The organism is Salinivibrio costicola subsp. alcaliphilus (assembly GCF_001996185.1).
GTDB classification, from domain to species: Bacteria; Pseudomonadota; Gammaproteobacteria; order Enterobacterales; family Vibrionaceae; genus Salinivibrio; species Salinivibrio costicola.
This window is the reverse complement of sequence record NZ_MUFR01000033.1, coordinates 1-42,266: the sequence shown is the minus strand read 5'-3', so window position 1 is coordinate 42,266 and position 42,266 is coordinate 1. Positions and strand designations below refer to the sequence as shown.

General features: G+C 49.3%; 42 protein-coding genes and 2 pseudogenes. 28 read left to right on the top strand and 16 right to left on the bottom strand.

Translation table 11 applies throughout. From position 1 onward, the window contains the following. Together BZJ21_RS11645 and BZJ21_RS11640 are read left to right on the top strand one after the other, a co-directional pair. Positions 1–1,313 (top strand): GGDEF domain-containing protein (locus tag BZJ21_RS11645; RefSeq protein WP_236719556.1); only part of this gene is annotated, 1,313 nt, incomplete at its 5' end. Next, positions 1,310–1,792, top strand: coding sequence for a C40 family peptidase (locus BZJ21_RS11640; RefSeq protein WP_077576929.1), 483 nt, complete (start codon positions 1,310–1,312; stop codon positions 1,790–1,792). The genes BZJ21_RS11645 and BZJ21_RS11640, both read left to right, overlap by 4 nt. On the opposite strand, the gene BZJ21_RS11635 is transcribed toward BZJ21_RS11640, so the two are convergent. After that, the gene (locus tag BZJ21_RS11635) at positions 1,783–2,379 is read right to left on the bottom strand and encodes a DNA-3-methyladenine glycosylase I (RefSeq protein ID WP_101494585.1); all 597 of its coding nucleotides are present in this window, start codon (positions 2,377–2,379) and stop codon (positions 1,783–1,785) included. The two genes, BZJ21_RS11640 and BZJ21_RS11635, sit on opposite strands and share 10 nt — an antisense overlap. A gap of 196 nt (positions 2,380–2,575) precedes the next feature. Here BZJ21_RS11635 and folM point away from each other — a divergent pair, with 196 nt between their 5' ends. The 9 genes from folM (at position 2,576) to BZJ21_RS11590 (ending at position 9,340) form a co-directional block, all read left to right on the top strand. Continuing rightward, entirely contained in the window at positions 2,576–3,274 is a 699-nt protein-coding gene (gene folM / locus BZJ21_RS11630; RefSeq protein ID WP_101494584.1) for a dihydromonapterin reductase, read from the top strand. 22 nt (positions 3,275–3,296) lie between these two features. Further along, a complete protein-coding gene (folX, locus tag BZJ21_RS11625; RefSeq protein WP_077486620.1) occupies positions 3,297–3,662 on the top strand; it encodes a dihydroneopterin triphosphate 2'-epimerase in 366 nt (121 codons plus the stop codon). Between the two features lie 112 nt (positions 3,663–3,774). After that, a complete protein-coding gene (locus BZJ21_RS11620; RefSeq protein WP_077461382.1) occupies positions 3,775–4,314 on the top strand; it encodes a cytochrome b in 540 nt (179 codons plus the stop codon). Next, on the top strand, positions 4,311–4,880 hold the full coding sequence (locus tag BZJ21_RS11615) for a YceI family protein (protein WP_077576931.1): 570 nt from the start codon (positions 4,311–4,313) through the stop codon (positions 4,878–4,880). The genes BZJ21_RS11620 and BZJ21_RS11615 overlap by 4 nt, the downstream gene beginning before the upstream one ends. Before the next feature lie 131 nt (positions 4,881–5,011). Then, on the top strand, positions 5,012–5,695 hold the full coding sequence (locus tag BZJ21_RS11610) for an HAD family hydrolase (protein ID WP_077461384.1): 684 nt from the start codon (positions 5,012–5,014) through the stop codon (positions 5,693–5,695). A gap of 154 nt (positions 5,696–5,849) precedes the next feature. Continuing rightward, positions 5,850–6,752 (top strand): metal ABC transporter substrate-binding protein, encoded by a 903-nt coding sequence (locus BZJ21_RS11605; protein WP_077669855.1) that lies wholly within the window; start codon positions 5,850–5,852, stop codon positions 6,750–6,752. Next, the gene (locus tag BZJ21_RS11600) at positions 6,739–7,620 is read left to right on the top strand and encodes an ATP-binding cassette domain-containing protein (protein WP_077669854.1); all 882 of its coding nucleotides are present in this window, start codon (positions 6,739–6,741) and stop codon (positions 7,618–7,620) included. Before BZJ21_RS11605 ends, BZJ21_RS11600 begins: the two co-directional genes overlap by 14 nt. Then, a complete protein-coding gene (locus tag BZJ21_RS11595; RefSeq protein ID WP_077669853.1) occupies positions 7,617–8,462 on the top strand; it encodes a metal ABC transporter permease in 846 nt (281 codons plus the stop codon). The genes BZJ21_RS11600 and BZJ21_RS11595 overlap by 4 nt, the downstream gene beginning before the upstream one ends. Further along, positions 8,459–9,340, top strand: a complete 882-nt coding sequence (locus BZJ21_RS11590; RefSeq protein ID WP_077461388.1) for a metal ABC transporter permease — start codon at positions 8,459–8,461, stop codon at positions 9,338–9,340. Before BZJ21_RS11595 ends, BZJ21_RS11590 begins: the two co-directional genes overlap by 4 nt. 124 nt (positions 9,341–9,464) lie before the next feature. On the opposite strand, the pseudogene BZJ21_RS11585 reads toward BZJ21_RS11590, so the two are convergent. Then, positions 9,465–10,365 (bottom strand): annotated as a pseudogene (locus BZJ21_RS11585) (type II toxin-antitoxin system HipA family toxin). After that, positions 10,358–10,669 carry a helix-turn-helix domain-containing protein gene (locus BZJ21_RS11580; protein WP_021024254.1) on the bottom strand — a complete coding sequence of 104 codons (312 nt, stop codon included), beginning with the start codon at positions 10,667–10,669 and terminating at the stop codon, positions 10,358–10,360. The pseudogene BZJ21_RS11585 and the gene BZJ21_RS11580 overlap by 8 nt, the downstream one beginning before the upstream one ends. A 688-nt stretch (positions 10,670–11,357) precedes the next feature. Between BZJ21_RS11580 and BZJ21_RS11575 the strand changes: the two genes are divergently transcribed. Together BZJ21_RS11575 and BZJ21_RS11570 are read left to right on the top strand one after the other, a co-directional pair. Beyond that, positions 11,358–11,639: a type II toxin-antitoxin system Phd/YefM family antitoxin gene (locus BZJ21_RS11575; protein WP_021024253.1), complete on the top strand. Its 282-nt coding sequence runs from the start codon at positions 11,358–11,360 to the stop codon at positions 11,637–11,639. Beyond that, positions 11,636–11,923, top strand: coding sequence for a type II toxin-antitoxin system RelE/ParE family toxin (locus tag BZJ21_RS11570; protein ID WP_010377835.1), 288 nt, complete (start codon positions 11,636–11,638; stop codon positions 11,921–11,923). The genes BZJ21_RS11575 and BZJ21_RS11570 overlap by 4 nt, the downstream gene beginning before the upstream one ends. A gap of 140 nt (positions 11,924–12,063) precedes the next feature. Here BZJ21_RS11570 and BZJ21_RS11565 read toward each other — a convergent pair whose 3' ends face one another. Next, complete coding sequence (locus BZJ21_RS11565; RefSeq protein ID WP_077669852.1) at positions 12,064–12,963, bottom strand: LysR family transcriptional regulator; 900 nt, start codon at positions 12,961–12,963, stop codon at positions 12,064–12,066. Between the two features lie 129 nt (positions 12,964–13,092). Here BZJ21_RS11565 and BZJ21_RS11560 point away from each other — a divergent pair, with 129 nt between their 5' ends. The 4 genes from BZJ21_RS11560 to pcp all read left to right on the top strand — a co-directional run bounded on the left by BZJ21_RS11560 (position 13,093) and on the right by pcp (position 16,230). Beyond that, positions 13,093–13,521, top strand: a complete 429-nt coding sequence (locus BZJ21_RS11560) for a CidA/LrgA family protein (protein WP_077461392.1) — start codon at positions 13,093–13,095, stop codon at positions 13,519–13,521. A 6-nt stretch (positions 13,522–13,527) separates the two neighbouring features. Beyond that, the gene (locus tag BZJ21_RS11555) at positions 13,528–14,238 is read left to right on the top strand and encodes an LrgB family protein (RefSeq protein WP_028569767.1); all 711 of its coding nucleotides are present in this window, start codon (positions 13,528–13,530) and stop codon (positions 14,236–14,238) included. Positions 14,239–14,371: 133 nt separating this feature from the next. Continuing rightward, entirely contained in the window at positions 14,372–15,511 is a 1,140-nt protein-coding gene (gene msrB, locus BZJ21_RS11550) for a peptide-methionine (R)-S-oxide reductase MsrB (protein ID WP_021024246.1), read from the top strand. 74 nt (positions 15,512–15,585) lie between these two features. Further along, positions 15,586–16,230, top strand: a complete 645-nt coding sequence (pcp, locus tag BZJ21_RS11545) for a pyroglutamyl-peptidase I (protein WP_021024245.1) — start codon at positions 15,586–15,588, stop codon at positions 16,228–16,230. A gap of 92 nt (positions 16,231–16,322) precedes the next feature. Here the strand turns inward: pcp and BZJ21_RS11540 are convergent, their stop codons facing one another. The 3 genes from BZJ21_RS11540 to BZJ21_RS11530 form a co-directional block, all read right to left on the bottom strand. Then, complete coding sequence (locus BZJ21_RS11540) at positions 16,323–17,054, bottom strand: glutamine amidotransferase-related protein (protein ID WP_077669851.1); 732 nt, start codon at positions 17,052–17,054, stop codon at positions 16,323–16,325. Between the two features lie 65 nt (positions 17,055–17,119). Continuing rightward, a complete protein-coding gene (locus BZJ21_RS11535; RefSeq protein ID WP_394329760.1) occupies positions 17,120–17,869 on the bottom strand; it encodes a lipoate--protein ligase family protein in 750 nt (249 codons plus the stop codon). 38 nt (positions 17,870–17,907) lie between these two features. Then, a complete protein-coding gene (locus BZJ21_RS11530; protein WP_021024242.1) occupies positions 17,908–18,291 on the bottom strand; it encodes a cytochrome b562 in 384 nt (127 codons plus the stop codon). 166 nt (positions 18,292–18,457) lie between these two features. Between BZJ21_RS11530 and BZJ21_RS11525 the strand changes: the two genes are divergently transcribed. Continuing rightward, positions 18,458–19,225 (top strand): siderophore-interacting protein, encoded by a 768-nt coding sequence (locus BZJ21_RS11525; protein ID WP_021024241.1) that lies wholly within the window; start codon positions 18,458–18,460, stop codon positions 19,223–19,225. Between the two features lie 52 nt (positions 19,226–19,277). Here the strand turns inward: BZJ21_RS11525 and BZJ21_RS11520 are convergent, their stop codons facing one another. Then, positions 19,278–20,144 (bottom strand): AraC family transcriptional regulator, encoded by an 867-nt coding sequence (locus tag BZJ21_RS11520; RefSeq protein ID WP_077669849.1) that lies wholly within the window; start codon positions 20,142–20,144, stop codon positions 19,278–19,280. Positions 20,145–20,276: 132 nt separating this feature from the next. On the opposite strand from BZJ21_RS11520, the gene BZJ21_RS11515 reads away from it, so the two are divergent. The 3 genes from BZJ21_RS11515 to BZJ21_RS11505 are packed head-to-tail and all read left to right on the top strand — an operon-like array spanning position 20,277 to position 23,802. Next, complete coding sequence (locus BZJ21_RS11515) at positions 20,277–21,071, top strand: tRNA-dependent cyclodipeptide synthase (RefSeq protein ID WP_198533639.1); 795 nt, start codon at positions 20,277–20,279, stop codon at positions 21,069–21,071. A 21-nt stretch (positions 21,072–21,092) separates the two neighbouring features. Beyond that, entirely contained in the window at positions 21,093–22,361 is a 1,269-nt protein-coding gene (locus BZJ21_RS11510) for a cytochrome P450, cyclodipeptide synthase-associated (protein ID WP_077669848.1), read from the top strand. A 1-nt stretch (position 22,362) separates the two neighbouring features. After that, on the top strand, positions 22,363–23,802 hold the full coding sequence (locus BZJ21_RS11505; RefSeq protein WP_021024239.1) for an MFS transporter: 1,440 nt from the start codon (positions 22,363–22,365) through the stop codon (positions 23,800–23,802). 69 nt (positions 23,803–23,871) lie between these two features. Here the strand turns inward: BZJ21_RS11505 and BZJ21_RS11500 are convergent, their stop codons facing one another. The 4 genes and pseudogenes from BZJ21_RS11500 to ppiC form a co-directional block, all read right to left on the bottom strand. Then, positions 23,872–26,034, bottom strand: coding sequence for a S9 family peptidase (locus BZJ21_RS11500; RefSeq protein ID WP_077669847.1), 2,163 nt, complete (start codon positions 26,032–26,034; stop codon positions 23,872–23,874). Between the two features lie 254 nt (positions 26,035–26,288). Further along, a complete protein-coding gene (locus BZJ21_RS11495; RefSeq protein ID WP_077669859.1) occupies positions 26,289–27,638 on the bottom strand; it encodes an alpha-amylase family protein in 1,350 nt (449 codons plus the stop codon). 222 nt (positions 27,639–27,860) lie between these two features. Next, positions 27,861–28,567, bottom strand: a pseudogene (locus BZJ21_RS16680) (GGDEF domain-containing protein). Positions 28,568–29,180: 613 nt separating this feature from the next. After that, a complete protein-coding gene (ppiC, locus tag BZJ21_RS11480) occupies positions 29,181–29,462 on the bottom strand; it encodes a peptidylprolyl isomerase PpiC (RefSeq protein ID WP_021024501.1) in 282 nt (93 codons plus the stop codon). A gap of 588 nt (positions 29,463–30,050) precedes the next feature. Here ppiC and BZJ21_RS11470 point away from each other — a divergent pair. From BZJ21_RS11470 to BZJ21_RS11455, 4 genes are read left to right on the top strand one after another with little or no spacing between them, the layout of a single operon-like run. Continuing rightward, a complete protein-coding gene (locus BZJ21_RS11470; protein ID WP_198532339.1) occupies positions 30,051–31,076 on the top strand; it encodes a TRAP transporter substrate-binding protein in 1,026 nt (341 codons plus the stop codon). Positions 31,077–31,132: 56 nt separating this feature from the next. Next, complete coding sequence (locus BZJ21_RS11465; RefSeq protein WP_021024504.1) at positions 31,133–31,708, top strand: TRAP transporter small permease; 576 nt, start codon at positions 31,133–31,135, stop codon at positions 31,706–31,708. A 16-nt stretch (positions 31,709–31,724) separates the two neighbouring features. Continuing rightward, on the top strand, positions 31,725–33,008 hold the full coding sequence (locus BZJ21_RS11460; RefSeq protein WP_077461401.1) for a TRAP transporter large permease: 1,284 nt from the start codon (positions 31,725–31,727) through the stop codon (positions 33,006–33,008). A gap of 20 nt (positions 33,009–33,028) precedes the next feature. After that, positions 33,029–33,469, top strand: coding sequence for a universal stress protein (locus tag BZJ21_RS11455; protein ID WP_077461402.1), 441 nt, complete (start codon positions 33,029–33,031; stop codon positions 33,467–33,469). 159 nt (positions 33,470–33,628) lie between these two features. Here BZJ21_RS11455 and nhaD read toward each other — a convergent pair whose 3' ends face one another. Then, positions 33,629–35,059: a sodium:proton antiporter NhaD gene (nhaD, locus tag BZJ21_RS11450; protein ID WP_021024507.1), complete on the bottom strand. Its 1,431-nt coding sequence runs from the start codon at positions 35,057–35,059 to the stop codon at positions 33,629–33,631. Between the two features lie 388 nt (positions 35,060–35,447). Here nhaD and BZJ21_RS11445 point away from each other — a divergent pair, with 388 nt between their 5' ends. From BZJ21_RS11445 to BZJ21_RS11435, 3 genes are read left to right on the top strand one after another with little or no spacing between them, the layout of a single operon-like run. Continuing rightward, positions 35,448–36,416: an ABC transporter substrate binding protein gene (locus BZJ21_RS11445; RefSeq protein WP_077669844.1), complete on the top strand. Its 969-nt coding sequence runs from the start codon at positions 35,448–35,450 to the stop codon at positions 36,414–36,416. A gap of 24 nt (positions 36,417–36,440) precedes the next feature. Further along, positions 36,441–37,352: an ABC transporter permease gene (locus BZJ21_RS11440; RefSeq protein WP_077669843.1), complete on the top strand. Its 912-nt coding sequence runs from the start codon at positions 36,441–36,443 to the stop codon at positions 37,350–37,352. After that, on the top strand, positions 37,349–38,143 hold the full coding sequence (locus BZJ21_RS11435) for an ABC transporter ATP-binding protein (protein WP_077669842.1): 795 nt from the start codon (positions 37,349–37,351) through the stop codon (positions 38,141–38,143). The genes BZJ21_RS11440 and BZJ21_RS11435 overlap by 4 nt, the downstream gene beginning before the upstream one ends. A gap of 46 nt (positions 38,144–38,189) precedes the next feature. Here BZJ21_RS11435 and viaA read toward each other — a convergent pair whose 3' ends face one another. From viaA to BZJ21_RS11420, 3 genes are all read right to left on the bottom strand, one after another. Next, on the bottom strand, positions 38,190–39,659 hold the full coding sequence (gene viaA / locus BZJ21_RS11430; protein ID WP_077669841.1) for an ATPase RavA stimulator ViaA: 1,470 nt from the start codon (positions 39,657–39,659) through the stop codon (positions 38,190–38,192). Then, complete coding sequence (locus BZJ21_RS11425; protein ID WP_077669840.1) at positions 39,646–41,313, bottom strand: ATPase RavA domain-containing protein; 1,668 nt, start codon at positions 41,311–41,313, stop codon at positions 39,646–39,648. The genes viaA and BZJ21_RS11425 overlap by 14 nt, the downstream gene beginning before the upstream one ends. A gap of 259 nt (positions 41,314–41,572) precedes the next feature. After that, positions 41,573–42,184 carry a sulfurtransferase gene (locus BZJ21_RS11420; protein ID WP_077669839.1) on the bottom strand — a complete coding sequence of 204 codons (612 nt, stop codon included), beginning with the start codon at positions 42,182–42,184 and terminating at the stop codon, positions 41,573–41,575. Positions 42,185–42,266 lie beyond the last annotated feature (82 nt).

Genomic DNA, 42,266 nt, shown 5'->3' with positions numbered 1-42,266 from the left:
AGAGCTACCTCAGCGAGAAGAGAGCTGTGATGTCAGCGATTTATTGCCCTATAACAAAGCGCCCATTCAATCACCAGGCGGGTAGAAATACCCGCTTACCATCTGCGGTCCGAATGGGGACCCCGATTGCTTTATTGCTACTCCTCGCGGCAGGTTATCACCCTTTGGTCACCTCACTCGCCCCCTATTACAACCTCATCTATGCTGCCCCCTATTTTCTTTTGCTCACTGCGCTGCTTTTAAGCCATCTGTTCAAAAGCGCACGCGTGGGTATGATGGTCATTATCTTATTAGTGGGATACACGATTATCCTAACGCGACTTCAATCCCCGCTTGAGCAAGGGACGACTTATCTTGAGTACTTGCTTTTAGCAGTCGCGCTGCCCATTAATTTGCTCTATATGATCATCGTACGCGACCAAAAGCTCACCTCTCGGTTTGGGGTGTTCTTTTTTCTCGCTATAGGTATGGAAATCGGGTGGTGTGCGCTGCTGGTGCAGCAATTCGGCGAGTTATCTTCCTATTTTCAGCAGCATCCTATTTTAGTCAGGGCGGCATCGGTTAGCCCCATGCCCGTGCTGCTGATTGTGCTGCTCTCTATTTTAATTTGTATCAGTACTCTTCGCCTTTTGCGCAAAAATAGTATTGAAGATCATGCGGCTTTCATTAGCGTATTATGCAGCACGATTACCTTGGTGTTTTTTAATGTGCCGTTTATATCGTCACTCGTATTTTCGCTCGCAGGCCTGCTGTTGGTTGCCAACCAAGTATCATTCAGCCATCAATTAGCGTTCGTCGACGGGCTCACCGAAATTGCGGGACGACGCGCACTTGAAGATGAACTAAAACACCTTGGTCGTCGCTACACTTTAGCCATGCTCGATGTTGACCACTTCAAGCAATTTAACGACACCTATGGCCACGAAATCGGTGACGATGTACTTAAGCTTGTGGCTAAGCAAATGGCGTGCTGTGAGGGAGGCGCCAGTGCTTTTCGTTATGGCGGCGAAGAATTCACCTTATTGTTCAAAGGCAAAACCACTGAGCACTGTTTACCTTTTCTCGACGCATTACGCGAAGATATTGCTCACTATCCGTTAGTGCTACGCGATCAATCTCGCCCTCATGATGACAAACAAGGCCGACAAAAACGCGGGCGAGCGAGCAATAAAAAGCCCGTTAACATTACCGTGAGTATCGGATATGCCGATGCCTCGCAGGCAGATACGCCCGAAGACGTTTTGCAATTAGCGGATAAGGCGTTATACAAGGCCAAAGAGGCAGGGCGGAATTGTATTAAGGGCAGTGCGTGAAACCACTTTTATTGATCAGCGTTGTCAGTGTATTGTTTACCGGCTGCGCAACCCAGCATGATTCGCCTGCGGTGTCGCCTTTGCCGTCGTCAACCGACAACGTCAGCGATCAAGCCTTAACCCATACGCTGAACCAAGTGTTTAATCAGTGGCAAGGCACCCCTTATCGGTGGGGAGGCACCTCACGCCAAGGCATCGATTGCTCAGCGTATACGCAACGCGTCTATCAAGAAGCGCTCGCCACGCCACTACCGCGCACCACCCATGGCCAAGCAAAAACCGGCTATGCCATTGACTATCAATCCGCACGACAAGGCGACCTGGTGTTCTTTCATATCCGCCCAGGCTTGCGTCATGTTGGTGTTTACCTTGGTGAGCAGCGATTTATGCATGCGTCAGCTTCCAAGGGTGTGACAGTGTCACGAATTGATAATCCTTACTGGCAAGCGCGATTCTGGCAATTCCGCCGTTACTTCTGAGTGTGCGCTTTTACCGAATCGGCCAGTTCGCAACAGGGTTGATACCGCGGACACGTGACGACATGATCATTGACCATGCCCAGCGCTTGCATCAACGAATAACAAATGGTTTCTCCCACAAACTTAAATCCACGCTTTTTCAAAAAGCGACTCATGGCACGGGACTCGTCCGTCGCAGTAGCCACATCGGCATCTGATTGATGCTGGTTCACAATCGGTACACCGTCAGTGAACTGCCAAAGTGCCTTAGCCAATGATCCGTACTGTTCCACCAGCGTTACTGCAGCCTTGGCATTGGTAAACACAGAGGCCACCTTCAGTCGATTACGGACAATCTCATGGTTAGCCATGATCTCAGCAATATTTGGTTCAGCCACCGCGGCAAGCTGATAAAAATCGAAGCGATAGAAAGCGTCACGATAAGCCTGCCGTTTTTCCAGTATTAGCCGCCAATTTAATCCTGCTTGCGCGCCCTCTAAACAAATGAACTCAAAGATCGCTTGATCATCAAATGTCGGTACGCCCCACTCGGTATCGTGATACACACGTTCAGATTCACTGTGCTGCGCCCATTGGCAAATTTTCATCTTTTTTCCCTTCTTCAAACACGACATCGGGTGTCAATTTTGTTGCTTATGGCACGAAATCAGCGAGTTAACTGGGTAAATGCTATCGTTATGTGCAATATGACGCTATCTTTGATCGCGATAAGTGCATGAAACGTAATAGAACCGTTAATCCTTGTTATTGATGCCATCCATACATAAATGCAAAGGAACACGCGTGACAACAAAGCATATATTGATTACCGGCGCCGGACAGCGCATTGGCTACGCACTCGCCTGCCACTTTCTCAATCAGGGTCACCAGGTAACGTTATCTTATCGTACCGAGCGCCCTCAAGTGGCCGATTTAAGAGCGCGGGGCGCGCGTTGTTTGCACGCAGACTTCTCAACGGATGAGGGCGTTTATTCCTTCATTGACCACATTGATGCTTTAAATCCCACTTTCGATACATTGATCCACAATGCGTCATCTTGGGACAGTGAGAAACACAGCCAAGATATTGCATCGCTGTTTGATAACATGATGCAAATCCATGCAAAAACACCTTATCTCATCAATATGGCCGCGCCCCGCTGGATGCAACAGGGTGATATTATTCATCTCACCGATTATGTCGCGCAAAAAGGCAGTGCCAAACACACCGCTTATGCCACCAGCAAAGCTGCGCTCGAAAATCTTACCCTCTCGTTTGCACAGAAAATGGCACCATCAATCAAAGTGAACAGTATTTCACCAGCATTAATCATGTTTAATGATGGCGATGATGAAGCCTATCGAGAAAAAGCACGCCGTAAGTCACTATTAAGATCGGTCCCCGGTGAGCAAGAAGTGGTGAATGCATGCGAATTTATCCTTGCGAGTCAACATATGACTGGCCAATCCATCAAACTTGATGGCGGCCGCCATCTTATCTAACTTTCGTGACCAGGAAACGACTATGAACGACGCTGTGATTAAAATAACCAACCTGCGCCTACGTACTTACATTGGGTTTAATCCTGACGAGCAGGAGAAAAAACAAGACGTAGTCATCAATGTCGAGATTCATTATCCAGGCCACAAGGCGTGTGAAGAAGACAACGTTGATGATGCACTCAATTACAAAGATATAACCAAAGCGATTATTGACTATGTTGAGAACGGACGTTTTCTCTTACTCGAAAAGCTGGTTGCGGGTGTTTTAGAGATTACACGTGATCATCACTGGGTGCGCTACGCACAAGTGACCATTGATAAGCCGCATGCACTCAGATTTGCCGACTCTGTCTCATTAAGCCTAAGCTGGACCGCTAACGAGTCGTAACACCGCACAGAGTTCGTTAGAATTATTCGAACATCATGTTCAAGGTGAACAGCTTCTATATTGCCGTTCACCTTATATACTGTGTTGGATTAGTAATTGGGAGCGGGAACAAATGACACCGAAAAATAGCTACGATCGCGTTATGCGTACGCTACACTGGCTATCGAGTCTCGTTATCGTTGGCCTTTTCGCTGTCGGATTGTGGATGGTCGACTTGAGCTACTACAGTAGTTGGTATCAAACTGCGCCACACTGGCACAAATCGATAGGCATATTACTGGCGATAACGACTGTTGGTCGACTTGTGTGGAAAGCAACACACACTATGCCCACCGTTGAAGGTAAGGCTTGGGAACGTAAAGCGGCAACAGCAGGCCATCATACTATTTACCTGCTCCTTGCCACACTGTTTGTCTCTGGATACTTGATCTCAACCTCAGACGGACGCGGGATTGAAGTATTCACCTGGTTTACCGTGCCGAGCGCAGGGGAGCTGTTTCCCAATCAATCAGACATTGCTGGCGATATACACTACTACGTCGCCATCACCTTGATTGTGTTAGCAGCAGGCCATGCCATTATGGCACTTAAACACCATTTTAAAGATAAAGACAATACGTTACGGAAGATGATCGGAGGAAACCCGAAATGAAAAAACTCATGTTAGCCATGGGAATGAGCGCCGCAACACTCTTATCTGGGCCTGCACTGGCAGACACTTATATGATTGACACCAAAGGCGCACATGCCTCGGTCAACTTCAAAGTGCCACACCTAGGTTACAGCTTTACCAAAGGTCGTTTTAATACGTTTGACGGCCAATTTGAATTCGACCCAGATAACATTGGCGCATCAAGTGTGTCGGTGACGATTGATACAACCAGTATTGATTCTAACCATGCTGAGCGTGATAAGCACATTCGTAGCGGTGACTTCTTGGATGTAGGCGAATATGGCCAAGCGTCCTTTGAAAGCACCAACGTAACCGACAACGGCGACGGCTCGATGACCATTACAGGCGATCTCACTTTGCATGGCCAAACTAAGCCAATTGAAATCGACGCTGAACTCGTCGGTCACGGTGAAGATCCTTGGGGCAACTACCGCGCTGGCTTTATGGGTAACACCCGCCTGGAGCTAGAAGACTTTGGTATTCCCACTATGGGCCCTGCCACATACGTTGATATGGAGCTGCACGTAGAAGGCATTCGCCAGTAACTTGCTAGACTCAGTAAACTAAAAAAGCCTTGGCCACATGCCAAGGCTTTTTTGTCGCATCAACACTGAAACCTTTTCGTCATAGTCTCTAGTTACGATGGCGGCAATAATACAGAAAAATTAGTTTAGCTATGACATTACCTATTAACATTGCATTCTTCGACTTAGACGAAACCCTGGTCGCTACCGACACCAAACAAGCGTGGCTGGAATACCTTTGCCAGTGCAATCTCGCCCCGCAAAACGTGGTCGAGCAAGAGAAGCGGGCGTATTTGGATTTTAAAAAAGGCCGCATCAACCTTGAGCAATATATGCAAGTGCAGCTGATCCCGGTCAAAGGAAAATCGATTCAAACCGTGGCTGCTTGGGCCACCGACTTTATCGATCAGCACGTCGCTCCCGTGGTGGTACCACAAGCATTAGCGCGTATCGAGTGGCATCGCAACCGCGGCGATCACTGTGTGTTAGTTTCCAACACCGCCGCCCACCTAGCGCGTCCGATTGGCAAACTGCTCAAACTCGATACCGTGATTGCGATTGAGCTTGAAACATTAAATGGCGTATATACGGGCAGCATATCGCATTGCGTGCGTGATTATCGTGGCAAGCACGACTACATGCAGGCATGGCTATCTGACCGTCATGACACTGTCGGCCACACATATGGTTACAGTGACTCGCACTGGGATGTCCCCTTGCTTGAGCAAGTCGACAGCGCCTTTGCCGTCAATCCCGACCCGCACTTAAGCCTGCACGCGCAGAAGAAAGATTGGACCATTATGGAATGGGCGCGCTACGACACCATTCGTGATTAGTAAAAGATCACAGGAAACGTGACGACAGGGCGCCTCGTGTGCCCTTTTTACCAACACCCACTTGAGAATGATTATCATAACCGTTATCTTTAAAGTATGATCGGCTGGCGATATCGCGCCGTAGTCACATGCATAATGAACGAGATTAACGCTTATGAGAAAACACCTGCTAATTATTGCGGCGCTCTTGCTCTCTCCGATGGCGCACGCCGACCAATTAAAACACGCGGACAAGTTAAAAGTGGTGACCAGCTTTACCATTCTCGCGGATATGGCTGCCAACGTAGCGGGCGAGCATGCCGAGGTGGTCTCTCTCACTAAACCCGGCGCGGAGATCCACAATTACCAACCCACTCCAGGAGATATTCTGCGCGCGCAAGATGCGGATGTGGTGATGTGGAACGGATTAGGCTTAGAGCGCTGGTTCGAGCGTTTTTTCCAGCACATTGATAAGGTACCGAATGTGATCTTATCTGAGGGAGTGGCGCCAATTGTGATTGCCTCGGGCCCGTATCGTGGCAAACCCAACCCGCACGCGTGGATGTCTCCTTCTGATGCAATGCAATACGTTGATAACATTGCGCAAGCCCTGATTAAATACGACCCTGCCAATCAAGCTCATTATCAAGCCAATGCCAAGGCCTACAAGGCAAAAATTCAAGCTGTGTTCGCGCGTGCGCAAGACGCGCTATCCGCTGTCCCCGAATCCCAGCGTTGGCTAGTAAGCAGTGAAGGCGCTTTTTCCTATCTGGCGCGAGATTTGAACCTCAACGAAGCCTATTTATGGCCGATTAACGCTGAGCGTCAGGGCACACCACAACAAGTTCGCGCGCTGATTGATACCGTACGAGAACACCAAGTGCGTGCCGTGTTCTCCGAAAGCACCGTGTCTGATGCGCCCGCCAAACAAGTCGCCGCCGAAACCGACGCGCGCTATGGCGGCATTTTATATGTCGATTCGCTCAGTCAAGCTGACGGACCGGTGCCTGATTATCTATCCTTACTGACAGTGACCACAGAAACCGTGTTAGCGGGGTTGCGCCATGACGCACTATGATTTAACCGATGGCACGCCCAGTGTGTTAGATGTCAACGAGGTGCGTGTCGTCTATCGAAACGGCCTGTGTGCCCTTGAGCACGCCAGCTTCTCGCTGCCAGCGCAAACCATCACTGCCTTGGTGGGTGCCAATGGCAGCGGCAAATCCACCTTGTTTAAAGCGATCATGGGGTTTGTGAATCCCGGCAGTGGCAGCATTGCGGTGAACGGCACTCCCATTAAGCAAGCGCAAAAAGCAGGCTTGGTCGCTTATGTGCCTCAATCCGAAGAAATCGATTGGTCGTTCCCGGTGTTAGTGGAAGACGTGGTGATGATGGGCCGCTACGGCAAGATGTCATTTATGCGTCGCCCCAAAGCGGCGGATCATCAAGCGGTGGATGAGGCCTTAGCCCGCGTTGGTATGACAGCCTTTCGCCAGCGTCAAATTGGTGAACTGTCCGGCGGACAGAAAAAGCGCGTCTTTCTTGCCCGCGCGCTGGCTCAGCACAGCCCGCTGATTTTACTGGATGAGCCCTTTACTGGCGTAGATGTCACCAGTGAAGAGTCGATTATGCGTTTGTTGCTCGAGCTCAAAGACGAAGGCAAAACCATTTTAATTGCCACCCATAACCTTGGCACCGTGCCCGACTTTTGCGATCGCACCGTGCTGGTCAATCGCGCGGTGGTGGCAGGCGGGCATACCGAACATGTGTTTACCACCGAGAACCTGAGTGCCATTTTTGGTGGCAAACTGCGCCAGTATGTGATGCCCAGTGAGAAACTCCACCAAGACGCCGATCCGCGCGAGCTGTCAGTCATTTCCGACGATGAACGACCCTTGGTGGTGTATGGCAAGCGCGAACAAAGCGCGCAGGAGCGGCGCGAATGAGCTTACTCGATCCTCTCGCCTATCAATACATGCAAAAAGCATTGCTGGTCACCACCTTGATTGGCGGCGTGTGCGGCTTGCTCTCGGCTTTTTTGATGCTCAAAGGTTGGTCGCTGATGGGTGATGCCCTCTCCCATGCGATTGTACCGGGCGTTGCCGGCGCTTATATGCTGGGCTTGCCCTTTTCACTCGGCGCCTTTGTTGCCGGCGGTATGGCCGCGAGTGTGATGCTGTTTTTGCACCAACGTAGCCAGATAAAACAAGATGCGATCATCGGTTTAATCTTCTCGAGCTTTTTCGCCTTCGGCCTCTTTTTGGTCTCGATTTCGCCCGTCGCGGTCGATATTCAACAAATTATGCTGGGCAACTTGCTCGCCATTGCCCCGCTCGATGCGATGCAAATGCTGATCATTGCCTTGGTGAGCCTCACCGTGCTGGCAGTGAAATGGCGTGATTTTATGCTGACCTTTTTCGATGAAAGCCACGCCCGCTGCATTGGTTTACCTGTGGTGGGGCTCAAAGTGCTGTTTTTTGCGCTGCTCAGTGCTTGCACCATGGCGGCACTTAAAAGTGTCGGTGCCTTTTTGGTGATTTGCTTGGTGATCGCCCCCGGTGCCACCGCCTATTTATTGAGTGATCGCTTTGGGCCCGTGTTGGTACTGAGTGGTGTCATCGGCACATTCACCTCACTGTTTGGGGTGTACATCAGCTATTTCGCCAACCTTAACGCGGGCGCACTGATTGTGCTGGCCCAAGTGGGACTCTTCTTAGCTGCCTTTGTGTTCGGCCCAAAACACGGGATCCTTGCGCGGCGCGCCAAACGTCAGGAGGCACTGCAATGAATCCGTATCAACTGACTTTTATGCAAGATGCGCTGCTAATGGCCGTCTTGGTGGCGCTGCCTTGTGCGCTGCTTTCTTGCTATTTAGTATTAAAAGGCTGGTCGTTAATTGGCGATGCCGTGGCTCACGCGGTGCTGCCGGGATTGGTGTTGGCAAACTTGTTTGGCCTGCCGCTGATTGTTGGCGCTTTTGCCGCGGGCTCCGCATGCGCCACCAGTGTGCATTGGCTCAAACAAAATAGCCGTGTGAAAGAAGACACCTTACTGGGGATTGTGTTTTCTGGCTTTTTCGCGCTGGGGCTGATTTTGCAAGGCCAATTCCCGTCTGATTTGCACCTTGATCATATTCTATTTGGCAACCTGTTGGGGATTAACCACCAACAGCTGCTCACCGCCGCCATCACTGGCTTAGTCGTGCTTGCGCTGGTGCTGCTTAAAGGGCGAGATTTAATGCTGCTCTCGTTCGACCCCGCACAAGCCAGCGTGCTCGGGCTACCAGTGCAAAAGCTTCACTGGCTCTTACTCTCGGTAATGATTGCCACCATTGTGGCGGGCTTACATGCAGTGGGGATTATCTTAGTGGTGGCGATGTTGATTGCACCGGGCGTCACCGCCTTTATGCTCAGCAAGCAATTTAGCCGCATGTTATGGATTGCCTGTGCAATTGCTTTAGTCACCGCCGTGGGCGGCGTCACTCTGTCGTTTTACCTCGACAGTGCACCAGGCCCGACCATTGTATTGCTACTCACAGGCTGTTTTGTGGTGACCTTTGCATGGCAACAATATCAAATCCACCGCAACCAAAAGCGCCCGCAACCGACGCGCCAAACCACAAAAGCAACGCGCTCTGCCACCACCCATTCAGCGCAATCGCACTGATCGGCATCGACGGGCACAGCCGCATCCCAACCAGAGCAGTGCGCGAGATAGAGCTCGCGCACATTGCTCGTCGAATAGGTTTTATCGCCCATAGCCGTCATCTTGCCTTCACGCACGTCAAATTTCAGCCTAGTGGTATGCTTCGTAAGTGCTCTTCGATGGCCTTAATCATCGACTTAGTAAGTGGTAAATGCGCTTTTTCTTTCGCCCATACTTCATGGAAGCCTGCTACAGTTTGCTTTGCGGTATCTAACACCAATTTTTCTGGCAACATGGCTTTAGCAGCTAAGTGTGATAGCTCATCCAGCGTAAAATCACTGAATTTCTCGCTACGGCTAACCTTAAGCGACGCACTATCATCGGGGATATAAGGAATGGTCGAGACAAAGTCATAAGCAGGTGCAATCGATGCTGTGCGCCTATCTTTATAGATCACAGACCAATTCTTCAAATGCATATCGGCATTTCCAATGAGAGTATTGAACACCAATCGGCGAGTAAATTCTGCAATGTCTTCGTCTTGCCCTTCAACACCGATAACCTGAGCAATATTCCGCATACTGGCTTTTTTGTATTTATCTTGAGGATAAACGCCGAACACTTGCGCAAAGTCCTCAATGTGCACAGTTTGACCATCTGCACGATCAAAACGCTTGATCACAAACGCACTGTCACCAAATTTGCCAATGCCATTTGGGATATTAGCAATCCGATTAATAGGGAGTAACTGCGTTTCTGGCACGTCCATTCCCAACATTCGAGCCAGTTCCATCATTGAATATTCATTTTCTGGCACAGCTTCAAATCGAGACGACGGCAATTTTACAATCCAAGAGCCACCTTGACCGGTCGCTGGGATCGTCAAACCGCCATTTGCCTGCTGCACAGCTGAATACAGGCCGCGATTCGTCATGAATGTACGAATCCATAAAGGCAAAAAGTGTTCTATCATTGCCCACGTTGGTGATCGTTGCGATGGGCTCACCGTAGAGCAACACGTTGAGCGTAGAGACATGATTAGTCATCGTCGTCTTCCTCTAACTGATAAGCGGGCGACATTGCCTCACCTTCATCGCTGATCCCTTGGCTACTTCGAATGATCGACTTAATGGCAGGTACAGATTTTTTTGGTGCAACAAATAACTCTAGGTCGAGTGCACGGGCAAGTGCAATCAAACTGGATACTCTTAAATCAACACCGCCAGACTCGATTTTCGAAATATGGCTTTGAGGCACACCCGAACGAGCACTTAACTCTCTCTGGCTAAAACCTTTACGTACCCGAGCGTCTCGAAGGCTTTTTAGTATCTGCTCTGTTACATAGCTCATTTCGAGACACCTTAATGCATCGCTGAAGAAAAATTATACATTAAACTATATCACATCAACTAAAAGAACATAAATACGATTAGCTATTACATATCAAAACCCATAAGTTGATATATAATTACATATAACAAGACAGAGGTTTTTTCTCGTTTCCACGCTACCGCGTGGGAAAGAGTTAATAAACATGGCTTATCTAACACTTTGGACAATAGCGCACGAAAACCAAAACAGCCCTTGATAGACTAATCCCAAATCTGCCAACTCAATGGCGTGTTAGATGCCGACAACTGACTGGCGGTCGCATGGCAAACACGGGATGGTTAACCTGTTTATCGGCCAGATACACGCAAAAGCGTGCGCGTTTATCTGTGAAATATGCACACTATCCCAAAATGGATAATTAAAAGTGTCGATTAGTCAATCGGTTACAGCTTAACGCTTGGGGATAGTGTGAATACCTGAGTAAAGATATACGGCGTGCACACTTTCACGGAAAGAGATATTCATGATAAGCTATAAACCTATATATTTCAGTTGTTTATATGAATGATAGTGCGTATAACGGTTTTGGAAATCGCGTATGCGCAATATACGATGTTATAACACAGGAACAACTCCAACTCCTTGCTCAAAACGGTTAACTGAACTATAATTTGTACGTTATTTTGTACCATTTTTGGAGTTCAATATGAGTCGTATTCATTTCGATCAAGATATTCAGCCGTTATCTGAATTTCGTGCAGGTGTAGCTTCTTACATCAAACAAATCAATGAGACTCGCCGTCCATTGGTCATCACACAGCATGGCAAAGGTGTAGCTGTTGTTCTCGATGTTGCAGAGTATGAAGCAATGCAAGAGAAGATCGAGTTACTGGAAGAAATGCGTACAGCTGAAGCTCAATTAGCTTCAGGCCTTGGTGTTTCAAATGATGATGCTCGTGCTCAAGTACTGGGGCGCATTAAGAAATGAAAGTAGTTTGGTCTCCATTAGCGCTTCAGAAATTAGGCGATGCAGCGGAATTTATTTCTTTAGATAATCCACCTGCGGCGGAAAAGTGGGTAAACGAAGTTTTTGACAAAACTGAACTACTTGGAAGTATGCCTGAAATGGGGCGCTTTGTTCCTGAAATGCCCAATACTAACTATCGTGAAATAATTTTTGGTCACTATCGTATTATCTATAGCTTAAGCCATGAGATCCGCGTACTAACAGTTCGTAATTGTCGTCAAATGTTGTCGGAAGATGACGTGTAAAACTGTGTTATAACGAGTATGTCGTCAATCACTAAATTTTAGCGAGTTTCTTCGTCCCACATCACGCTGTCTCTATGCATCGAATTTAAGATCCCCACCATATTGCGTACTAAAAGGCGTTGTGGATCAAAGCACTGCGTCTATCGATTCACCTCCGTCGACTGACACAACTGCATCCAAGCCTCGGCGGTGCGTGAGACATAGCGCTCGCCGTGCCAAACTAACCCCAGTTGCCATTCAATCGCCGGGCTTATCGGTTTCACTAGTAATAACTCACTGTCTTCCAAGCTGGCGCTGAGGCGCTGGCATAAAGGCGCGGGTAAAAACGCTACCCCAGCACCACTTTTTACCAAGGCGGCTAAAAAATCCCACTGACTGCTACGCGCGGCAATGGTGGGCTGATAACCATGCTCTTCACAGCGGGCAATAATCCGATCGCTTAAGGTAAATTCAGCGCTATACAGATAAAACGGCTCGTCTTTGACTGCCTGCCACGTCAGGCTTTTTTGCGCACGCCACGCGGCTTGGTTAGGTAGCACTGCATAAATGGGGTGAGTTTGTAAGGGTAAGCTTTGCAAGCACTCGGGCTGGGTGTCGGTGAGCATGGTGATTGCCACATCAATCTCACCATTGATCAGCGCTTGTTCGGTGCGCCGCCCCCCGTATTCAACAATACTGAGCGCGACATTTGGGTAGCGTTGGCGGTATTCACGCAACACATTGGCATACAGCGGCCCTATCATCGGTGGCATCCCCAATCTAAGCTGGCCGCGCGCCAGTTGGTTGAGATCGTCAAGCTCTGTATTTAGCTGCTCAAACTCAGCAATAATGCTCTGCGCGCGCTGATACACCACCTCACCAGCATCGGTTAACCAAAACCGCCTTCCCTCTCGGTGCAACAATGGCTGACCCACATCTTGCTCGAGGTTACGCACCATTTTACTGATTGTCGGTTGCGTCACATGCAACGACGCCGATGCGGCAGTAAAGCTCTGCTGTTCCACTAAGGCAATAAAATAGCGCAACGCACGAATATCCATAAACGGCCCTTAAAAGCTAATCGTCAACCATGCCATTTTGGCATAGTTTAAATAAAAAAAAGTCACTTTATTCACTCTCTGCTAAGACGTAAACTATGAGCCATCTCACAGATTCTTGGCACGCCTTCGATGCAATTGATTAAAAACGCCTTACTTACCCTACTACAAGTCTTTGTCCTTGCTGGCATTTGGTTCTTGTCTGATTGGTTGGTCACCACCTTTGCTATTCCACTACCGGCCAACCTCACCGGCATGTTGCTGTTATTAGGCGCATTGATGTTGAAAATTGTCCGTGCCGATTGGTTGCGCCGCGGGGCGGCGTGGCTGTTAGCCGAGATGTTGCTGTTTTTTGTGCCGGCGGTGGTGGCGGTGGTCAACTACCAAGATTTATTGCTGCAAGAAGGCGGTAAGATCATGGTTGTCCTGATTCTAAGTACCGCGATGGTGATTGCGTCAACCGCTTGGGTGGTCGATAAAGTGTATCGTTTTGAGGTTAAAATGGCACGCCGCCGCAGTAACCACCACGCGCACCACCCTGATCTAAAACCGGAGTGCTAAGCCATGATGTCTGCTTTACCTACTTGGCTTCATGCCTCGTTATTGAGCGTCACCTGCTTTTTAATGACCCTTGGCTTTTATTACATGAGCAAATGGCTGTATCGCCGCCACCCCTCCATTCTGGTGATGCCATTGTTGCTCGCGCCCTTGCTGATTGTCGCGGTGGTGGTTGGGTTTAAGATCCCGTATCAAGACTACATGGCGCAATCTTACTGGTTGCTGTGGCTGCTGGGCCCGGCGACTGTGGCGTTTGCGATCCCTGTGTATGATAACCGCGCGCTCATCCGCCGCCATTGGTTGTCACTGTCGATAGGCGTGACTGTATCGGTGCTGGTCGCGATTACCAGTACTGTGGTGTTAGCGCGGGTGTTTGAGCTGTCTGAACTGCTGCAACGCAGTTTGGCGATGCGCTCAATTACTACCCCTTTTGCCGTGGAAGCCACCAAAGCGATTGGCGGGCAAAGCGATCTCACCGCGCTGTTTGTGGTTCTCACTGGCGTAATTGGGATGGCAATCGGTGAAAGTATTTTGACCGTGATTGCGATTCGATCACGCTTGGGACGCGGCGCCAGTTTGGGTGCATCGGCCCACGGTGCCGGTACCGCTAAAGCGTATCAAATTGGTCACGAAGAAGGAGTAGTATCTAGCGTGGTGATGATGATTGCCGGCATGGTCACTGTGTTACTTGCACCTGTGTTAGGCCAGTTGCTTTGGTGATCCTAACCGCTTTATTGATCCTTGTATGACTTTGTACGCTATCTATTGCTATCAATAAAAAATGAGTGAGTTGATGAAAGTTTCTGCGCAGTAAGCAGGTCTTACACAGACAAACTCTAATAACGAGGCAATAATGAAACAGCGTAAGTCAATTTGGCGAGTCATCGCGTTCACAGTATTCAGTTTGCTATCGATAGCAAGTTATGCGGCGGTGAAAGATACCGCCACCACAGCCCAAGGCTATCAAAAGGCGACCCTTGCCGGCGGTTGCTTTTGGTGTACCGAAGCCGACCTTGAAAAGCTCGACGGCGTGATTGATGTGGTGTCTGGCTACTCAGGCGGTGAGCTTGAAAACCCAACCTATGAAGAAGTCTCGTCCGGCACCAGCGGGCATATCGAGGTAATTGATGTCACCTATGATCCCAACTTGGTGAGTTATGAGCAGGTGTTAGATCAGTTCTTCCGTCATATTGACCCCACCGATGATCAAGGCTCATTCGTTGACCGCGGCCCGCAGTATCGCCCCGCGATCTTTTATCGATCTGAAACGCAAAAACAAATTGCTGCCGATTTTATGGCGGAAATTGGCGCGTTAGGCGTGTTCATAAAGCCGCTCAAAACCGAGTTGATCCCATTCGAGAAATTCTGGCCAGCAGAAAGTTATCATCAGGATTATTATAAAAACCACAGCGTACGTTACAGCTATTATCGCTACGCATCGGGTCGCGATCAGTATCTGGACGAGATTTTTGGTGACGATCGCAAAGACAACCCGGTCACCTTGCGAGAAATGATCGATGCGCAAAAAGCGGAGGATAAGACATCAACGAATATCCGCTACTCGCGCCCCTCGGATGAAACAATACGCACGATGTTGTCAGACATGGAATACGAGGTCACACAAGAAGACGGCACTGAACCCGCGTTCCAAAACCCGTATTGGGACAACAAGCAAGCTGGTATTTATGTCGATATCGTTTCGGGTGAGCCGCTGTTCTCCTCCACCCATAAATACAAATCCGGTACCGGCTGGCCAAGCTTTACGCAGCCCATCGATAAGCAGTACGTGGTTACCAAACCGGACAACTCGCTGTTTTTCAGCCGCACCGAGGTGCGTAGTAAGGTGGCGGATTCGCACCTTGGCCATGTGTTTGAGGATGGTCCCGCACCCACCGGCTTGCGTTATTGCATGAACTCAGCCGCAATGCGCTTTGTGTCCGTCGATAAAATGGCCGATGCCGGTTATGAGGATTATCTCTATCTGTTTGAATAAATCTTCCTTTGCGTGATTGGCTGGTAAACCTGCGGTAGAGTACAGCTCTACCGCTTTTTTACGCGAGGCATTGGATGCACACGATATTGATAACCGGATTTGAACCGTTCGGCGGCGAGAGTGAAAACCCATCTTGGCAAGTGGCACAAGCATTAGAAGGCTGGCAGCCCAATGAGGAGTGCATCGTTAAAGCCGTGCGCCTGCCCTGCACCTTTGACGATAGCTTACCGACGTTACACAGCGCGCTAGAATCACTCAGTCCGGTGATGGTGATCGCCCTTGGCCAAGCCGGTGGCCGCGCCGAGATAAGCTTAGAGAAGGTAGCGATCAATTATCAGAACGCGCCCATCCCGGACAACGCCGGTAAGCAGCCGCATGGCACGCCGGTGGTGCCATCTGGGCCCAACGCCTATTTTTCTACCTTACCCCTCAACCGTTTAGCGAACGCATTAAACGAAGCCCATCATCCTGCCAGTATTTCTTACACCGCGGGCACCTTTGTGTGTAACCACGTGTTTTATGGCTTGATGCATGCGCTGGCTCATCACACCGAGGTACGCGCCGGCTTTATTCATATTCCCTACAGCCCAGCACAAGCGTGCAAACACCGCGCCCCGAGCATGCCGGTGGGTGATGTGGTAGCAGCGATGAAGATAGCTATTGAGTTGAGTTTATTGGATGATGATGCCACTACCGTGTGTGAAGGCATGTTGCACTAACACGCGTTAGATGGCGCTCAGACGATGAAGCTCAAACAATGACGCCTAGCAGCGGAGCACAGTTACGGTTACCGTGCTCCTAACCTAATCGCTTAAAACAGCCACTCAGTGACGAGATCGTTGTCGGTCAGCACGCTATCGAGAAAGGCAAACAAATGCGCATTCATCGGTGCCGTATCAAAGGCGCGAATGGAGGCAGGGTCTTGAATAAAGCGCTTGTTAGCGACCTCGCCCTCTGGATAGGCGGCGTGCAATAAGCCTTCAACCGCCAGAGGTGTCAATTCAAGGTGGCATTGAAAGCCATATACCCGTGGTCCGTACTTCACGATCTGGCGCGGACAGCCTTCGCTGCTAGCCAATACCCGACTATTGGGTGTCAGCCCCGGCATATCATGGTGCCAATGGCCCACAATTTCTTGTGGGGCAAAATGCGGCATATGCTCATCAATGTGGCCATCTTCGGTTAACTGGATGGGGAAATAACCAATCTCGGGCTCAGGACTTTTCTGATACGAAGCGCCCAATGCCTCACCAATCAGTTGCGCGCCGAGGCAAATCCCTAATACCGCACTGCCTTGTTCAATGCACTGTTTTATAAGTGCTTGCTCGCGCGGGCTATCAAAATGTGGGCATTCAGACTGTGGCGTATCTGGACTTTGCGGCCCGCCGAGTACCACCAGCAGATCAATGCCTTCACCGGTTTCTGGCAACGGCTCGCCCCGATACAAATGACTGGTGGTCACATGATAGGCACGCTCGTCACACCAATCTAAAATGGCTCCTGGGCCTTCAAACGCCTCGTGAATAACAAGATGGACGCGCATTCCTCACTCCTTGGGATTTGTTTTAGGCATGACTGTGCTAAAGCATACTATATTGAGCCGCGGCCTCAAACCTTGCCCACCACGAGTGGCGGGCGCGCCATAAACGCTTGAGTCAACAACTGAAACAGCTGCTCGGTTGCCGGCAGTTCATCTAAGTGCGCGGCTAATGGAGTATGCACCTCGGCCTCAATGCGATCGGCGTGACCACACAACTGATTACACAGCGATACAGGGGCAACAATATGTTGGCAATCGGCATCAATCAGCAGACACGCTTGCGCCAGCATCACCGTTTGTTTGGCATCGTCTGCGCCCATTCCTGCACCCGCGCTTAAACGCAGGATACGCTGGGCGGTTCCCACCACTTTTTTGCCATCAATATTGAGGTTGTAGTCACCATCACAATACGATCCGGGCGTGTCACCCACCGTGGTCGCAATGCCTAACTGCTGGAAAAAAGACTGTAAAATGGTGCAAAAATACTGGTAAGCCGTCTGGATATGATAAGGGGTGTTATTCGGCCACACCGTCAGATAAGACACGTTAATTACGCCGGGTAGTTGCGGCACCGGCGCACCGCCAGTTCGGCGGCTCTGTATTTGCCAACCTAACGCTGATAGGGCGCTGCGCAATTCAGGCGTTTGTGGCCATTTTTGGCCCGCCGGCAGCACCAAGGTTTGGGCGTCTGGCTGCCAAAGCAGTAATGCCTCGTTGAGCTCGCCCTGCTCTATCCGGCGGATCAGCGCCTGCTCTTTATCGAACGCAGACGCCACCGACAGCGAGGGATAACGCAAAATCGTTTTTTGAGTCGCCATCATGCACCTGCTGTCGTTATATTCCTATTATTCGGCTATTAACCGAACAAACGCTGCCAAATGCTTGGGTTGCGTTTGTCGTGATACTCTTCACGCAAGGCATCGATTTGGCGCATGCCTTGTTGTGCCTTATCGAGGTCGCCTTCGCTCAGCGCGGCATCAATTCCCTCTACCGTCACCGCCAGTTTATCGAACCCTTCCATGAAGGTCTCTGCTTTTTCCGGTGGATAGCTGCCCGCTTTGGCTTGCGCGATCAGGGTTTCTAATTTCGCGACCGGTGCTTGCATCGCTTCGATGCTTTGTGCGCTCGCCGCCTCTTTAAAGGTCATTTTCATTTCTTTCATGATCGGCTTGAGCTCAGAGGCTGAGACATTCAGCGACAGCAACACCGCCACCGCGCCCATAAGTATGACTTTCTTCATTTTTGCTCCATGTGATTGTTTTTTAGTAATAATAATGCGCTATTATATTACTCACTTCTCACGGCATTGCCTAGCTAAGAAGCGTAAAACAATGTAAAGCACTTACACATCTCGCATCCAGATGGTATGATTAATTGTAAATGATAATGATTTTAAGTCAGAAAATATGAAACAGCCTAGCTATCACCTCACGCACGTTATTGATACCCAAACCATCACACCCAATATGCAACGCTTGACCTTACAAAGCGACGCATTCGCGAACTTCCCCGCTGACTGTGAAGGCAGCTATATCAAGTTATTGTTTGATAAAGCGGGCAGCACGGATCTGAGCGGAGTAGCAGAAGGTGAGCGCCCTGTGATGCGCACCTATACCATTCGCCGTTTTATGCCTAGCCAGCACCAAATTGAAGTGGATATGGTTCGCCACCAAATCGAGCAAGCCGACTGTGGCTTTGCCGCGCGCTTGGCGCTGAATGCCCAAGTGGGTGATACTATTAACATTGCCGGCCCTGGAACGATTGCGCCGATTAATCGCGACGCGGATTGGTTCTTTATGGTTGCCGACATGACCGCGTTGCCGGCACTATCAGCCAAGATCAAAACCTTGCCTCGCGATGCCAAAGGCTATGCGGTGATCCAGCTCGATACCGCAGAGGATGCCCAACCACTCGACGCGCCCGCAGGTATGGAGATCATTTGGCTAACTACCCCGACGTTGGCCGAGACGGTAAAAGCACAGCCTTGGTTAGCCGGGCAAGTGTCGGTATGGTGTGCCTGTGAATTTGAAAGCATGCGCGCACTGCGCCAGTACTTCCGCAACGATCGTGATGTTGAGCGCGAATTTATCTACATCAGCAGCTATTGGAAAAATGGCGTGACTGAAGAAGGCCACAAAGTGATCAAGCGCGAAGATGCGGAGAGGCAATGTTAAATCGAGACCCTCACCTTTAACTAAGGTCTTGTAAAAAGAATGGTAAAACACGCTACTTATTCATTTTAGGCGTACTATCGTCATTTTTATCTTGATATAAAAATGCTTTAGGTGGCTTACCAACCAAAGACGTTACCATATAAGAGAACGCACTATGAGTCGCATAGCCCAGCTCTTGGGCTATGATACCCGTTGGCACTCTCATCGCCGCCATATCGATAGCCTTCGACAAAAGAGCTTGATGTTTCCACTGCCTAAACGTCATTTGTAATTCCTGTCTAAATAGCCTCGTAACCGTGCTCTCACTTGCGCCTACTTGACCCGCGAGGGCAGACAGTGTTGTCGTTTGTAACGGTGACTGAAGAAATAAGTCGCATAAATGTCGCAACCGTTTATCTTCTGGCATCGGTAGGCCAAGAGCGACTTTTTGAGCTTGCCTCACTTCTGAGCTTATGAGAGTGCACATTGCACTGTATGTCTGCTCGCCGATCTTTTCGGTCGTCTGAGTTGCAATACGCTTGACTAATTCACTGAGCAAAGTACTGACCTGAAAACAGCGACAGACTCCCCACTCTTTACGCCATGTTTCGCCGTGAAAGTAACAATTAGTTTGGAACATATAGACAGAGAATATTTCTGCCTTTTCAAGTAATGAAGAGTCATGGGCAACACCAGGAGGGATCCAGACTGCATGTTGCGGCGGCACCAAGTACGCAACCTGCGGGGTTTTGACCTGCACGACGCCGGTATCAGAGAACACCATCTGTCCCCAGGGATGGTGATGGAGCGCGACTTCCGCCCGCTCAACGACCTGTTTGGCGATAGCCCGGATCGGCGTTTGTTCGTTCAAATCCAGATGCGTCATGGGCTCCATGGACGGATCGTGGTGGATTGACTGATTCTCGATACTTTTTGCCATATATACGAAATTCACTCAGCTCCATTCCTAGTATAAATAGTTAACTCGACAATGTTGATATGGCGAGTCATCGAGCTCCGACCATGAAAGCAAAACACACTTTTCTATTATAAACAATTATATGAGTGAGACATGAGTCAGTTATCTATTTCAACTTCAGAGAATAAGATGAGCCCATTGCCACCTGTGCGTTCATTTCCGGGTGAGGAGGTGTCGGAAGTGTCCTTTGATATTGCCGGTGAAACGTCACGCTGCGATCTCATTATTGACCAGCGTGATCATGCACTGGTGGGGATCAGCCCGTTTAATTCCCGTTTCTCAAAAAACTATGTCACCGCTTTGGTAACCTGGGCAGCAACGCATTTTGATCATATCGATGTGTTGCTGCCTTGTGTTGAGGAGGCGTCTCGTCTGCTGAGAGCTACGGGCATGGAAGAAAAGAAAGCGTTCAAGAAAACGGATCGGGAGCTGCGACGCCATAAAAACCATCTGGCGGCAGTACTTTCGAGCCCGGATTTTGAGGGGAGAGATGTTCGCGTGATTCAGTTTAACCACTATGCGGATCACCCTCGTTATCAGGAAGTCAGATCAGCCGTTGAGGATGCGTTTGAGTCATGTTCACGGTTCCGGAAAGATTGTCTGAATATGTCCTACCAGGCTGTAAAAGGACGACTTAAAGGAACCGGTCAATGCCAAGAAGATGTTGATCCTGAATTGATACAAAAAGCGCTTCCATATATTTTCGCGGAGCTGCCATTTTACCTGGATTCCCCCTCCTTACTCGGCGTGAATCTGTCGACACTACTTTACCATCGCCCGTGGCCCATCGGCAAAGGGCTATATCACGGCCACTACCCGATTCAGGTGACGAAAAATCAAAGCTACGGCGTCGTCACTCTCACTTCAGCATCAGAACAGCGTGTATAAGACCAAGAAGGATCCCTCACAATGTCAAAGCTAGCCTCGTTAAGTATTTATGATTCAAATTTTTTCACCAGTCCATATCCCTTTTATGAAGCGCTGCATCAACAGGATTTAATCTATGTGGATGAAGCCAACCAGAGTTACTTTGTGGGGAAATACGATGATGTTGACGCGATTCTGAAATCTCCGGTATTTACCACCAAACCGTTGATGGTCAGGGCGGAGCCGGTGATGGGTGATCGTGTCCTCGCGCAGATGGAAGGTGAAGAACACGCAGCTAAGCGCAAACTGGTCATGCGCGGTCTGGCAAAGGATTATTTTGTCAATCAGTACGAACCCATGATTCAACAGATCACCCATGACTTACTTGTCCCCTTTCTATCCCGTGGAAAAATCGACTTGGTGAATGACTTCGGCCGGGATTATGCCGTCTTGGTGACGCTGGGTATTTTGGGACTGCCGACGGAGAACTATCGGGATATTGCCGACTGGCACAAAGGGGTTGCCGAATTTATTACCCACTTTGATCAAACTGAGCAACAGAAAGCACATAGTCTGGATTGTAGCAAGCAATTGATTTCATTGATCACCCCCTTGGTGGAAAGTCGTCGTCAACGGCCACAGAATGATTTCATTTCTATGCTATGCGGTAATGCCGAGCCTGCATTAAATATGTCGACTTCTGAAATCACAGCGTTGTGTCTGAATATCCTGTTAGCAGCGACCGAGCCGGCGGACAAAACCCTGGCAATGATGATCAAGCATCTGTTGTCCGAGCCCGGCGCTTTGGATGAGGTCGTGAACGATCGCCGTTTGATCCGTGATGCGCTAGAGGAAACGTTGCGGCTGACGTCGCCGGTGCAGTTGATTCCACGGGAGGTGAGTGAAGATGTCTGTATCTCAGGGAACCCGATACCGAAAGGGGCTTATATCTATTGCATGATTGGTGCTGCAAATCGGGATCCGAATGTTTTCCCGCAGCCGGAGAAATTTCGTCTGGAGCGCCGTAAGAATGCGGTGCAAGGCGATGCTGGCAAGAAGAAAAGGCACCTCGCGTTTGGTGGTGGGATGCATATGTGTCTCGGTGCGGCCTTCTCCTTACTCCAGCTGGAAGCCACAGCGAATATTATTTTCGATTCTCTCCGGGACATGCGAATGGAACACCCTGAAACCTATCAGGAAACAGGGCTCTATACCCGCGGTCCGGAGAGACTGGCGTTATCTTTCAAGCCTTGGCCACAAGTGAATCATCAACGCGATACAGCACAACGACTGTTAGCAATGGAGGCTTAACATGAAAAACGCAAACAATAGTGAAAACACTATGTTCAGCAAAGCGCAGCGTTGGGTCATCGTCAGCTTGATCTTCGGGGTTTGTTTACCACTGATAGATGCCACGATTCTGGGGGTGGCCCTGCCGGACCTGTCCACCAGCCTCTCAGCGTCCGTCACCCAAATACAGTGGGTTTCTGTGCTGTATACCCTGGTTGCTGCCGTGACGGTGACGGTATGTGCTTGGGCAACCCGGCAGTGGGGGGCGAAAACATTCTGGATCACCGGACTGGTGGTTTTCTCTGTAGGCTCTGGATTGTGTTCAGTCTCGCCAACAATCAACTGGCTGCTGGTGAGCCGCGCTGTACAGGGAGTCGGGGCCGGGATCCTAATGACCGTGATGCAGACCGTTTTGGTCCAAACCGTGGGTAAACCATTGCTGAAAACAGCGATGGCGACGATGGCGGTACCGACAGTTCTGGCCCCGATCGCCGGGCCGCTTCTGGCGGGGTACCTCCTTCATATTGGCGACTGGAGAATGATTTTCTATATCAACCTGCCAATTGGATTGGTGGGCATTGTGCTGGGTTGGGTGATGATTACCAATGATGACTTTCAGCAAGTCCGCCAGCCTAGCGACGCGTCCTCACAGGCGAACAACCGGTTCGACGGACTTGGATTTATGTTACTCGCGCCGGCACTGGTCTTGTTGATGTACAGCCTGTCGTCTTTGTCTGATCTCGGCCACCAGGGAGGGGGGCATTGGCTTGAAACTGGAGGAGCATCTTTTATCGGTGCCGGTTTGTTGCTCCTGTTTGTGCGGCATACACGAAAACGAAGCCAGCAGCCGCTCATCCGGTTAAAAGTTTTTAGCGTGGGATCCTTTAGTGCCTCAATGGGTTTGCTATTTCTCTCGAGTATCAGTTTTTACGGTGGGCTGTTTGCGCTGCCCCTGATGTTTATTCAGGGATTTGGACACAGTGAATGGCTGGCCAGTGTGTGGGTCGGCGCGCATGGCCTTGGGGCGTTGGTTTCCCGTCCCTACCTAAAAAACCTGTGTGAGCGACTTGGTGTCGGGAATACCGCGTTGCTGGGCTGCAGCCTTGCTGTTATGGGAACCGTGCCGTTTCTATGGCCGGGCATTCAGGGAAGCGATCCCCTCATCGCGTTGACCATGGTTCTACGTGGTGCAGGCATTGGGTTGTTGACCTTATTGGGGATGTCGCATGCTTATCATGACTTGGAGCCAACACAAACTCCGGATGCCAGTGCGTTATCACGGCTCCTAACCTTGCTGGGTGCCTCTGTCGGACCGGCGATAGTCGCGATACTGTATGTGCAGGGCGCACACTCGGGTTCATTTCAGCCAGTACTGATGGGCTTAACCCTGGTCACGTTATTATGTGCAATACCAGCAGTACGGCTCATGAAAGAGGAACTAAAAACCAAAGCTGCATCATAAACTGCCACACGCCAATCATTATGGTTGAGGCTCATACCTCAACCATAAGTCAATACACTCTATGGCCAGCTATTGTTCATCCTGCTTATCGAGCAAGTCGAAGAAGAAGGCATATTCCAATGCATCTTCTTTAATCCGCTTAAAGCGCCCCGATGCGCCGCCGTGGCCGGCTTCCATGTCGGTTTTAAACACCAGCGTATGGTTGTCGGTTTTCAGCTCACGCAGTTTCGCGACCCATTTCATCGGCTCAAAGTACTGCACTTGTGAGTCATGCAAGCCTGTGGTGACCAACAAGTTGGGGTAGTCTTGCGCGGTGACATTGTCGTACGGTGAATAGCTAAGCATGTACTCGTAGTAGGTTTTGTCGTTGGGGTTGCCCCACTCGTCATACTCGTTGGTGGTCAGTGGAATTGACTCATCCAACATGGTGGTGACAATATCCACAAACGGCACATGCGCGGCCACCCCTAAATACAACTCTGGCGCTTGGTTGATGATTGCCCCCATTAGCAAGCCACCTGCTGAGCCGCCGACGGCAAACACCTTGTCTTTATCGCTATAGCCTTGCGCGGTGAGCGCTTGGGTCACATCAATAAAGTCGTTAAAAGTGTTCTTTTTGGTCAGCTTTTTACCGTCGTCATACCAAGGGCGTCCTAGCATTTCAGAACCGCGAATATGCGCAATCGCAAACACAAAGCCGCGATCCAACAGGCTTAAACGCGTGGTGGAGAACGTGGGCTCCATGGTGGCGCCGTATGAGCCGTAACCGTATTGATAAATCGGATTAGTGCCGTCTTTTTTGAAACGGTCTTTACGGTACACCAAAGACACAGGGACTTTCGCACCATCGCGCGCGGTGATCATCACCCGCTCTGAATGGTAGTTGTCCGGATTGAAATCGCCCAGCACTTGGTTTTGTTTGAGCATTTCACGCTCGCCCGACGCCAAGTCAAACTCGTAATAAGTGCCCGGTGTGGTCAAGCTGGTGTAATACACGCGCACCGCAGAATTATCCATTTCTGCGTTGCCCGTCAGATAAGCCGCATAAGCCGAATCATCAAACTGCAACGGATATTCATCACCGTTAATCAGGTTTTGCACCGTGGTACGCGGCAAGCCATTTTCGCGCTGCTCGTACACTAGATGGTTGTCGAACAGGGTGAAATCAACCAACTGCACCTTATCATTTGGCGCGATCACATCTTGCCATTGGCTGCGATCGTCACGCTCGCTTTGGTGTACCTTCATCAAGCGGAAGTTGACCGCTTGGTAGTTGGTATAGATGTAATACCACTCGCCACGCTTCGCCACTTCATATTCTATGCCGGTTTCTCGCGGATAAAACGCTTGGGCAGTAGCATTCGGATCATTGGCATCCACGAGCGATACGCCGCTGGTTTCGGTGCTGGCGTGCCAAATAAAGATTTGCTCACCGTCTTTGCTTTTGCTCAAGCCAGTGTAGTAGCTGCTATCCGTTTCTTCGTAAATTAAATCATCAGCGGATTGCGGGGTGCCCAAACGGTGGCGATACACCTGATACCCCAGCAAGGTTTGCGGATCTTTTTTGATGTAGTAAAAGGCTTGGTTGTCGTTCTGCCACACAATACTGCTCGACGCGCCTTCGACCTTATCATCGAGGTACTCACCGGTGGTGAGGTCTTTAACTTGAATGCTATAAACGCGGCGGCTGAGGGTATCTTCTCCATACGCTAATAGGTTTTCGTTTGGACTAACGCTCAGTTGGCCAATGCTGTAAAACTCATGCCCTTTCGCGAGCGCGTTGACATCCAAAATCACCGTTTTATCGGTGCCCGCAAAGTCTTTGGCACGCACATAGGTGCGATATTCATCGTCGCCTTCCACTTCACTGGAATAGAAATAACTGCCTTTTTTGACGGGAACCGAGGCATCGTCTTTGACGATACGCCCTTTGATTTCATCGAATAGCTTGGCTTGCATTGGCTCAGTGTGTGCGAGCACCTGATCGGCGTAGGCGTTTTCTTGATTAAGATGGGTGATCACATCAGGATCTTGGCGTGCATCATCACGCATCCAATAGTAGTTATCCACGCGCGTGTCGCCGTGAATGGTCATTTCATGAGGGATTTTTTTCGCGACAGGCGCACTCAGTTCGCCTGGGCTGGAAGCTTTCACGTGTGACTCTCCTTGAAAACTGCACCCTGAGAGCAAGGACACCGCCAGTGCTCCGGTGAGTAAAATGTGTCGGGACATACTTTTCCTTCAGGTTTATTTAGCCATAACAGTAATTTAACAAACAAGCATCCTATTAATGACCTGAGGGCATCAAGCAAGTTCCAATAAACAATGTTCTTTTTATCGTTCGTAAAATGACTCTCATTCTAATGCGTCCGGGGTACAAACATCATTGTTTTTAGCTTTAAACGGCAAATTACCGTGTTTTAGCCGTGTGGGGTTAAATCATCGACACACTTCGTAGACGTAAAGAATGGCCGCTCGCAACAGCATTACGCCGGCACGAGCATCATTGCCGATTGGGCGGCGACATCAATGCCCTGCTCGCTCGAGACCGTGACGCCCGTTAGCATATCGCGCCAATCATTTTCCAGCGTCACTGAGAGTGATTGCGGCTCCAGGGATTTATTTAACACCAATATCCCAGCGTCGCCCCGCTTTATCACCAACCGATCATCGGTCGCTTCCAAGACACGCATTGGCTCACCATGGGTCAAATTATGGAAGGCGATCATTTGCACCATCTTTGGATCTTTCCACGCATTTTGCCAGCGTGGTTGGCCGTCTCCCCCTTTGATACCACTGGTATCAAGATCGGTATAAATCAGTGGCACGCCACCATCGCGCCCCAAGATATATGCATAAGCCAACCACTCGCTCGCTTCGTCCATCACCAAATCCAAGAAAACATCATTGTTGGGAATGTCATGGGTAATGGCAAAAGTAATTGCACGCCCTCGTGATAACGCTTGGCCAAAGCAGTAAGGGTCAATCAAAGATTTGAGGCTGCCTGCGTTGGAAAAAGCCTGATAAAGCGTTGAGAACAGCGGAAAGTCGTAGGCACCTAAACATGTTTCTTGTAAATAGGGAGCCAGAAAGAGTTCATACTCTTCTTTGCTTGCGCCACCGTCTGTGATGATTTCGCCAAAAATATGCGCATCATGGGTAATATCATCGGTCCACACGCGTTTGAGGTGCTCTAAGGTCATGTGCTTGGCCGCATCAATCCGAAACCCTTTGACACCAATTGCTTTTAACGCCTTAAGATAGGCACGTTGCTGCGCGATCACATGATCACACACCCGCAGTGTCGGTAACCCCGGATCGCTAGGCCCGCCACTAATGCGCCCGTTTTGTACTTGCCAGGTGTCTTTCCAATCTTGTATGCCAAACGCATCGACGAAGTCCTGCTCAGCAAACAGTGGCTGAGATAAGTCGCCAAATAATGTCAGTTCGCGATAGCGTTCTTCATGGGTTTGATAGGTTGCCATCACAGTTTGGCTTGGATAATTCAAGTCAGTGCGGGCATGCGCCTCATTGGCCATATGATTGAAAACCACATCGACGTACGTAAACACACCAACACGGTTTAACGCTGCAACCATCGCTTTAAAGTCCGTGGTGTTTCCGAGCGCATTTTCAATTACACGATAATCTTGCGGCTGGTACCTTAGCCACCAGCGTTCATCTTGCTCGCTTTTCATCGGAGGGGACACCAGCACCGAGCCATATCCTAACGCGCTGATCTCTGCCGCGCGTTGGGCAATATCTGCGTACTTCCAATCAAAAGCATGCAAGATAACATTGGCTCCCGTTGAGTGGGTGCCTTGTAAGCCGCTCATATCTGTCTTTTCATCACGTTTAGGCATCGACCGTGACCCTGTTGTTGATGGGCGAATTCAATAGTCAAAATTATAAACGCTATACACACGCCGCCCTCCTCCTTTGGCCGCATCTATGAGGATGATAAGCGAGGCGTAGTCAGTGTTTAGCTAAGGATTAAGCAACCCTCGTTAGTCTATATACGGATGTCATCGCAGTGAGGAGAGAAATTGGATGGTTCTTCAAGCCGGTTCGCAACCGACATTTGCCAAACGATAAACCGTGGAATTATAGACTTTATAGGTGTTTTTACCTTCATACTTGGCACGATAAAGCGCATCATCGGCTTGCGCCAACAAGCTATCAATATCAAGCGCCTCATCGGTGGTGGTGACGCCTATGCTCGCCGAAAGGGCTATCTCAAGCGCCAAACGATTACTTCGAATCGTTTGCAGTAATTCATCAGACAGCTGCTGCGCTCTAGCACTGTCACAGTAAGGCAGCACGACCGCGAACTCCTCTCCCCCCAAACGCCAACCACACCTTGCTCATCAATCACTTGCTCGAAAACATCTGCGCAGTGCATCAGTACTTTGTCTCCCACCGAGTGGCCGAATGAGTCATTAATCGCTTTAAAATCGTCCAGATCAATCATCAGCACACTAATGGGAAACGCGCTGTCATCCACGCGCTTTTTTGCTTTAGTCAGAAAAGCACGGCGATTTAACAGTCCCGTTAAACTGTCTCGGGTCGCTTCGCGGTGGAGTTTCTCGTGCACGCGCTCCAGCTTATAAAGAAAGATAATCAGGGTATTGATCACGCTATAGGCGATGCCCGACAAAATCAGCCCTGCTTGTAATAGCGAGGTGCCCAGTAGTTGCGTAAATAGATCAGGATAGAGATGTGCAAATGTCGCCCTGCCTACATAGGCAACACTGAATCCACCCATCACCATGATGAGCCAACGCTTTAAACGCTGGCCCCCTATGTTCGTACTACTCACGATGGTGTGTGTCATCAGCCCTAACTGCATACTGACGATCAAACTCGCGTAAACCACACGACTCCCGATGTCATCAAGGTATGACGACATCGATACAACAGACAGAATAACAGGTAGCACCAACTGCCAACGCGGTACGTCGCGCGCAAAAATTTGCCCCAACGCCCAGTGGCTGAACGAAAATGACACCATCACACAGGCATTGTAAAAAACGATCCCTAAATAAGGGTGAAGGTGAGGACGGGTAAACAAGAATAGGTTGCTAAAGCCATGAATAAAAAGCGAGAGTGCCCATCCGTTAATCCCTGGTTCTTTGCGGTTTTGTACCAATAGAAAACCCGCTAGCAGCCATTGGATTGCAGTCAGAGTAATGAGCAGTGTCGGAGCATCAAGTTTGAACATCAGAGATACGTTAATTAGGGCGTGCTTTAACTTTACCACTTAATCCGTGGCCGTTTACCGGCAATCAATGTGCGCGGCTTCAATTTCTGGCGGTTAATCTTTATGACAGTTTCAGCGTCTTCGCGCCGATGCTATCCATAGATCGTGAGCGATAGGATTAGTTGCGATACAAGACTTTGATAATGTGCCAGCCGAATTTGGTTTTTATCGGCCCAAGCGGACGCAATAACTCACCACTGAATACGGCTTTATCAAAAGGTGGTGCCATGTCACCGCGACGAAATTCGCCTAGATCACCGCCTCGCTTACCCGAGGGGCATTGCGAGTACTTCTTCGCGAGCGTTTGGAAGTTTGCACCTTTTCTAAGCTGGTCTAGCAAAGAAGTTGCTTGCGATTTGTCTTTCACCAATATATGAAGGGCTGCTGCTTTTTTGGCCATCAGGACGTCTCGTAAAATTAAAGCCGCTTAGTATATCGGATTTCTTCCGCTGGATAACAAAAATTGTAAGGCGACCAGAGCCGACTTACACGGAGGGAACCCAGGCAATGATATCGGCGAAGATGAGGATTAGCACAAAAATCAGCACATATTCATTAGAGGTGGAAACATAAACTAGAAAAAAACTCCCTCCCCCGGCCTTTTTAATGCCAGCTCTATCCAATTTCGTCATTCCCGACTGCTTTTGATTGCTATCTATCGCTATCGCACTAACACCCCTTAAAACGCTGATTTGATCGCATTTTGGTGGAAAAAACACATTAGAGAAAGCAGCGTTTATCGTCATAAAAAGCATAAAAAAGAGATCTGTATCACACTGCTGACACGTTGATATTCATCTGACTTTAATAATTATACCTCTGATGGTTAAGCTGTTTGTATTGTCTGTTATTTGTGTAAAAACATTGGCAGATGCTTTTACGGGTATAGGAGAGAGAGGCGAGAACTGCCACCTCACTCACTGAGAAAAGGATCTTAATCACACTCTCGTTCACCACGATTGAAAGCTAATCCACATATCGGAGGGACATGATGTCCATTTATAGCCACCTTAAGCAATTGACTGCAATTTCATGCGTTGCCGCCGCATTAGGCTTCTCAGCCATGGCCAATGCCGACACTTGGCGTTATGCCCACGAGGAGTACGAAGGTGACGTGCAGGACGTCTATGCACACAAATTTAAGGAGTACATTGAAGATAACTCAGAACATTCATTGCAAATTTATCGCTTTGGCGAGCTCGGCGAGTCTGACGATATCATGGAGCAAACCCAAGCGGGCATCTTGCAATTTGTTAACCAATCACCCGGCTTTACTGGTTCGTTAATCCCTGAAGCACAAATCTTCTTTATCCCTTATCTGATGCCAACGGAAATGGACACTGTGGTAGAGTTCTTCCGCCAGAGTAAAGCGGTCAATGAAAACTTCCCTGAGCTGTACGAAGAGCAAGGCCTAGAACTGCTCAAGATGTATCCAGAGGGTGAAATGGTGATGACGGCAGACGAGCCTGTCACCGAACCTGCAGACCTGGAAGGGAAGAAAATTCGTGTGATGACTAATCCACTGCTGTCATCTACCTACGAAGCGTTTGGTGCAACGCCAACGCCATTACCGTGGGGTGAGGTATACGGCGCGCTACAAACCAACATGATTCAAGGCCAAGAAAACCCGATTTTCTGGATTGAATCAGGCGGTTTGTACGAAGTATCACCTAATTTAATCTTCACACACCATGGTTGGTTCACCACTGCATCAATGGCGAACAAAGAGTTCTTTGATGGTTTGTCTTCTGATGATCAAGCAATGATCCGTGATGCCGCTGATTATGCGTTTAACGAAACGGTTCAACACATCCGTGGTCTTGCAGAGAAATCGCTCGATAAAATTCAGTCGGCAAGTGACGAGGTGACCGTGACACGCTTGACCGATGCACAGATCGAGAAATTTAAAGCACGTGCACCACAAGTGGAAGAAACCTTCTATGAAATGACCGGTGAAAGCGGTAAAGCACTTCTTAACCAGTTTAAGAAAGACTTGGAAGCCGTTACTAACTAGTTGTCAGTCGTACAGGCACCGCCCCACGCGGTGCCTGTTTATTTGAGGAATACGCAATGACCGATTCCGACTCTCTCAAGTATCACTCCGAGCTACCTGGCCTCCTTGGCAAACTGGATACCCTGATTTGTAAAATCGAATCCTTTATGTTGGCTGCCGGTGTGCTCTTAATGGCCCTAAATACCTGTGTCAACGTCATTGCACGCTTTGGCTTTGGACAAGGATTATTTTTTTCAGGCGAAATTAATCGCATTTTAATTATATTGATCACCTTTGCAGGGATCGGTTATGCCGCTCGTCATGGCCGCCATATACGGATGTCTGCCCTTTATGACACCTTGCCATTCACAGGCAGAAAAATTCTAATGACTACGATCGCGCTCGTGACCGGCCTGATCATGCTGGTATTGGCCTATTTTTCTTATCAATACATTGCCTCTGTCTATGATCGTGGTCGTATTTTACCTGCCCTCGGCTTTGAAATTTGGTGGATCTATATTTGGGTGCCGCTTGGGTTTGCTATCACCGGTATTCAATACGGACTCACCGTTTATAAAAATCTCACATCACCCGATGTTTATCTCTCCGCTGGCGTGCTTGACGGTTACGCTGAGACTGAAAGTGAAGTTTAAATAGGCACCAACCACTATGGCCATGACTTTAATGCTCATCATGATTGTCTTGCTCGTGCTCGGCTTTCCGATGATGATCCCACTTACGGCTGCCGCCTTAACCGGTTTTTACATGATGTTTGGCGGTGTCGGTCAAATGGATACCTTTATTCAGCAAGTGTTAGGCGGCATTCGGCCCGCCTCGTTAATTGCTGTGCCCATGTTTATTCTTGCTGCTGATATTATGACTCGGGGGCAATCAGCGAATCGCTTAATTGATATGGTCATGACCTTTATCGGCCATATTCGTGGTGGCTTAGCGATCAGCACCGCGACCTCTTGTACCTTATTTGGTGCGGTATCAGGTTCTACCCAAGCCACTGTTGTCGCAGTAGGCTCAGCCCTACGCCCTAAATTGCTTCGAGCAGGCTACAGTGATTCGTTTTCGCTTGCCTTAATCATCAATGCCAGTGATATCGCCTTTTTGATCCCACCCAGTATCGGCATGATTATTTATGGCGTGATCTCGGAAACATCGATTGCTGAACTCTTTATCGCCGGGATAGGTCCAGGCCTAATGATCCTCACCTTCTTCTCGCTTTACTGTTTGTATTACGCCACTGTCAATAAAGTACCAACGGAACCCAAAGCCAGTTGGAGCGAACGTCTCACGGCGACGCGCAAAGCATTATGGCCACTGATGTTCCCACTCATCATTGTTGGGGGTATTTATGGCGGCGTCTTTAGTCCAACCGAAGCAGCGGCCGTATGTGTGCTTTATGCTATGATTCTTGAGTTTGGCGTATTCCGATCATTGAGCCGTAAAGACGTGTTTATCATTGCACGGTCAACGGGCTTAATCACCGCGGTGGTCTTTATTCTTGTCGGCGTCGGTAATGGATTTTCTTGGATTATTTCATTCGCGCAAATTCCGCAGACCATTCTCGAGGCCGTGGGGATCAGCCAAATGGGGCCGATGGGTGTCTTGGCATCTATCTCTATCGCCTTTTTCGTTGCTTGTATGTTCGTTGATCCGATTGTAGTGATTTTGGTATTAACGCCCATATTTGCACCTGCGATAGAAGCGACTAGTCTTGATCCTGTCCATGTTGGGATTGTGATCACCTTGCAAGTCGCGATTGGCTCAGCCACTCCGCCATTTGGTTGTGATATTTTCACGGCCATTGCCATTTTCAAAAAACCCTATTGGGAAGTTATCCGCGGAACGGGGCCTTTTATCGCGATGCTGCTTCTATCAGCCGCGCTGTTGGTGATGTTCCCGCAGATTGCGTTATTCCTACGTGATATCGCGTTTGGGTAACTAAACAACAGGAGTCATTGATGTTTAAACGAATACTGGTAGCCGTCGATGGCTCATATTCTGCATTAAATGCGTTAGATAAAGCGATTGAACTGCAGCAACTCACCCATGCTGAGCTCTACTTATTGTGTGTGTTTAAACATCACAGCTTGTTCGAGGCGTCATTGTCGATGGTTCGCCCCGATCGATTACAAATCCCAGATCAAACCTTAAGCGAATACGCCCGCAACATTGTCGAGCAAGCCAAGCAACACGCACTTGAAAATGGCGGCGAAGGTGTGCGCGGGTTTGTCAAAGGCGGGCGTCCTTCCAAAACCATTATCAAGTTTGCGAAAAGCAAAGAAGTGGATTTGATTGTCATGGGCGCACATGGCACGCACTCCGATAAAGACGGGATGTTTCTTGGCAGTGTGTCTCACCGTGTGGCAGGGCGGGCACATTGCCCCACGATGGTGGTTTAACCCTGTGTTGATGGCCTGGTACCTGTATTAACGGCGTCCCTGTATTGACGGCGTAGTATGGGCCATTCAATCATCCATGCTATCGACGATAAAAACGCCGGTCGTTTAAGACCGGCGTTTTTTGCTTACAACGAGGTTTTTCTACAACAGAACGCGGGCTTATTGAATATGGAAATAGTGGCTATTGAGCACTAAATGCACACCAATCGCTGCGATATAGCCCAACATGATCACCGGCGCCCATTTTAGGTGGCCAAAGAAGGTATATTTACCGTGCGCTTGCCCCATCAGCGCGACACCGGCCGCAGAGCCAAGAGACAACAAGCTCCCCCCCACACCCGCTGTTAACGTAACTAACAGCCAGTTACCGTGTGACATCTCAGGGCTCATGGTTAATACCGCAAACATAACAGGAATGTTGTCCACCACCGCCGATAGCACACCGACAAGTGTATTGGCCCAGATCGGATCCCATTCTAAATACATCACATTCGACACCAGCGACAGATAACCAATCAAACTCAAGCCACCCACGCACATCACGACACCATAAAAGAACAGCAGTGTGTCCCACTCTGCATGGGAAATACGGCGAAAGACATCAAACGGGACCACTGAACCGAGACGACTCAGCGCGGCTTCATCATTTTTGGCTTCAGCAATCGCCCGTTTCCGCGCCAAAGAACGTGGTAACGTTCGGCGCAGGTAAAAACCAAAGAACTGCAAATACGCGAGGCCCATCATCATGCCCATGACCGGCGGGAAATGAATCAAGCCGTGGAAGGCAACTGCCGTTGCAATCGTGAGCAAAAACAGAACCATAATTCGTCGAGCGCCACGCTTTAACTCGACATATTCTTGCATCACGTCCGGCTGAGTGCGTGGAATAAAGCGTGACATGATAAAAGCTGGGATCACGTAGTTCACAACAGATGGAATAAACAAAGCACCAAACTCGGTGAAAGTAACCTTGCCCGCCTGCCAAACCATTAAGGTGGTGATATCACCAAAGGGACTAAACGCTCCGCCGGCGTTCGCTGCAACCACAATATTGATACACGCGAGGTTTACAAAACGTGGATTGTCGCCCCCAATTTTCAACACAATGGTACACATCAGCAGTGCGGTTGTGAGGTTATCAGCAATCGGCGAGATGAAGAAAGAAAGTACCCCAGTAATCCAAAACAAGGTTCTTAGGTCATAGCCTTTACTTAAGATCCATGCCTTTAATCCATCGAACAGGCGCCTCTCTTCCATCGCCGAGATATAGGTCATTGCCACCAGCAAGAAAAGCAACAACTCTGCGTACTCCAGCAAGTTGTGCTCAAGCGCGGCATGCGCCGGTGCCATATTTCCCCATTGTGAATATGCAAACCCGATCAGTAACCAAATCAGCCCCGCGGCTAACAATACAGGCTTTGATTTTCTTAAGTGGAGCTTTTCTTCCAACATGACTAGGCTGTAAGCAACCGCAAAGATTGCCAAAGACACATACCCTACCCATGACTGGGTGAGATCCAGTCCTTCGCCTGTTGTAGCGGCAAAAGCCGTTGGCGACACTACCGCCAACGCCGCAACCAAACGCTTCATCCTTGAGCCTCCAAATTTTATTTCCTTATTTTTGATATAACAAACAGCGCGCTCTGTGGCATTCACTCCGAACGATAATTGTTTATTTTGTCGTCTTAGGTCACCACAGAACAAAAACGAACATAATATTAACAAATATGGCGATAACGTCTATTGATAACCATGATGAAATCACAAAAAAGAAGTGACATTCTCTACTGTCAAGATTAATAATATCAATTTACTAGTCGATGTTCGCTGTTATCTCTGGCAAAAATCGACTAGGTTTAAAAAAAGTGTACGAAATGTGCCATCGCACGCTGTTCGACTAACAATAACAAATAGACAACATCGCAACTGCATCGCCGCGGTTGCGCAAGGATGTGTGAGTAACAAGAAGGGAGTCACCATGAAAACACTGAAAATTGCTGCCGTTATATGTGCAGCGGTCCTATCACTGGGGCATGCACCATTCGCATTTGCCGAGACCGCTCGCGTCGCCGTATCCCAAATCGTTGAGCACCCCGCTCTTGACGCGACCCGCAACGGTCTGCTTGATGGCTTGGAGAAGAAAGGATATATCCAAGGTGACAACTTGTCGTTTAAATATCAAACTGCGCAAGGTAATCCAGCAATTGCGGTGCAGATTGCGCGTCAATATGTTGGAGAACAACCTGACGTCTTAGTCGGTATCGCGACACCATCAGCGCAAGCGCTCGCGGCTGCAACACGCGACGTACCCGTCATTTTTACGGCGGTAACAGATCCTATCGGCGCCAAATTAGTGAAAGATATGGCTGCGCCAACGGGTAACGTCACCGGCTTATCTGATCTTTCTCCTGTTGCCCAGCATGTGGGGCTGGCCAAAGAGCTGCTTCCCAACCTGTCGACGATTGGAGTGGTTTATAACCCCGGTGAAGCGAACGCAGTGACATTGGTTGATCTGTTAAAAGACGCGGCAGCAGAGCACGGGATAAAAGTGATCGAAGGCACGGCATTGAAAAGCGCAGATGTGCAATCTGCTGCGCAAGTTGTTGCCACCCAATCCGATATTATCTATGCGCCAACAGACAATACTGTTGCCAGTGCGATTGATGGTTTAGTGGCCGCTGCAAACTCAGCAGATACCCCTGTCCTAGGTGGATCGACGTCCTATATCCCCAATGGCGCGGTCGTTGCACTTGGCTTTGATTATTACTCCGTCGGGGTGCAAACAGCGGACTATGTTGCGGCCATCTTAGACGGCGAGCCGATTTCATCTCTGCCTGCCAAAGTTGCGGAAGGGTCTGACTTAGCCGTGAACCGTTCGGCTGCAGACAAATTGGGGATCGACGTGCCAGCTTCTATCTTGGATCGCGCCTCACGAATCGTAGAGTAGTCAGGCTCAATCTAGGAGTAGTAAATGACGGCAATTGCGTTTTTCGGCACCCTAGAAGTCGGCCTAGTTTATGGCTTGGTTGCACTGGGTGTCTATCTCACTTTTCGTGTACTCGATTTTCCCGATTTAACGGTTGACGGCAGTTTCCCGATGGGCGCCGCCGTTGCCGCTACTATGATCGTGGCGGGTTACAACCCATGGTTTGCGACCGCAATGGCGATTTTGGCTGGCGGCATCACCGGATTAGTCACTGCTTTTCTCACGGTAAAGTGCGGCATCCTCAACTTGCTCGCCAGTATTTTGACCATGATTGCCGCATTTTCGGTGAACATTCGTATTATGGGGCGACCCAATATTGCCTTACTCGGCGAGGAAACCATCCTAACGCCATTTGAATCACTCGGTATTGCACCCGTCTATTTGCGTCCCTTAGTCGTGGGCGTATTAGTGATTATCAGTGGGCTACTCGTGATCCGCTTATTAGCCAGTGATTTTGGCTTGGGGTTACGCGCAACGGGCGTTAATGCGCGAATGGTTCAAGCACAAGGCGGCAGCACGGCGATGTACACCTATTTTGGTCTCGCCCTTTCAAATGCCTTTGTTGGCTTTGCCGGTGCATTATTTGCGCAAACCAATAGTTTTGCCGATGTGACCTCTGGCGTAGGGACCATTGTTGTCGGTCTCGCCGCCGTGATCCTCGGACAAACATTACTGCCTGGACGTAAAGTCTGGGTCGCCGTTGTGGCGGTGATTCTGGGTTCTATTTTATATCGCCTCGCCGTCGGCTTTGCACTATCGAGTGGCATGTTTGGTCTTCAAGCCTCTGATCTCAACTTGGTTACCGCGGTGCTGGTTGCTGTGGCATTGATCGCTCCCAAAATGCGCCAACAGTATCAAAAGTCCAAACGCGCAAAACAGACGGAGGTGTCAGGATGATCTCGCTGAACAATATTCAGGTCACGTTTAATCCAGGGACCGTCCTCGAAAACCGTGCTCTGCGCGGCGTAAGCTTAACCATTCCCGAAAACGAGTTTGTCACCATCATTGGTTCCAATGGCGCAGGCAAATCAACCTTACTGGGCGCCGTCACCGGTGAAACGCCGATGATTGGCGGCCAAGTTATGATTGACGATATTAATGTGACCAAGAAGGCTGTGCATCAGCGCGCCACCCTTGCCGCACGCGTATTTCAAGATCCACTTGCGGGTACCTGCGCGTCGTTAACCATCGAAGAAAACTTGGCGCTGGCTTATCGGCGAGGTAAAGGGCGCGGTTGGTCACGTGCGCTTGGGAGTAAACGTCGTCAATTATTCCAAGAGCGCATTGCGATTCTGGGGTTAGGTTTGGAAGATAGACTAGGGGATAGCATTGGTCTGCTGTCTGGAGGTCAGCGTCAGGCCGTAAGTTTGGTGATGGCCACCCTGTCAGACAGCAAGCTTTTATTGCTCGATGAACACACCGCCGCTTTGGATCCACGCATGGCCGCGTTCGTGATTGATTTAACCAAAACCATCGTCAATGAGTTTAACCTCACCGCCATGATGGTCACACACTCGATGAAAGACGCACTGGCGTGCGGTGATCGAACCGTAATGCTACACCAAGGTAACATTGTGCTAGATGTCCATGGTGATGAGCGCAAAAATATGGACGTGCCACACCTTTTGGACATGTTCAACAAAGTGCGCGGCGAAACCCTCGCCGACGACAGCTTGCTGCTCGGTTAACTTGCTACGGCGCTTGCTGTTATATAAGCGCCTAGTCATCTATTTTCTATGACTTATTTTTGCTCGGCCACCACTGATTAATCAGGCGTCCTCCTAATGAGGGCTGGTAACGCCAACAGTGATCGAACATGGCCATTAATTCAGGGTTGCCATATTTGGATAAGCTTACCGCATGGAAACGGTTTTGCTTTAACTTCAATGCATCAATCTTTTCGATCATCGTCTCGGACTGCTTAGGAGCAATAAAGTCCGACACCACCACTAGATCGGCGTTTTGATAGCGTTCACCGGCCATCAGATTAAGCGCTTTTTCGATCACAGGTGCCATATCTGTCCCGCCGTGGAAGCGATACGAAAGAAAGCTCATTGCCTCTTGCAGACCGCGCTCACCGGTTAACTCGTAGCTGATATGGTCAGTGGAAAAGAGCATGACATAGCAATCACGATGCTCGGTCGCGGCAATCCGCATTAATACATACGCTAGCGCTTTAGCGCATTGCTCTGGAAAACCACTCATCGAGCCTGAGGCATCGACGGCTATGATAAAGGGTCCCTTTTTTTGCTCTGGCTTGGATTGACTGGGGGCATACGTCTCTACTTTTTTCCGGCGATGGGCTTGGCCCGTCATTTGATAATTTAGCAGTTGTTTATCGACAAGCTGTTTATAAAAAACAACCTCGAGCGCAGGATCAGCCAGCAATACCGCCTCATTGGGTAAGAGACGGTCAACACGATCACTTTGGCAGATGCCGGTGATGTCATCAGGGACATCAACTTGCTTTTCCGGCACGGTTTTTAGCGTTTCCGTCGGCTGCTCGCTGGGCCCTTGCGCATCAACATGGTTTGCCATTCGCCCTAACTGTTCGGCAATCGCCTGAAGCTCTGGGTTCTTCTCTAAAAAAGTAATAAACCGTTTAAGTAAGGTGACGTCTTGCTGGGAAAGCGAGCTGGCCGCCATATCCCATAGCCGCCCCACTTTGCTGATATCACCCGATTGATCCACGCCATTCATTTTTTGATAGGTCGAGATACGGCGATAGAGATCGTCGAGTAATTTTTGTTTTTGTGCTTCAACACTGTCGGACTGGTTTTTTTGTATTTCCGCTTTTAAATGCGCGTGCCATTTGTTGCAAAAGTACGACTGAAACATAGGATCAGCATGTTGAGCTTGATGGGCTGCGAGCCTTTCTGCCTGCGGATAGAAAGAAGAAACAGATTTTAAGTGGCTTAGTAAAGTATCAATGTCTTTTTCAAACGCGCGCGCGGTTTTTTCGGTGGCCTGCTCGTAGTATTGAATTTCTTGCTTCAGAGAGGCTGACAACCCTTGTTGAACCAGTTTGCGCTTTGTTTGCCCCCGCCAGCGGTGAAGCTGTTTTTTTACTGCTCGCTTAATCGCTGGGCTTCGTTCTGTCAACACAAGTAACTGGGGATGAGACATCAACTCTGTCATCGCCGCATCCAGTAACCCAGACTCGGCGAGCATCAACCCCATGTTCAGGCTCTCAGCGCTCAGCATCACTGGCTCCTGAGAAGAACTCACCTAAGCGCGCTAAACGATTAACTTGGCGCTCTAGGTTATTAATCTGCGTTTTGACCTCATGTTCGACGTCGACCAAACTCGCTGACGCGGTTTCAAGCAGATCCGGTTGCGCAAATAAATGGGGCAACCCAGCATTGAGCTGACTGCGCGCGCGACGAATTAAAAACTGCGCATGCTGCAATTGTTCAAGCGCATGATCTGTTTGTTGTGTCCATGTGGTCAGCTGTTCCTCGCTCGGATCGTTCACGCCCACCAGGGCCATAGGCACCGGCCGATTAGCAATGTCTTTGATGACTAAGGCGTGCTGCGCATCCCACTCCAAAGTGAGCCGGCACAGGTGATTATTTTTATTCACATAGCCATACAAGTCTGTACTGCCTGTTTTCAACTTTTTCTCAATGTCAGCCGCATCAAGATACACCCAACGACTGTCACCTTTTTCTTGCTCTGAAACCGATGGGTTGGCTCGAAGTAGAACAAAACGAACCAAATCTCGACTTTGGTTGACCGTGAAGCGAGGCGACTGGCTCAAGTCAATCATCGCTTTGCGCGTGAGCCCAGCGTTGGCCGTGTCTTGTCGATAGGTCAGCGCTTCAGCTGTGTCTTGCTCAATATCTTCTAACGCCACTTTGACGTCATCGAGCAAGGCAAGCACTTCTTGTTGATCGAACAGAACTTCTTTGGCAAATGCCTGCATCACGGTTTTCACCACATCACGCGATTCTGGGCTATGCCATAGGCAGTCTTCCAGTAACAATAAGTCCAGTGGGGCGACTTCATCACGACCATTGAAAAAAGCGGCCGCTTTTAGCAAACGCACCGCCTTTTTCCACCGGCGATCGGACACATAAAGTTCACTTGGGTCGAATTGTGATTGTTCACTGCCGGCATTTTCTACCCGCTGTTTTAGTGTGTAGAGTTTTTCGAATATCGCATCCGGCAGACCCAAGGTGGGAATAATGGTCTGCCAATCCTGATATTCTTGATGGCTAATTTTCAACTTATCGGCCACCGCCACTTCGTCCTGGCTGGGCTCGGTAAGCATCAGTTTGAAGTTTTTCTTCTCTTGGATACGATTGACGAAAACGCGGAGTAACATGCGATCATAGAGCGCATCAAGGCCACTATCGGGATCAGGCAGTTCATTGGACGCGGTAACCAACAAGCGCATAGGGACAGGATAAACATGCTCACCGTTTTTAAAAGTGCGTTCATTCACAACGGTTAAAAGAGTGTTAAGAATGGCAGGTCCGGCTTTCCATATTTCATCCAAAAATACCACATCAGCATTGGGTAGATAGCCGTCGGTTAGGCGTACGTATTTGCCTTCATCTTTTAGCGCTTGAATCGAAAGCGGGCCAAACACTTCTTCCGGGGTCGAAAAGCGCGTCATTAAATATTCAAAAAATTGGCTGTTATCAAACGCCTCGATCAAACGTTTCGCAATATAGCTTTTGGCAATGCCTGGCGGGCCGAGTAAAAACACACTTTCACCCGCGAGTGCGGCCAATAGACACATTTTGATAGTGTGCTCGCGTTCGTACACTCCACTAGATAGTGCATCAATAAGGCTTGCAATACGCTCGGGTAATAGCGCGCGACGGCTGACGGTGGCAAGATTTTGAGACAAGTGGCACTCCGCTATTTGTGGCTAGGTGTCATCGTTAACGCATTTGATTCAAATCGGTAAAAAGCTTCACTGCTCTTTAACCATGGCAAGATTCCACTACTTTGCCATTCGCTAGAGGTTTTTGTGCGCAAAAAACCGCCTAATGTGTAACTTAATATTACTTTATGTATTGATATATCATTAGCGCATCAGCTAGATAGTGACATAGATCACTATCAAGTCAATCTTGCCACTTACCGCCTTCGCGTTTGCATAGATTTTAATCTTCCCGGACAACAGGCCAAAATTGATGGCCACCCCACTCCGTCCAAGAGCCGTCATACACCGCAAGCGGATAAGCAAAATAGTGCTCGGCCACCGCGGCTAAGATACAAGCCGTCACGCCTGAACCACAGCTTGCTACGTTCAAACGTGTATCACTGAGGTGAGGTAAAACGATGTTACGTGCGATGTCTGAACTGATCACAAAACCGCGCGGATCGGTTAATTCGCTAAAAGGTAGGTTAATAGCACCGGGCATATGACCACTTCGTATACCTTCTCGAGGCTCTGGCACCTGTGCATAAAATCGTGTTTCAGGACGGGCATCAATCACATTGATTGCGGCCAGCTTTTCGGCCAGCGTGTCGCCATCAATGTAACGATACGCTTTAAAATCGGCGTGGTAAGTTGCCTCGACACGCGGCTGAGGCGGTGTATTATCTATCAGCCCCTCTGATGCCATCCAAGCAGGTAGTCCGCCATCAAGAATAAATACATCCCGATGGCCCATCACTTTACACATCCACCACACGCGAGCGGCAGAGAATAAGCCTTGCGTGTCATAGACCACTAACGTGTCTTGCGAGGCAATACCTATACCCGTGATCATTGAAGATGCTTGATTTTACGTAGAAACAGGATCATGATTCCTACCTATGAAAGTGACTTTAACCAAACAGCAGAAGCTTGAA

Bases quoted from the DNA above. Each gene is read 5' to 3' on its own strand.
- BZJ21_RS11440 (WP_077669843.1), top strand. From the start codon at position 36,441: ATGACGGCAATTGCGTTTTTCGGCACCCTAGAAGTCGGCCTAGTTTAT.
- BZJ21_RS11445 (WP_077669844.1), top strand. From the start codon at position 35,448: ATGAAAACACTGAAAATTGCTGCCGTTATATGTGCAGCGGTCCTATCA.
- BZJ21_RS11570 (WP_010377835.1), top strand. From the start codon at position 11,636: ATGAAAGTAGTTTGGTCTCCATTAGCGCTTCAGAAATTAGGCGATGCA.
- BZJ21_RS11565 (WP_077669852.1), bottom strand. From the start codon at position 12,963: ATGGATATTCGTGCGTTGCGCTATTTTATTGCCTTAGTGGAACAGCAG.
- ppiC (WP_021024501.1), bottom strand. From the start codon at position 29,462: ATGGCCAAAAAAGCAGCAGCCCTTCATATATTGGTGAAAGACAAATCG.
- BZJ21_RS11595 (WP_077669853.1), top strand. From the start codon at position 7,617: ATGAGCTTACTCGATCCTCTCGCCTATCAATACATGCAAAAAGCATTG.
- BZJ21_RS11525 (WP_021024241.1), top strand. From the start codon at position 18,458: ATGAAACAGCCTAGCTATCACCTCACGCACGTTATTGATACCCAAACC.
- BZJ21_RS11605 (WP_077669855.1), top strand. From the start codon at position 5,850: ATGAGAAAACACCTGCTAATTATTGCGGCGCTCTTGCTCTCTCCGATG.
- BZJ21_RS11600 (WP_077669854.1), top strand. From the start codon at position 6,739: ATGACGCACTATGATTTAACCGATGGCACGCCCAGTGTGTTAGATGTC.
- BZJ21_RS11470 (WP_198532339.1), top strand. From the start codon at position 30,051: ATGATGTCCATTTATAGCCACCTTAAGCAATTGACTGCAATTTCATGC.
- BZJ21_RS11510 (WP_077669848.1), top strand. From the start codon at position 21,093: ATGTCAAAGCTAGCCTCGTTAAGTATTTATGATTCAAATTTTTTCACC.
- BZJ21_RS11420 (WP_077669839.1), bottom strand. From the start codon at position 42,184: ATGATCACGGGTATAGGTATTGCCTCGCAAGACACGTTAGTGGTCTAT.
- BZJ21_RS11575 (WP_021024253.1), top strand. From the start codon at position 11,358: ATGAGTCGTATTCATTTCGATCAAGATATTCAGCCGTTATCTGAATTT.
- BZJ21_RS11530 (WP_021024242.1), bottom strand. From the start codon at position 18,291: ATGAAGAAAGTCATACTTATGGGCGCGGTGGCGGTGTTGCTGTCGCTG.
- nhaD (WP_021024507.1), bottom strand. From the start codon at position 35,059: ATGAAGCGTTTGGTTGCGGCGTTGGCGGTAGTGTCGCCAACGGCTTTT.
- viaA (WP_077669841.1), bottom strand. From the start codon at position 39,659: ATGCTGAGCGCTGAGAGCCTGAACATGGGGTTGATGCTCGCCGAGTCT.
- BZJ21_RS11495 (WP_077669859.1), bottom strand. From the start codon at position 27,638: ATGAGCGGCTTACAAGGCACCCACTCAACGGGAGCCAATGTTATCTTG.
- BZJ21_RS11580 (WP_021024254.1), bottom strand. From the start codon at position 10,669: ATGAGCTATGTAACAGAGCAGATACTAAAAAGCCTTCGAGACGCTCGG.
- BZJ21_RS11465 (WP_021024504.1), top strand. From the start codon at position 31,133: ATGACCGATTCCGACTCTCTCAAGTATCACTCCGAGCTACCTGGCCTC.
- BZJ21_RS11505 (WP_021024239.1), top strand. From the start codon at position 22,363: ATGAAAAACGCAAACAATAGTGAAAACACTATGTTCAGCAAAGCGCAG.
- BZJ21_RS11535 (WP_394329760.1), bottom strand. From the start codon at position 17,869: ATGGCGACTCAAAAAACGATTTTGCGTTATCCCTCGCTGTCGGTGGCG.
- BZJ21_RS11455 (WP_077461402.1), top strand. From the start codon at position 33,029: ATGTTTAAACGAATACTGGTAGCCGTCGATGGCTCATATTCTGCATTA.
- BZJ21_RS11435 (WP_077669842.1), top strand. From the start codon at position 37,349: ATGATCTCGCTGAACAATATTCAGGTCACGTTTAATCCAGGGACCGTC.
- BZJ21_RS11620 (WP_077461382.1), top strand. From the start codon at position 3,775: ATGACACCGAAAAATAGCTACGATCGCGTTATGCGTACGCTACACTGG.
- BZJ21_RS11460 (WP_077461401.1), top strand. From the start codon at position 31,725: ATGGCCATGACTTTAATGCTCATCATGATTGTCTTGCTCGTGCTCGGC.
- pcp (WP_021024245.1), top strand. From the start codon at position 15,586: ATGCACACGATATTGATAACCGGATTTGAACCGTTCGGCGGCGAGAGT.
- BZJ21_RS11555 (WP_028569767.1), top strand. From the start codon at position 13,528: ATGTCTGCTTTACCTACTTGGCTTCATGCCTCGTTATTGAGCGTCACC.
- BZJ21_RS11520 (WP_077669849.1), bottom strand. From the start codon at position 20,144: ATGGCAAAAAGTATCGAGAATCAGTCAATCCACCACGATCCGTCCATG.
- BZJ21_RS11590 (WP_077461388.1), top strand. From the start codon at position 8,459: ATGAATCCGTATCAACTGACTTTTATGCAAGATGCGCTGCTAATGGCC.
- BZJ21_RS11610 (WP_077461384.1), top strand. From the start codon at position 5,012: ATGACATTACCTATTAACATTGCATTCTTCGACTTAGACGAAACCCTG.
- BZJ21_RS11515 (WP_198533639.1), top strand. From the start codon at position 20,277: ATGAGTCAGTTATCTATTTCAACTTCAGAGAATAAGATGAGCCCATTG.
- BZJ21_RS11615 (WP_077576931.1), top strand. From the start codon at position 4,311: ATGAAAAAACTCATGTTAGCCATGGGAATGAGCGCCGCAACACTCTTA.
- BZJ21_RS11560 (WP_077461392.1), top strand. From the start codon at position 13,093: ATGCAATTGATTAAAAACGCCTTACTTACCCTACTACAAGTCTTTGTC.
- BZJ21_RS11500 (WP_077669847.1), bottom strand. From the start codon at position 26,034: ATGTCCCGACACATTTTACTCACCGGAGCACTGGCGGTGTCCTTGCTC.
- BZJ21_RS11635 (WP_101494585.1), bottom strand. From the start codon at position 2,379: ATGAAAATTTGCCAATGGGCGCAGCACAGTGAATCTGAACGTGTGTAT.
- msrB (WP_021024246.1), top strand. From the start codon at position 14,372: ATGAAACAGCGTAAGTCAATTTGGCGAGTCATCGCGTTCACAGTATTC.
- BZJ21_RS11540 (WP_077669851.1), bottom strand. From the start codon at position 17,054: ATGCGCGTCCATCTTGTTATTCACGAGGCGTTTGAAGGCCCAGGAGCC.
- folX (WP_077486620.1), top strand. From the start codon at position 3,297: ATGAACGACGCTGTGATTAAAATAACCAACCTGCGCCTACGTACTTAC.